General features: G+C 46.3%; 49 protein-coding genes and 15 pseudogenes (1 of these 64 running past the window's edge). 7 read left to right on the forward strand and 57 right to left on the reverse strand.

Annotated features, from left to right (window positions below):
- A partial coding sequence (locus MMY81_RS14125) for a recombinase family protein (RefSeq protein WP_252313431.1) occupies positions 1-243 on the reverse strand: 243 nt, incomplete at its 3' end.
- A gap of 99 nt (positions 244-342) precedes the next feature.
- A complete protein-coding gene (locus MMY81_RS14130) occupies positions 343-576 on the reverse strand; it encodes a hypothetical protein (RefSeq protein ID WP_252313432.1) in 234 nt (77 codons plus the stop codon).
- Between the two features lie 159 nt (positions 577-735).
- Between MMY81_RS14130 and lexA the strand changes: the two are divergent.
- The 4 genes and pseudogenes from lexA (at position 736) to MMY81_RS14150 (ending at position 2,789) form a co-directional block, all read left to right on the forward strand.
- Positions 736-1,364 (forward strand): annotated as a pseudogene (gene lexA / locus MMY81_RS14135) (transcriptional repressor LexA).
- A 137-nt stretch (positions 1,365-1,501) separates the two neighbouring features.
- Positions 1,502-1,663: a hypothetical protein gene (locus MMY81_RS14140; RefSeq protein ID WP_252313433.1), complete on the forward strand. Its 162-nt coding sequence runs from the start codon at positions 1,502-1,504 to the stop codon at positions 1,661-1,663.
- Between the two features lie 187 nt (positions 1,664-1,850).
- Positions 1,851-2,063, forward strand: coding sequence for a hypothetical protein (locus tag MMY81_RS14145; protein WP_120192175.1), 213 nt, complete (start codon positions 1,851-1,853; stop codon positions 2,061-2,063).
- Positions 2,064-2,543: 480 nt separating this feature from the next.
- On the forward strand, positions 2,544-2,789 hold the full coding sequence (locus MMY81_RS14150; protein WP_252313434.1) for a hypothetical protein: 246 nt from the start codon (positions 2,544-2,546) through the stop codon (positions 2,787-2,789).
- Positions 2,790-2,837: 48 nt separating this feature from the next.
- Here the strand turns inward: MMY81_RS14150 and MMY81_RS14155 are convergent, their stop codons facing one another.
- The 8 genes and pseudogenes from MMY81_RS14155 to MMY81_RS14190 all read right to left on the reverse strand — a co-directional run bounded on the left by MMY81_RS14155 (position 2,838) and on the right by MMY81_RS14190 (position 7,071).
- The gene (locus tag MMY81_RS14155; RefSeq protein ID WP_252313435.1) at positions 2,838-2,990 is read right to left on the reverse strand and encodes a hypothetical protein; all 153 of its coding nucleotides are present in this window, start codon (positions 2,988-2,990) and stop codon (positions 2,838-2,840) included.
- 411 nt (positions 2,991-3,401) lie between these two features.
- A pseudogene (locus MMY81_RS14160) lies at positions 3,402-3,859 on the reverse strand (DsrE/DsrF/DrsH-like family protein).
- Between the two features lie 42 nt (positions 3,860-3,901).
- Entirely contained in the window at positions 3,902-4,129 is a 228-nt protein-coding gene (locus tag MMY81_RS14165) for a sulfurtransferase TusA family protein (RefSeq protein ID WP_252313436.1), read from the reverse strand.
- Between the two features lie 19 nt (positions 4,130-4,148).
- Positions 4,149-5,280, reverse strand: a pseudogene (locus MMY81_RS14170) (MBL fold metallo-hydrolase).
- Between the two features lie 14 nt (positions 5,281-5,294).
- Positions 5,295-5,546 carry a rhodanese-like domain-containing protein gene (locus MMY81_RS14175; RefSeq protein ID WP_252313437.1) on the reverse strand — a complete coding sequence of 84 codons (252 nt, stop codon included), beginning with the start codon at positions 5,544-5,546 and terminating at the stop codon, positions 5,295-5,297.
- Positions 5,543-5,854: a sulfurtransferase TusA family protein gene (locus tag MMY81_RS14180; RefSeq protein ID WP_252313438.1), complete on the reverse strand. Its 312-nt coding sequence runs from the start codon at positions 5,852-5,854 to the stop codon at positions 5,543-5,545. The genes MMY81_RS14175 and MMY81_RS14180 overlap by 4 nt, the downstream gene beginning before the upstream one ends.
- 105 nt (positions 5,855-5,959) lie before the next feature.
- Complete coding sequence (locus MMY81_RS14185) at positions 5,960-6,715, reverse strand: sulfite exporter TauE/SafE family protein (RefSeq protein WP_308215326.1); 756 nt, start codon at positions 6,713-6,715, stop codon at positions 5,960-5,962.
- Between the two features lie 95 nt (positions 6,716-6,810).
- Positions 6,811-7,071 (reverse strand): metal-sensitive transcriptional regulator, encoded by a 261-nt coding sequence (locus tag MMY81_RS14190; protein ID WP_120192183.1) that lies wholly within the window; start codon positions 7,069-7,071, stop codon positions 6,811-6,813.
- 294 nt (positions 7,072-7,365) lie between these two features.
- Here MMY81_RS14190 and MMY81_RS14195 point away from each other — a divergent pair, with 294 nt between their 5' ends.
- Together MMY81_RS14195 and MMY81_RS33385 are read left to right on the forward strand one after the other, a co-directional pair.
- On the forward strand, positions 7,366-7,824 hold the full coding sequence (locus MMY81_RS14195) for a hypothetical protein (RefSeq protein WP_120192184.1): 459 nt from the start codon (positions 7,366-7,368) through the stop codon (positions 7,822-7,824).
- A 242-nt stretch (positions 7,825-8,066) separates the two neighbouring features.
- On the forward strand, positions 8,067-8,192 hold the full coding sequence (locus MMY81_RS33385) for a hypothetical protein (RefSeq protein ID WP_256497910.1): 126 nt from the start codon (positions 8,067-8,069) through the stop codon (positions 8,190-8,192).
- Between the two features lie 98 nt (positions 8,193-8,290).
- Here MMY81_RS33385 and glnA read toward each other — a convergent pair whose 3' ends face one another.
- The 4 genes from glnA to hflX all read right to left on the reverse strand — a co-directional run bounded on the left by glnA (position 8,291) and on the right by hflX (position 12,761).
- Positions 8,291-9,643, reverse strand: a complete 1,353-nt coding sequence (gene glnA, locus MMY81_RS14200) for a type I glutamate--ammonia ligase (RefSeq protein ID WP_120192185.1) — start codon at positions 9,641-9,643, stop codon at positions 8,291-8,293.
- A 74-nt stretch (positions 9,644-9,717) separates the two neighbouring features.
- The gene (locus MMY81_RS14205; RefSeq protein ID WP_252313439.1) at positions 9,718-10,116 is read right to left on the reverse strand and encodes a MerR family transcriptional regulator; all 399 of its coding nucleotides are present in this window, start codon (positions 10,114-10,116) and stop codon (positions 9,718-9,720) included.
- Positions 10,117-10,226: 110 nt separating this feature from the next.
- Complete coding sequence (locus MMY81_RS14210; RefSeq protein WP_308215327.1) at positions 10,227-11,492, reverse strand: methionine gamma-lyase family protein; 1,266 nt, start codon at positions 11,490-11,492, stop codon at positions 10,227-10,229.
- 15 nt (positions 11,493-11,507) lie between these two features.
- Complete coding sequence (hflX, locus tag MMY81_RS14215) at positions 11,508-12,761, reverse strand: GTPase HflX (protein ID WP_252313440.1); 1,254 nt, start codon at positions 12,759-12,761, stop codon at positions 11,508-11,510.
- 54 nt (positions 12,762-12,815) lie between these two features.
- Between hflX and MMY81_RS14220 the strand changes: the two genes are divergently transcribed.
- On the forward strand, positions 12,816-13,793 hold the full coding sequence (locus MMY81_RS14220) for a tyrosine-type recombinase/integrase (protein ID WP_252313441.1): 978 nt from the start codon (positions 12,816-12,818) through the stop codon (positions 13,791-13,793).
- A 40-nt stretch (positions 13,794-13,833) separates the two neighbouring features.
- Here MMY81_RS14220 and hfq read toward each other — a convergent pair whose 3' ends face one another.
- From hfq to rimP, 43 genes and pseudogenes are all read right to left on the reverse strand, one after another.
- Positions 13,834-14,073 carry an RNA chaperone Hfq gene (gene hfq, locus MMY81_RS14225; RefSeq protein WP_120192190.1) on the reverse strand — a complete coding sequence of 80 codons (240 nt, stop codon included), beginning with the start codon at positions 14,071-14,073 and terminating at the stop codon, positions 13,834-13,836.
- On the reverse strand, positions 14,060-15,055 hold the full coding sequence (miaA, locus tag MMY81_RS14230; RefSeq protein ID WP_252313442.1) for a tRNA (adenosine(37)-N6)-dimethylallyltransferase MiaA: 996 nt from the start codon (positions 15,053-15,055) through the stop codon (positions 14,060-14,062). Before miaA ends, hfq begins: the two co-directional genes overlap by 14 nt.
- A gap of 3 nt (positions 15,056-15,058) precedes the next feature.
- The gene (locus MMY81_RS14235; RefSeq protein ID WP_252313443.1) at positions 15,059-15,838 is read right to left on the reverse strand and encodes a class I SAM-dependent methyltransferase; all 780 of its coding nucleotides are present in this window, start codon (positions 15,836-15,838) and stop codon (positions 15,059-15,061) included.
- 247 nt (positions 15,839-16,085) lie between these two features.
- Positions 16,086-17,944, reverse strand: a pseudogene (mutL, locus tag MMY81_RS14240) (DNA mismatch repair endonuclease MutL).
- Between the two features lie 18 nt (positions 17,945-17,962).
- Complete coding sequence (mutS, locus tag MMY81_RS14245; protein WP_252313525.1) at positions 17,963-20,557, reverse strand: DNA mismatch repair protein MutS; 2,595 nt, start codon at positions 20,555-20,557, stop codon at positions 17,963-17,965.
- 207 nt (positions 20,558-20,764) lie between these two features.
- The gene (locus MMY81_RS14250; RefSeq protein ID WP_120192194.1) at positions 20,765-21,196 is read right to left on the reverse strand and encodes a YlbF/YmcA family competence regulator; all 432 of its coding nucleotides are present in this window, start codon (positions 21,194-21,196) and stop codon (positions 20,765-20,767) included.
- Between the two features lie 2 nt (positions 21,197-21,198).
- Positions 21,199-22,799 (reverse strand): annotated as a pseudogene (gene miaB / locus MMY81_RS14255) (tRNA (N6-isopentenyl adenosine(37)-C2)-methylthiotransferase MiaB).
- A 98-nt stretch (positions 22,800-22,897) separates the two neighbouring features.
- Positions 22,898-24,571, reverse strand: coding sequence for an ABC-ATPase domain-containing protein (locus tag MMY81_RS14260; RefSeq protein WP_252313444.1), 1,674 nt, complete (start codon positions 24,569-24,571; stop codon positions 22,898-22,900).
- A 218-nt stretch (positions 24,572-24,789) separates the two neighbouring features.
- Positions 24,790-25,050 (reverse strand): stage V sporulation protein S, encoded by a 261-nt coding sequence (locus MMY81_RS14265; protein WP_252313445.1) that lies wholly within the window; start codon positions 25,048-25,050, stop codon positions 24,790-24,792.
- Positions 25,051-25,204: 154 nt separating this feature from the next.
- A complete protein-coding gene (locus MMY81_RS14270) occupies positions 25,205-25,999 on the reverse strand; it encodes a TIGR00282 family metallophosphoesterase (RefSeq protein ID WP_120192198.1) in 795 nt (264 codons plus the stop codon).
- Between the two features lie 74 nt (positions 26,000-26,073).
- Positions 26,074-27,638, reverse strand: a pseudogene (gene rny / locus MMY81_RS14275) (ribonuclease Y).
- 451 nt (positions 27,639-28,089) lie between these two features.
- Positions 28,090-29,139: a 2,3-butanediol dehydrogenase gene (locus tag MMY81_RS14280; protein ID WP_252313526.1), complete on the reverse strand. Its 1,050-nt coding sequence runs from the start codon at positions 29,137-29,139 to the stop codon at positions 28,090-28,092.
- 135 nt (positions 29,140-29,274) lie between these two features.
- The gene (gene recA / locus MMY81_RS14285) at positions 29,275-30,321 is read right to left on the reverse strand and encodes a recombinase RecA (protein ID WP_120192201.1); all 1,047 of its coding nucleotides are present in this window, start codon (positions 30,319-30,321) and stop codon (positions 29,275-29,277) included.
- Positions 30,322-30,560: 239 nt separating this feature from the next.
- Positions 30,561-32,176 (reverse strand): annotated as a pseudogene (locus MMY81_RS14290) (DEAD/DEAH box helicase).
- Positions 32,163-33,092, reverse strand: a complete 930-nt coding sequence (locus MMY81_RS14295) for a CinA family nicotinamide mononucleotide deamidase-related protein (protein WP_252313446.1) — start codon at positions 33,090-33,092, stop codon at positions 32,163-32,165. The pseudogene MMY81_RS14290 and the gene MMY81_RS14295 overlap by 14 nt, the downstream one beginning before the upstream one ends.
- Positions 33,083-33,412 carry a molybdopterin-binding protein gene (locus MMY81_RS14300; protein WP_252313447.1) on the reverse strand — a complete coding sequence of 110 codons (330 nt, stop codon included), beginning with the start codon at positions 33,410-33,412 and terminating at the stop codon, positions 33,083-33,085. The genes MMY81_RS14295 and MMY81_RS14300 overlap by 10 nt, the downstream gene beginning before the upstream one ends.
- 20 nt (positions 33,413-33,432) lie before the next feature.
- Positions 33,433-34,011 carry a CDP-diacylglycerol--glycerol-3-phosphate 3-phosphatidyltransferase gene (gene pgsA / locus MMY81_RS14305; RefSeq protein WP_120192204.1) on the reverse strand — a complete coding sequence of 193 codons (579 nt, stop codon included), beginning with the start codon at positions 34,009-34,011 and terminating at the stop codon, positions 33,433-33,435.
- 207 nt (positions 34,012-34,218) lie between these two features.
- Complete coding sequence (locus MMY81_RS14310) at positions 34,219-35,073, reverse strand: helix-turn-helix domain-containing protein (RefSeq protein WP_252313448.1); 855 nt, start codon at positions 35,071-35,073, stop codon at positions 34,219-34,221.
- Positions 35,074-35,090: 17 nt separating this feature from the next.
- A complete protein-coding gene (locus tag MMY81_RS14315) occupies positions 35,091-35,864 on the reverse strand; it encodes a DUF3388 domain-containing protein (protein ID WP_483882489.1) in 774 nt (257 codons plus the stop codon).
- A gap of 86 nt (positions 35,865-35,950) precedes the next feature.
- Positions 35,951-36,262, reverse strand: coding sequence for an SDR family oxidoreductase (locus tag MMY81_RS14320; RefSeq protein WP_256497912.1), 312 nt, complete (start codon positions 36,260-36,262; stop codon positions 35,951-35,953).
- A 283-nt stretch (positions 36,263-36,545) separates the two neighbouring features.
- Complete coding sequence (locus tag MMY81_RS14325) at positions 36,546-36,683, reverse strand: hypothetical protein (protein ID WP_308215328.1); 138 nt, start codon at positions 36,681-36,683, stop codon at positions 36,546-36,548.
- A complete protein-coding gene (yfmH, locus tag MMY81_RS14330) occupies positions 36,676-37,965 on the reverse strand; it encodes an EF-P 5-aminopentanol modification-associated protein YfmH (protein WP_252313450.1) in 1,290 nt (429 codons plus the stop codon). Before yfmH ends, MMY81_RS14325 begins: the two co-directional genes overlap by 8 nt.
- Positions 37,966-39,240, reverse strand: coding sequence for an EF-P 5-aminopentanol modification-associated protein YfmF (yfmF, locus tag MMY81_RS14335; protein WP_252313451.1), 1,275 nt, complete (start codon positions 39,238-39,240; stop codon positions 37,966-37,968).
- An 18-nt stretch (positions 39,241-39,258) separates the two neighbouring features.
- Positions 39,259-41,611, reverse strand: a pseudogene (locus MMY81_RS14340) (FtsK/SpoIIIE family DNA translocase).
- Positions 41,612-41,803: 192 nt separating this feature from the next.
- A complete protein-coding gene (locus MMY81_RS14345) occupies positions 41,804-43,471 on the reverse strand; it encodes a ribonuclease J (RefSeq protein ID WP_252313452.1) in 1,668 nt (555 codons plus the stop codon).
- A 217-nt stretch (positions 43,472-43,688) separates the two neighbouring features.
- A pseudogene (gene dapA / locus MMY81_RS14350) lies at positions 43,689-44,557 on the reverse strand (4-hydroxy-tetrahydrodipicolinate synthase).
- 68 nt (positions 44,558-44,625) lie between these two features.
- Positions 44,626-45,848 (reverse strand): annotated as a pseudogene (gene dapG, locus MMY81_RS14355) (aspartate kinase).
- Between the two features lie 20 nt (positions 45,849-45,868).
- On the reverse strand, positions 45,869-46,924 hold the full coding sequence (gene asd / locus MMY81_RS14360; RefSeq protein ID WP_252313453.1) for an aspartate-semialdehyde dehydrogenase: 1,056 nt from the start codon (positions 46,922-46,924) through the stop codon (positions 45,869-45,871).
- A gap of 98 nt (positions 46,925-47,022) precedes the next feature.
- Positions 47,023-48,285, reverse strand: a complete 1,263-nt coding sequence (locus MMY81_RS14365) for a M16 family metallopeptidase (RefSeq protein ID WP_252313454.1) — start codon at positions 48,283-48,285, stop codon at positions 47,023-47,025.
- A gap of 120 nt (positions 48,286-48,405) precedes the next feature.
- A pseudogene (pnp, locus tag MMY81_RS35265) lies at positions 48,406-49,529 on the reverse strand (polyribonucleotide nucleotidyltransferase).
- Positions 49,526-49,663: a hypothetical protein gene (locus MMY81_RS35270; protein ID WP_374561943.1), complete on the reverse strand. Its 138-nt coding sequence runs from the start codon at positions 49,661-49,663 to the stop codon at positions 49,526-49,528. The pseudogene pnp and the gene MMY81_RS35270 overlap by 4 nt, the downstream one beginning before the upstream one ends.
- A 160-nt stretch (positions 49,664-49,823) precedes the next feature.
- Positions 49,824-50,498 (reverse strand): annotated as a pseudogene (locus MMY81_RS35275) (polyribonucleotide nucleotidyltransferase); the annotation flags it as partial.
- Positions 50,499-50,651: 153 nt separating this feature from the next.
- Entirely contained in the window at positions 50,652-50,921 is a 270-nt protein-coding gene (rpsO, locus tag MMY81_RS14375) for a 30S ribosomal protein S15 (RefSeq protein ID WP_120192216.1), read from the reverse strand.
- A gap of 138 nt (positions 50,922-51,059) precedes the next feature.
- Entirely contained in the window at positions 51,060-52,037 is a 978-nt protein-coding gene (ribF, locus tag MMY81_RS14380) for a riboflavin biosynthesis protein RibF (protein ID WP_252313455.1), read from the reverse strand.
- Between the two features lie 31 nt (positions 52,038-52,068).
- Positions 52,069-52,398 (reverse strand): hypothetical protein, encoded by a 330-nt coding sequence (locus tag MMY81_RS35280; RefSeq protein WP_374562003.1) that lies wholly within the window; start codon positions 52,396-52,398, stop codon positions 52,069-52,071.
- A 108-nt stretch (positions 52,399-52,506) separates the two neighbouring features.
- Positions 52,507-52,982, reverse strand: a pseudogene (gene truB / locus MMY81_RS33090) (tRNA pseudouridine(55) synthase TruB); the annotation flags it as partial.
- A gap of 137 nt (positions 52,983-53,119) precedes the next feature.
- A complete protein-coding gene (gene rbfA / locus MMY81_RS14390; protein WP_252313456.1) occupies positions 53,120-53,473 on the reverse strand; it encodes a 30S ribosome-binding factor RbfA in 354 nt (117 codons plus the stop codon).
- An 18-nt stretch (positions 53,474-53,491) separates the two neighbouring features.
- Positions 53,492-53,770 (reverse strand): DUF503 domain-containing protein, encoded by a 279-nt coding sequence (locus MMY81_RS14395; RefSeq protein ID WP_120192219.1) that lies wholly within the window; start codon positions 53,768-53,770, stop codon positions 53,492-53,494.
- Positions 53,767-55,866: pseudogene (gene infB, locus MMY81_RS14400) on the reverse strand (translation initiation factor IF-2). The gene MMY81_RS14395 and the pseudogene infB overlap by 4 nt, the downstream one beginning before the upstream one ends.
- Positions 55,867-55,884: 18 nt before the next feature.
- Positions 55,885-56,187 carry a YlxQ family RNA-binding protein gene (locus MMY81_RS14405; protein WP_120192221.1) on the reverse strand — a complete coding sequence of 101 codons (303 nt, stop codon included), beginning with the start codon at positions 56,185-56,187 and terminating at the stop codon, positions 55,885-55,887.
- Positions 56,184-56,456, reverse strand: coding sequence for an RNase P modulator RnpM (gene rnpM, locus MMY81_RS14410; RefSeq protein WP_120192222.1), 273 nt, complete (start codon positions 56,454-56,456; stop codon positions 56,184-56,186). The genes MMY81_RS14405 and rnpM overlap by 4 nt, the downstream gene beginning before the upstream one ends.
- A 26-nt stretch (positions 56,457-56,482) precedes the next feature.
- Positions 56,483-57,565 (reverse strand): annotated as a pseudogene (gene nusA / locus MMY81_RS14415) (transcription termination factor NusA).
- 81 nt (positions 57,566-57,646) lie between these two features.
- A protein-coding gene (gene rimP, locus MMY81_RS14420; protein ID WP_252313457.1) for a ribosome maturation factor RimP crosses the window boundary here: on the reverse strand, positions 57,647-57,671 show its final stretch. Its footprint extends 407 nt past the window's final position; the window shows 25 of its 432 coding nt (coding positions 408-432); the start codon falls outside the window, past its right edge — the gene reads right to left on this strand; it ends in the stop codon at positions 57,647-57,649.

Consider the following 57,671-nt stretch of genomic DNA (forward strand, 5'->3'; position numbering starts at 1 on the left):
CAGTTCCAGCACCCCGTTTTCACGAACGGAGTAAATAGTAACACCACTCTTATGCAGAGCATGGAGTACGGCAACTTTGGCATGGCCTCTCCCCAGTCTCGTATCATCCTGCACACACAAAATCGACGCCTTTCCTGCTGAAAAGTCGTCAAGTATTTCCAGCAGTCCTTCTCTTTCCATTGAATAACCGCTCTGTTCTTTCTTTAATGGTTTTATAGATGGGTAGGTTATTTCTCTTTGCAAGAGAGGTTAATTCCTCCACCTGACGCTCCAGAGATGTCTGCTCTTCTTTTTTTCGGTACTGACTCTGCAGTAAATTATACACTTTTCCATCTTTCCACTTCACCTTCTGATTGCTTTGCTTAGTCGAGGTTGTAAAACCCACTGATAGGATGTTAATTCCTGTTCGAGCTGAAGTTCTTCTTTTTCCTCCACCATATCATCTTCATAGACAAAGCCGGTCTCTGAGGCCGGTGCATTTACCTGTACGGCTATAATTAAGAATAATATAGATGCTGCAAACAGTAATAATATCATCCATTCCTGTGTCGTTACATTCGATATTTTTGAAATCATTGTAATTCCCCATTTTTAAGAATGTGTGTTCCCTTTTTTTAAAGTATAATAAGAACTTTTGTTCCCGTCAAGGGAAATTAGAACGGATGTTTGCATGTTCGTTTTATTCATGATACAATTTTTTAAAATAACATTACACGCACAGGAGGTGCCGGGACTTTGACTAAATTATCAAAAAGACAAGAGCAAATACTTGACTATATAAAAGGGGAAGTACGTCTAAAAGGCTATCCCCCGTCTGTCCGTGAAATCGGGGAGGCTGTGGGGCTTGCCTCCAGTTCTACGGTGCACGGCCATTTATCCAGGCTGGAAAGTAAAGGATTATTCGACGCGACCCTACTAAGCCAAGAGCTATAGAAGTGCTGTCTTTTGAAGATGCACCGCCGGAAATATCTGAAAGTTCTGCTGTGTACGTGCCGATGCTCGGTAAAGTTACAGCCGGTGAACCAATAACCGCCATAGAAAACATAGAGGAATACATTCCCCTTCCGGAGCGTATGGTAGCAAATGAACACGAGAACGTGTTTGTGCTTACGATTCAAGGTGAAAGTATGATTGAAGCCGGCATATATGATAAGGACCTTGTTATTGTCAGACAGCAGCAGACAGCCAACAACGGAGACATCATTGTGGCGATGACAGAAGAGCTTGAAGCTACTGTAAAGCGTTTTTACAGAGAAAGCGGCTATATCCGCCTGCAGCCTGAAAATGCTGCTATGGATCCTATTATTCTTGATGACTGCACCGTTCTAGGTAAAGTTATCGGTGTTTTCCGTACGATTCATTAATGAAAAAAGCGGCTGTCTTCAGAAAAGAAGACAGCCGCTTTTTGGTTGGAAAGGTTTTGAAAAAAACTGTTGTGGTATACAAATATATAATATACTTCATTAAATTCAGCAGCAGACACGGAAAGGAGAAATAAACGGTGCTCTATATTAAATGTCATTCATGTGGAACAGAAACGAAAGCAGAAGTACAGATGCCGGTTTCCGAATTAAGCAATGAGAACATCCAGGAGGAGTATCAAAACTGCCCTCACTGTGGAAGTCCTATTAAATTACTGGCAGAAGATATATATGAAAAATAAAGCGTCCAAATGGATGCTTTATTTTTTTGCCTTCATTTATTAATGTTCACCACTTAGTCATTTATTTCGCAGTTTTGTCACTTTTCAGCTATTGATTTCCTTTCTTTAATGCGGTTTAATAGGATTAGGATAAATAACGCTCACTATTTCACAAGCTCAAACTATACTACATTCAGGAGATGTTGATATGGCTCCCTCTTATATAATGGAACGAGTATTTAACAGCACACTATTTATCGGCGTGATTTCCGCCGTTCTTGCCAATTTAATTTTGATCGATATTCTCCACTTTCAGGGGGATCTCGCTCTTACTATACTTGTACTGGTGTTCATCTTTCTTATGGTATTCACAGCAGTAAAATCGATCTTTTTTCTGCTGCTGGATGTTGTAAGGCAATAAAAAAAGCGCTCCCTCTTCGGGAACGCTTTTTTTTATTCTTCTGTTTCCGGTCTTTACCGGCTTTGTATCTTCTTTTAAGTTAAAACCGGTTATTCTTCATAAGAATTTATACGGTAGGTTTCATAATGCTTTTCTACTTCTTTGTCCACATCCTGCTGAGAAAGTACGTTATGACGTAGAATAAGATCCATAAAATTTTGTTTCTTGCCTGCTCAATAGAGAGCTGGCTTGCTAAGTCCATAATCATATCTTCTGTATTTCTTCCCGCTCACCATATTTATTCCATCCCTTTCCGTATGCCATTATCCTACAGTATACCTTATCCTTCAAGGAGAGTCCTTTTCCGTTTATCTGTAAATAAAATCTATCGTATACCGGTGCTCGATGCGAACGGTCCGTATCATCCTGTTCATCGGTTTGATATCGTGAGAAGCGGGAAAAGAACACTGAACCTGCTTAAATAGAAGGAGAGCGATATATATGGACGTTATTAAAAGATTTGTCGATCACCATTTGGAAAAGTACAAGGAAGGAAACACATTTGAAGCTGATGACACATTCCGCCGGGATCAACAGGAAGCTGCCAAATCGATGGGTCTCGATCTTCAGGACCCTGCAGATGAACGATTGTTCCGCTCTTTTGAAAGTATGGTAAAAGATTATGCCAATGGAACAAATTCGTATGAAGAAATAGAGCGTAAAGCCGCTGAAATACAAAAGAAGTAATAATTGAAGCTCTCCTTATACGGGAGCTTTTTTACTTTGTCACTTTTGTCACAACGGTATAATGCTATCTGTATGTTTAATAACCTGCTGAATTTCCGCCTGCTGAAACTCTTCGGCATATTCCATCATTAATTTTTCAATTTCCACTGGAAGGAATCCCGCATCTTTCAAAAAAAGGTCGTGATACAGTTCTTCTGTCATTTTATCTCCCCACTTTCCTTTATTCTTATTATAATATAAAAAGATTTTCTCTTCACAATTTTTCATTTAAGCCGATATTTAGAAAAAGTAATAAAAATGCAACCTTTTTTAGGAATTATCGACTATAATAAAGTAAACTATTTACCATAATTATGAATCTATAGATACAGGAGGACTAACGTGAAAAAATTTATAGTAGGAATTGCTATAGCCGGCATTATGGGCGCTGTCACTTCCTGCGGCATTGCATAACAACTGCCTTGTTTCTGTCTTCAGTCCGTATACTAGTTTCTGCTTACATAAAAAAAGAGCCTGTTCCCTCACACGGGGGACAGGCTCTTTAATTATCATTCATCTATTACAGCTTAAGCAGATAGCTGATAAACCTCTCTATATTCTGCGGCCCAGCTGTTAAATAAACAGATTAATATTTGATTCTTCAGCTTCTGCCAGATACGAAGCTACACCGGCATAATCCAATCCGTCAATTAGCTCTTCTTCCTTCAGCCCCATGACGTCCATGGACATCGTACAGGCTACCATTTTCACATCAAGATCCTGGGCCATTTCAATCATTTCTTTTAAGGAAGATACATTATGATTTTTCATCATTTTTTTCATCATCTTCGGCCCCATTCCGCCAAAATTCATTTTGGACATCGTTAATTTTTCAGGGCCGCGCGGCATCATTTTCCCGAACATTTTCTCCATCATTGTTTTGTCACTGCCGCTGATTACATTATCTTTTCGAAGCACATTTAATCCCCAGAAAGTGAAAAACATCGTTAGTTCTTTCCCATTGCTGCAGCTCCTGTTGCGATAATAAAGCTGGCTATTGCTTTATCGAGGTCTCCGTCAAATACAACCATCGTTGTTTCCGTTTTTAGTTTCTTCCATTCTTTATTCTCCCCTTATCCTTTTCTTATCCAAAATGTATATTCGTTATCAGCTTCTGTCTGGTCTACTAATTCGTGGCCTGAGGACTTGGTCCATGCCGGGAGATCTGCTTTCGCTCCCTTATCTGTGGATACGATTTCGAGTACATCTCCTGCCTGAAGTTCATCCATTGCTTTTTTTGCTTTTACTACCGGCATTGGGCAGGCTAATCCTTTTGCATCTACTGTTTTTGTTACGTTCATATTAATCTCTCCTTCTCATTTATGATACGGCGCAGCGATTTGGTCCAATTTCCATTTCTGTCTGTTCTTCGGGCTCCGGCTGCACTCTTCCCATGTTCGTCTGCCGGATTTCTTCATAAGCATTTGGCTGCGGAGGAAGGTTTTCCGTCACCATTTTTCGGAATACGTCCTCGTCTTCTACCTGCAGCCCGGCATTTTGTTTATACAGCACACGAAGCTTCTCCATTACTCGTCCCCGGTCATCCATTTCTTCCTTTTTCGAAAAATGAGCAGGAAGTACCAACAGATCATCTTTCAGTGCTTGATACGTGACATAAAGAGATTCTCTCAAATCACCTACCCAGTCTTCTGCTTTTCCTGCAAGGTCGGGGCGTCCGATAGAATCGATAAAGAGAATATCACCGGTAAGCAGGTAACGATTATCAACAATTAAAGAGGTACTCCCAATGGTATGACCTGGAGAATACAAAGCCTGTACAGCTACTTCTGTCTTTCCCACCTGTAATACATCGTTATTGTTTAGAGGCTGATAGGAAAACGTTACTTCTGCGGCATCATCTTCCGGAATATAATACGCAGCTCCTGTTTTTTCAGCCAGCATTCTTCCCCCGGAAATATGATCGGCATGAAGATGAGTGTCCACTGCATACTTAAGAACGGCATTCTTTTGATTTAGGAAATCTGTATAGACGTCTGTCAGCCGCACAGGATCAATAACTACAGCCTCTCCTCCAGAGACGATCATATAGGATAGGCAGCCTTTTCCAATACGTACAAACTGATACAGCTCTCCGCCGTCGGAAAGATCACCGATTTTTACCGGTTCCACGTGTTCACTCCACGTCTTCATTCGCCTTCCAGGTAGTAAACATCCCGGTCTGCAGCTTCCACCAGCTGCTCGGCCACAAATTTGGAAGATCCTTCTTTTGCACATACTACTATGACTGGTTTGTCCGCTGGTATCCGGGGAAGCACTGATTCGACTCCTTCCAGCAGATCGAAATACGGGATGTTTAGTATCTCTACATTTTTTTCCTTCTACCCGCCAATCTTTAAAGAGAATCTTCGTTTCGGACATCTAAAATAAACAAATCTTTCTGGTTAATCACTATTTCTGCCAATTCGGCAGCTGTCATTGCTTTCATAGACATATGTGGTTCCTCCTTTATTTCTCTTCGGTCGGGCCGTTCCAGCCGCTCATCCCCGGTTTTACGTTCTGTACATTCGTGAACCCTTTTTCTTCCAGGGTGTAGGCTGCCATTACTGCTTCTATTGCCTGTGCGGCACACGACATATTATTGCTTTTGAAGCATCTAATTCCCCGCTCTGGTTTCCAGCTCCCCCAGGGGAATCGAACAGCTCCTGGTATATGTGAAAAGGAATACTCGGCAGGCTCTCTAACATCCAGTACTGTCATATTGTCTTTTTCAAGAACCTCTTCGAGTTTTTCATTGTCATTTCCTTCGGATAAGATTTTGTTTCTTTCACTTCCTCAGGATTGGCTTTTCTTACGTAATGCAGCAGTACCTCTCCTTCTTCTTTAGAACCGATGTATTCATGGCCAGTAGTCTTAGCCCAGCCTTTCATATCCGCTAAAGAGCCCCGGTCCGTTGCCTGCACTTCCATTACTTCTCCTGCATTAATTGTGTCCATCGCCTTTTTGGTTTTAACGATTGGCATCGGACATGCCAGCCCTTTTGCATCCACTACTAAATTTACATTCATTATTAGTCCTCCTATTATACTCTATGGGGTATTACACTAAACAAAAAAATATATACTAATACCCGTATGGGTATATTACCAAGTAAAAAAATAGCTGTCAACCTTTTATAATATATCCAGCCAGATTTTAATGGCTGTTCCTAGAATAAGTAACGCGAGAAGCCATTGAAGATGCTTTGTATTCATCCGCTTGCCCGCCATCACCCCAAGCGGCGCAGCGATTAAACTTGCGGCAACCATCACAGCCGCCGGACCGATTAATACCTGGTCTGTAGCGATTTTTCCAATAGTAGCTCCTATAGAGGAAATAAACGTAATCGCAAGCGATGTTGCAATCGTCATTCTTGTCGGGATTTTCAGCACCACGAGAAGAATTGGAACGAGGATAAATGCTCCGGCTGCACCGACAATGCCTGCTCCTATACCTACAAGAAAAGCGGAAACAGCGGCTGTCGGCTTGTTAAAGGTCACTTGATCGTTAGGCGTGTCGTCCTTTCCTTTTTTAGGAAGGAACATCATAATAACCGCGAGCGTTGCAAGAACCGCGTACACCATGTTCACACCGTCATTGCTCATATAATTAGAGCCGACAGCCCCGATCAAACTTCCCGCCAGAATGCTTGTCCCCATATAAAATATAAGAGATTTATTTAAATACCCTCCCTTTCTATAAGCCCAGACACCCCCTATGGTAGCGAAGAATACCTGCACGGCGCTGATACCGGCTACTTCATGAGCGGTAAATGCCGACAGACCGAGCAGAGGCGGAATATATAAAAGCATTGGATATTTAATGATAGATCCGCCTATTCCTACCATTCCGGAAACGAATGAGCCGATAAATCCAATAAAAAATAACACAAAAATAAAAACAATGTTAGTTCCACGATGAGCACCTCATCCATTTCTCTCTATTTACATTACCCCCATGGGTATATAAACGGCTAAAAATTTTTTTATTTGCTTTTTCCTAATAATTGAATAGCTTCCTGAACAAAATCAGCTGTATCTTCGCCTTTTTCAATTTGATCTCTAATGCACTGCTCCAGGTTTTCCGCTACAATAAATGAGATTGCCCGATCGATCGCTGATCTGGCTGCCGACAGCTGATACACAACGTCTTTACAGTCTTTCTCTTCATTCATCATACGCTGAACGCCTCTGACCTGGCCTTCCACGCGCTTCAGGCGGTTTTTCATTTCTGTTGAATAGTCCATATACCTGCTTCCTTTCTTTCATGTTCTCTTTTAATACCTTACGGGGTATATTATATAACGTGTATTTTCTTTTCGTCAACTATTTATTCATTCTTTTTATTTATCTGCTTCGTTTTTGAAAAAAAGCCTGTCTACGGCGGTTTCTTTAGGAATCACCGTATTAACAGGGCTTCTACTTATGATATAGTGGAAAGAAACAACAGCACATAACATGGCTGCTGTTTTTCTTGTTAATCATCTCCTGCTGTACTCAACTTGTGGAGCCGGGAATAAAAATCAGGAGGGTCTTGTCATATGAATAACTGGAAAGAGAACGTATCAAAAGACGCGCTGGAGCGCAACATCCAAAAAATCAAAGAAAAAAATGAAATTTCTGATGAAAAACTAACAGAATGCATTGATCATTTATTTGACTTATTTAACTCCGTTCGAGATGATATTAACGAACAGACGGAGGTACAGGTGAACTATTTCCGGGAATATTATGAAGCTTCTTTTACCTTCGATCAGGCTATTTTAAAAATCCGGATTGATACGACAAACCACCCTATGAGAAAAGCCGAAGCTTCTTTTTCTGTTTATATTGATGACGCTAACTTCAGCCTGGGACAGCCTAAATATGAAAATGCGTATCTGGTTGATACGGCGAACTGTTTCTGGTCAGCAGATCCGAACAGAAAAGTCGAATTCACAAAGGAAATGGCCGACTCGGTGTTTGAGCACATGCTCACCCCTTATATAGAAATGGAATAATTCTTATATGCAGCGCAAAGCTATCTTGCTGCTGGAAATTGCAGAGATATCCCGATGACCGCACAGACGCGTCATCGGGATTTTTACTTTTATTCGCTGCTTTTTATTTTCACGTTTACTTTAGCCCTGGGGCGGAAACTATAAAGTAATATGATGTTTGGGCTTCCTCATTATTTATGAGTCAGAAAAGGCCGCAGATGTTCATTACAAAAACGAAACATAACACACCAGGGGGTATAAAAATGAGACGAACAGGTTTAATGGCACTGGCTTTTAGTTTATTATTAGCAACAGCTGCCTGCGGCGGAGAAGAAGAGGCACCGGAGGACACACCACCGGAAAACCCGGATGTTGACGAAGAAGTATAAACAACGTAACATTCAGGCGCTGCGTGCCCAGCAGAGCCGCAGCAGATTTAAATACTAAAAAACCTACAGCCTCTGTGGCTGTAGGTTTTTTCCATTTATCAGTAAGTCTGTAGGAACTGATCTCTTTCCCATGGGTGAACCTGCGTTCTAAACATATCCCACTCGATTTCTTTCGCTTCTGCGAAATGCTCGATTGCGTGTGGTCCAATAGCCGTTACAAGTACCTCATCTTCAAGAAGGCTGTTCACTGCCTCATTAAGGTCAGCTGGAAGATCTTCAATACCTTCCTGCTTACGCTCTTCTTTGTTCATGATATAAATGTTGCGGTCCGTCGGCTCTGGTGCAACAAGCTTACGCTTAATACCATCCAGACCGGAAGCAAGCATTGCTGCAATAGCAAGGTATGGGTTCGCAGATGGATCCGGGCTTCTTACTTCAATACGCGTGCTAAGGCCGCGGGAAGAAGGAATACGGACAAGCGGGCTTCTGTTGCGTGCAGACCATGCTACATAAACCGGTGCTTCAAATCCAGGAACAAGACGCTTGTACGAGTTAACAATTGGGTTCGTTAACGCTGTAAAGCCCTGTGCGTGCTCAAGGATACCAGACATAAACTGCATAGCTGTTTCGCTTAGCTGGGAGTCTGTTTTCTTGTCAAAGAACACGTTGTCTTTACCTTTGAAAAGAGACATGTTCAAGTGCATACCAGAACCGTTTACACCAAAGAGCGGCTTAGGCATGAATGTTGCGTGAAGGCCGTGCTTTCTGGCGATTGTTTTTACAACAAGCTTAAACGTTTGAATGTTATCGCATGTTGTAACGGCATCTGCATATTTAAAGTCGATTTCGTGCTGTCCTGGTGCCACTTCGTGGTGGGAAGCTTCGATTTCAAAGCCCATTTCTTCCAGTTCAAGTACGATATCACGACGGCAGTTTTCACCAAGATCCGTTGGAGCAAGGTCAAAGTATCCGCCTTTGTCGTTAAGCTCAAGCGTCGGCTCGCCTTTTTCATCATTTCTGAAAAGGAAGAACTCAGGCTCAGGTCCAATGTTAAAGTCAGTAAAGCCAAGCTGCTCTGCTTCTTTAAGTACACGCTTCAAAATACCGCGTGGGTCACCTGCGAAAGGCTTTGGCTCGTCTCCAGGCTTGCCCGGCTCGTAGATGTCGCAGATAAGGCGCGCTACTTTACCTTTTTCCGGTGTCCACGGGAAGATAACCCATGTATCCAGATCCGGATATAAGTACATATCGGATTCCTCAATACGGACAAATCCTTCGATAGAAGAACCGTCAAACATCATTTGATTGTCTAGTGCTTTTGTAAGCTGATCCACTGGAATCTCCACGTTCTTGATAATCCCCTGTAAATCTGTGAACTGCAAACGGATAAATTTTACATTTTCGTCATCTGCCATTTTCATGATATCTTTTTTCGAATAACTGTTAGCCATTTGTAGAAACTCCTCTCCTTCTTTGAACAAAAAATTATATAATCTTCTGCAGGGCAGAAGGTAAAACCGCTGTTCTAGTCAAAAAAACGTGATAGCTGACCCTGGATTAGGGAAGTTCTTCCGTATTTACCTGTGTACACCAGCTCATTTTTCAAATGACGCCTGAGCTCCAGGTCGGTAAGATCTCCGTCTCTTCTTATAGGGGGTCCAGCTGTTTTGGAAGCATTGTGCTCGCGCAGCAGAAAAATTTCCCGGATACCCTGAAGATTAACACCGCGTTCAAGCAGGCTTTTAATTTCAAGGAGACGGTCTACGTCATTAAAAGAGAACAGGCGCTGATTACCTTCTGTTCTGGAAGGAAAAACCAATCCATATTCTTCATAATAACGAATCTGTCTGGCGGACAATTCCGTCAGCTTTTTGACAATACTAATGGGAAATAAAGGCATGTTTCTTCTAATATGATCATTCATCAGTAGGCCTCCTTCCCTAAGGAAGATATTTTCATCCTACCCGATGTTACTTTTATAGTCAAGTCCATGTGAGCTTTTTTCACATCAAAATTTTCTGAAAGTAATAACTTTTATCGTAAAGATGCTAAAAGTTCTTTCTCAAGCAGCCGGGTTACCGCATGTTCCACGGCGATTTTCACGTGGGAAAATGTCAGTCCGCCCTGAACGTAAGCCGTGTAGGGAGGCCGGATCGGACCGTCCGCGCTTAGTTCAATGCTTGCACCTTGTATAAACGTCCCCGCAGCCATAATCACGTCTGATGTATACCCCGGCATGTAGGCCGGCTGTGGTATGACGCGTGCGTCTACTGGTGAGGCTTCCTGAATTGACTGGCAGAACGTAACCATCTGTTCTTTGGAGGCAAACGTAACCGACTGAATCAGATCCGTACGTTTTTCTGTATACGAAGGCGTGGTCTGCAGCCCCGCTTCCTCCAGGAGAGCAGCTGAATACAGGGAGCCTTTCAGCGCTTCGCCTACTACGTGAGGCGCAAGAAAAAGCCCCTGAAACATTTCCTGCAGGCTGTACAGTGTCGGCCCGCCTTCCATGCCTATACCCGGAGCGGCAAATCTTGATGCCGCTTTTTCAATCAAATCTTTCCGGCCTGCAATATAACCGCCCGTTTTCACAATACCGCCACCGGGATTTTTAATAAGAGACCCTGCCATTAGATCGGCTCCGGCATGGCCTGGTTCGCTCGTTTCTGTAAATTCCCCGTAACAGTTATCTACAAACACAATAATGTCCGGCAGTTTCTGCTTAATGGCTGCTATGACCTGTTTCATTTTTTCCATCGGAACAGATTCGCGTTCAGCGTAACCGCGTGACCGCTGAATCGCAATAACCTTTGTTGCCTCGGTTACATGGGAAAGAATACGGTCGGCAGAAAGCTCTTCGCCTGCCGCGTAGGGAGATTCTTTATACGTAATTCCCCATTCCTGAAGGGTCCCTTCCGCTTCTCCTTCGATTCCAATGACGGTCCGCAGCGTATCGTATGGCATGCCTGTAGCATACAGCAGCTCATCTCCGGGCCGCAGCACCCCAAATAATGCCGCGGTAATAGCATGCGTGCCGGAAATAAACTGGGAGCGCACAAACGCCGTTTCCGTTCCAAATACGCCTGCATACAGGCTGTCCAGCTTTTCCCGTCCCAGGTCGTCATACCCATATCCGGTGGATGGAGTAAAATGAAAGGCTCCCACGTTGTGTTCGCGGAACAGCGTAAGAAGTCTTTCTGTATTTCTATCGGTCGTTTCGTCTATTTCCTCGGTGTACAATGCAATATTCTGCCGGGCTTTTCTTTTCCAGCCGCCCAGCTGTTCTTGTGTATCCTGCACGTTCATTCCCTGCCTTTATTCTGTCGTTTTATATTTTTTTATAATGCCGTTCACCGGATGGTCAATGGGTGCAAACCCTTCCCATACGAGCATGTTTTCTTCTTCTATTAACGTTTCTTTCTTTAGGATAGTACTTTCGTAAAGACTCGATAAATCTTTTCCTTCCCACATTGGGATGCGGATTTTGTGAAACTGCATCTGCTCTTTCAGCACATCTTCCATCGCTTCGCGCAATCGTTCAATGTCTGCATCGTCGCGTGCTGAGATCCGGATGGACGGACTGTTTTCCCCGGTAAGAAGCTCGGTGTCTGTTACCTGATCTATTTTGTTATAAATGGTAAGAACGGGAATCGCTCCGGCATCAAGCTCTGTGAGAAGCTTATCGACTGTTTTCATGTGCTGATGGCAGTCCGGATGGGAAGCATCCACGACATGAAGCAGCACGTCGGCTTCTTTTACTTCTTCAAGGGTGGAGCGGAAAGCGGCAATCAGCGTAGTCGGCAGATCTTCAATAAATCCAACCGTATCCGTAATCAACACAGACAGTCCGGACGGAATATCCATTTTCCGTGTCAACGGGTCAAGCGTCGCAAATAATTCATCTTTTTCCATCGTATCTGCCTGCGTCAATTTGTTAATAATGGTTGATTTGCCGGCGTTTGTATAGCCTACGAGAGCGTACTGGATCGCGTAGTTGTTTTTCCGCTGTTTACGGTAGCCTTCGCGGTGGGAAATCATTTCTTTTAACTGCGATTTCAAATCGTCCATTCGTTTTTGAATGTGGCGGCGGTCGGTTTCCAGCTTTGTTTCACCCGGACCTCTCGTACCAATACCACCTCCGAGACGGGACATCATCTGCCCCTGTCCGGAAAGGCGCGGCAGAAGATAAGACATCTGGGCCAGTTCAACCTGGATAATACCCTCTTTCGTACGTGCTCGGCGGGCAAAGATATCCAGAATAAGCTGCGTGCGGTCCATTACTTTGCGGTCGAGCTCATCGGTTAAATGTTTAACTTGACTGGAAGACAATTCGTCATTAAAAATGATAGTATCTACATTCAGCTCTTCCGCTTTTTCATAAAGCTCTTCTATCTTTCCTTTACCAAGATAAGTGGAACGGTGCGGAGAATATCTTTCCTGGGTAAACAATTCAACAACTGTCCCGCCTGCTGTGTCGACGAGCGCTCTTAATTCTTCAATAGAAGCGTCAAATCTTGAATCTTTGCGGCTCTTATCAATAATACCTACAATAATTACATCTTCTTTCAATGAAAAAGCCTCCTTGGTATATATTCGTTTATTTAAAAGAAAGGATCCTGTCCTATGGCTCATGAAGCATTGTTAACGGAACCAACAGACGTCACTTTATTTTTGGATTACCTCGCTTCACGTGGAAGAAAGGAAAGTACGATCCGGCGCTACCGGTATGACCTTCAGGATTTTTACGCCTTTGTCTCCGTCGAACTTGAGGAGGATCGTCCGCCTGCTTCAAAGCGAATCACCCCTTCGCTTCTCGAAGGCTATTTTTCCCTGCTCGCTGAGGGCAGGCATTACCATGCCAAGACGATCAAACGAATTCACACCGTGCTGCTTCGTTACTTTTCGTTTCTTCACAGCACACAGCGTATCGCTTCCAATCCAATGACAGGTATTACAGCGGAAGAAGCCGTGACAGAAAGCCTTCAGGAAAAAGACCTCGTTTTTCCTGCTGAAGTGAAAAAATTGTTTCATTCGCTTCGTTCCGACGCCGGCCTCTCTGCCCGTCAGGCTGCCGTTCGTCCCATGCTTGCCCCAAGGAACCTGCTGATGATTCAGCTGTTCCTGCAGCACGGACTTCGGCTTCAGGAGCTTTCCACGCTTACTTACCGCCAGGTTAATCTGGGAAAAGGGGAGCTTGCGATTTCGGAATTCACCGGCAATCCCAGAATTGTACAGCTGTCAGCTGCTGAAAAAAAGCTTTTTTTCCAGTACTTTCAGCTGATTCCGGAGCCGGTGCGGCCGTCATACCCCCATCATCCTGTATTTGTGGCCTTTGACTTCCAGCGCCAGACGTACCGCTGGAGTTATGAAAATGATGCCCCGAAAAATCTGACGGAGGTCGCTATACAGAAAATGCTGCGTGAAGAACGCCGCCGGGCAGGCATTGACCGGGCCTTTTCTGCAAAGCATTTCCGGAACACCTATATAGTGAATGAATTGAAAAAAGGCATTAGTCCCGAACATATGAAAGAAACGCTTGGCCTGCAGTCTATTCTAACATTAAACAAGTACATTTCCTTTGTAAATCAGGCAGACAGCTAAAAAAAGAAGGTCCCCATCAGCCGGGGGCCTTCTTTTGTGTTTAGGATTCATCTGTATCAGGGGTAGTCTGAAGCGGCACATTGCGCTGCGGCGAAAATGTAGAAATAGCATGCTTATACACCAGCTGCTGTTTGCCGTCACTGTCCAGAACAATGGTAAAATTATCAAATGCTTTAATGTGGCCTCTGAGTTGAAATCCATTCGTTAAAAATACTGTCACTGGAATTTTGTCTTTTCGGAGCGTATTTAAGTATTGGTCCTGAATATTAACATGTTTCATTGTCTGGATCTCCCCTCTGCTTTCTTCCTGCTTGTATACCTTTCGACAGAGGCTGCCTGATTCCTTCAAGATACGAAAGAAGTTTTGCCTGCTTTGCAGCGGTGGAAGTATCTGTCATATTCATCCATTCCACATCTTCTTTATTCCGAAACCACGTCAGCTGTCTTTTTGCATAATTTCTTGAGTGCTGTTTTAACGTATCGAGCGCCTGCTCGAGCGTAGACTCCTGACGCAGGTAGGGAAACAGCTCCTTGTAACCAATCGCCTGAGCTGCCTGTACATCCGGCCCCGCATTTTCGAGCAGCCACTGTGCTTCTTCGATCAGACCGGCAGCCGCCATCTGATCGACCCTGTCATTAATACGTTTATAAAGGACGTCTCTTTTTATATCCAGACCGATCATTCGGACCGTATAAGGACTTTCTGCTTCTTCCTGTTCAGTAAAAGCTTTTGTGCGGCCGCCCTGCTGCTTTAAAATTTCCAGCGCACGAATCACGCGCCGGGCATTATTTGGATGAATCCGTTCTGCAGCCGCGCTGTCCTGTAAACGGAGCTGTTCATGCAGCCGCTCTTTTCCGTGTTCAGCAAGCTGCCTTTCCAGCTCCGCCCTGTACTCGGGATCTGATTCGCTCTGCTGAAAATCAAAATTTCTCGTCAGGGCACGGATGTAGAGGCCGGTTCCTCCGACGATGACAGGAACTTTTCCCCGGCGGCTGATGTCTTCAATCCACCCTGCTGCCCGGTCTTTAAAATCTGCTGCAGTATATGCCTCATGAATCGTTTTTATATCGATTCCATGGTGCGGCACGGCTTTTCTTTCTGCAGGAGAAGCTTTGGCAGTGCCGATATCAAGGCCCTGATAGGCCTGCATCGAATCGCCGCTGATAATTTCTCCGCCTAGCTGCTCGGCTATCATCATACCTGCTTCTGTTTTTCCCGACGCAGTGGGGCCGACAATAATAATTACTTCTTGTTTCGTCATCGTTTAAACGTCCTTTTCCAATATGCCATAAGCGAACGCTGCATGGCTTTTTTTCCTGACCGCTTCCGGAAAGGTATTCCAAACCGGACTTCTGGCGTGCTCTTTAAACACGACTCTCTTCCGGCAGACCCGGAGCGCCTCCCGGACGTCCGCTGCCTGAAGCCCACCATAGCTTGCAGCCTCTCTCAGCGGCTCCATAGAGGACGATTCAGCTAAGGCTTCATGAAACATCGGATCGAAGTATACAACGTCCCACGAAGCATCAGAAGCTTCCCGGAGCCACTCTGAATAGTCTGCATGCATCGTGCGTACGCGCTCCATCGCTTCGTTTAATAACAGATCCGGCTGCTTCCATTGCTGCAGCCCCTTTTTCACTACTTCTTCGATCTCTTTAGTTTTCTCCAGTGCCTGCACCTGACCTGTCTTTCCTGATGCAGCACTCAGAACAATGCTGTCCGAGCCGAGACCGAGCGTACAGTCCAGCACGCTCATTCCCTCTGAAATGCCGGCAGCTTCGATCAGCGGATCCCTGCCTCCATCCATAACACGCTTCGCCCGGAGTTTTGCCATGCTCGGATGAAAAAAGAAGCCGTTTCTGCTGTTGGGAGGATAAAAGATGTCCGCCTCATCACCCGCTACATAAATAGCTTCCCCTGTTTCAAGAAGCCATTTTTTTATCGAGCGTTTATTCCTCTGCTGGTAGGAGGCGTCCCAGCGGACCGCAAGCGCTTCGGCCTTTTGTGCAGTGATCGCCCCGGCGGATTTTGTTGTCGTTATAATCATACTGTATGTCGCCTGCCTGTCTATTTAAACGTGAAAAAAGCGCCGTTTCGGCGCTATTAGTTATCGGACTGTGACCGTTTCAAAAAGTAATACGCCATGATGACACTTACTACAATAACAAAAAAAGAAATACCGCCGATAGCTACGACATCTAGTGCTGACATGAGCTGATTCCCCCCGCTATGTAATATTTGTTTTTATTATAGCATACATAAGCGGGGGAACAGGGAAAAATGAGAGCGCTTTTTTACTGGATTCGTTTAAACATTTTCTCCATATCGTACGAGGAAAAATGGATCACGATCGGGCGCCCGTGCGGACACGTATATGGTTCTCGGCACGTACCGAGTTTTTCGATAAGAGCAGCTATCTCATCTCTGCGAAGGTGGCGGTTGGCTTTGATCGCTGCCTTGCAGGACATTAAGATCGCTGCTTCTTCCCGGACTTTATGCGTGCTGATATTTTTTTCCTGCTGCAGCTGCTCGAGCAGTTCCCGTATAACCGATTCTGCTTCCTGAGCCGGGAACCAGGTAGGCTGCGACCGGATCCGGAACGTGTTTTCCCCGAATTCCTCCAAATATACGCCTGCCTGTTCCAGTTCTTCACGGGAGTTTCGTAATCACCATCTTTTCCTGGCTGGTCACTTCAAACGTCAGCGGAAATCAACAGATCCTGCATTTCTCCATTCACGCTGCCGATTTTTTCGCGGAAAAACTCATAAAATATCCGCTCCTGGGCAGCATGCTGATCAATAATATACATGCCGTCCCGGCTCTGCGTCAGCAGATATGTCCCGTGCAGCTGGCCGATCGGCTCCAGCTCAAGCAGTTCTCTGTGCTGATATAACCCCGCTTCGTTCTCAGGCTCTGTCCTGTAGTTTTCTTCCGCTGCAGGCGGTTCTTCTACAGAAGCAGGGATTTCCTGAATGGAGGGCTCCGTAAGTGATTCCGGTTCCGCTACTGCCTCTGCACGCTGCCAGTCCTGCTGCTCCTGACGAAATTCCGGCGGCGCGGTTTTCTCCACTTTAGGAGGTATTTCCCGCTTTTCCTGCTGCAGGGGAAGTTCCAGCGCTTCCGACTGCATACGTCTGCCCCGTGCCATATCTGCTTCCGGAATGAGGGACAGCTGCTGCAGAGCCTGTTTGATCGTATGCTCCACGTCATGAAGCATTTCTTTTTCTTTACTAAGACGCACTTCCATTTTTGATGGATGAACGTTGACGTCCATTAACGTCGGGTTCAGCCTAATATGAAGCACGGCCATTGGATGACGGCCAATCGGAAGCAGCGTATGATATGCCTGCTCTATTGCTTTTGTAAGTGGATAATGGCGGATAAACCGTTCATTTAAAAAGGTAGACATATAATGACGGGAGGCCCGGTTGATTTCCGGCTTGGCTATATAACCGGTTACCGTATAATCGTTTGATTCATGATGAATCGGAAGAAAAGATTTTGCGGTCTGCCTGCCGTAAATGGATGCAATAACTGTCTGCAGTCTGCCGTCCCCGTTGGTGTGCAGGATTTGTTTCCCATTATGGGCCAGCCGGAACGAAATATCGGGCCTCGACATGGCAAGACGGTTAATAATATCACTAACTTTGCCTACTTCCGTATGAACGGTTTTCATGTATTTCAACCGTGCCGGCGTATTAAAAAATAAATCGCGGACGCTGATTTCCGTTCCCTTCCGGCTTTTGGACGAAGTCAGCGTAATCCGTCTTCCCCCCTGATAGCGGAGAAGCGTCCCTGCATCGCGTCCATTACCGGTTTCCATTTCCAGCTGCGACACGGCGGCGATACTCGGCAGTGCTTCCCCGCGGAATCCAAGCGTGTGGATATCAAATAAATCTTTTTCAGAGGTGATTTTACTCGTCGCATGGCGGTAAAAGGCAAGGTCTGCGTCTTCACGGTCCATGCCGCTTCCATTATCTACAACCCGGATTAAAGACAGACCCCCTTCCTCGAGGTCGACCTGGATGCGGGTGCCGCCTGCATCAATCGCATTTTCCACTAATTCTTTTACTACGGAACTCGGGCGCTCCACAACTTCGCCTGCCGCTATTTTATTGGATAAATCGTCCGGCAGTTTCGTGATTTTAGCCATTGTTTTCTCCCTTCCTCATCAGCGGAGTCTCTGCTGCATCCGGTAAAGCTTCTCAAGTGCTTCCATCGGCGATAAATGAAGTACGTCTGTTTTACGGATATCCTCCAGGATTGGATGAAGCTTTCCGTTTTTTGCTTTCGCTGCTTCGGCCTGTTCTTCTTCCTGAAACAGCGTCAGCTGGGTCGGCTCATCGTTTGCAGGGGCTGCTTCCCGGATGGAGACAGGTTCAACCGTTCCCCTGCTTTTTTCTTTCTGCTCAAGCTGCTTTAACAGCTCATCTGCTCTGCTCAGCAGGGGATCCGGAAGATCGGCAAGCTTCGCTACGTGAATGCCGTAGCTTTCATCCGCGCTTCCTTCCTCCACTTTATGCAGAAAGACAATCTGCCCTTCCTCTTCAATCGCCCGTACATGAACATTCTGCAGATTGGGAAGAGAATCAGCGATGGTCGTTAATTCATGGTAATGCGTTGAAAACATTGTCTTCGCGCCGATGCTTTCATGTATATGTTCAATAATGGCCTGGGCAAGCGCCATACCGTCATAGGTGGACGTTCCTCTGCCAATCTCATCAAGCAGTATCAGACTATTTTTGGACGCATGGGAGAGCGCATAGTTGGTTTCAAGCATCTCTACCATAAAGGTGCTTTGTCCGGATGCCAGATCATCAGCGGCTCCAATTCTCGTGAATACTTGATCAAAAATAGGCAGCTCTGCTTCCTCTGCCGGTACAAAGCAGCCGGTCTGGGACATGATTGAAATCAAAGCAGCTTGTCTCATAAAGGTGCTTTTACCAGACATATTCGGCCCGGTGATAAGCAGCATATTGCGGCCCTGGTCCATATAAACATCGTTTGCCACGTATTCTCCCGGGCCTACAATTTTTTCCACGACCGGATGCCGGCCGTTTTTAATATGGACGCTGCCATCCCTGCTCATCTGCGGCCGGACGTAGCCCTGGCGGTCGCTTAGTTCGGCAAATCCCTGCAGCACATCAAGCTGGCTTATTACAAGCGCTGCTTCCTGCAGAGGACGAAGATACGTTTTCACCTTTTCTCTTAGTTCTAAAAAGAGCGTATGTTCAAGTTCTATACTTTTTTCCTGGGCGCCGAGAATCAACGCTTCTTTCTCTTTCAGCTCGGGGGTTGTAAAACGCTCAGCGTTCGTCAACGTCTGCTTCCGGTCATATCTTCCCTCAGGCAGAAGCGGAATGTTCGCTTTTGTCACTTCGATATAATATCCAAACACACGATTAAAGCCTACCTTAAGGGATTTTATGCCCGTGGCCTGCTTTTCATCACGCTCCAGCTCGGAGATCCACTGCCGGCCGTTTGTGCTCGCTTCACGGTATTCGTCCAGCGTCTCGTGAAAGCCCATGCGGAACATCCCGCCTTCTGTAATAAGAGCGGGAGGTTCTTCCACCAGTCCGTCTTCCAACAGTTCCAGCAGTCCATGAAACTGATCAAGCGGAGTAATCCATTCCTGAAGCAGGCCATTATCCACCTGCTTTAAAATCGAAATAATTTCGGGCAGCTCCTGAAGCGTGCGGCGCATCTGTACAAGCTCCCGCGCGTTCACGTTTCCAAAGGCCGCCTTACCGGCAAGCCGCTCCAGGTCATAAACAAACTTAAGACGGTCCCTCAGGTCTCCTCTTTCAAAGAAATGGTCGAGCAGGGACTGCACAATACTCTGGCGGTCCGTTATTTCTTTTTCCTGAAGCAGAGGCTCTTCCATCCAGCTTTTTACCCGGCGTGCACCCATCGCTGTCATCGTCTGGTCCATCAGCCAGAGCAGGGAGCCTTTTTTCTTATGGTCCCGGATCGTTTCGGTAAGTTCCAGATTCCGCCGTGAATTCCGGTCCAGCTGCATTTTTTGACGGGGTTCGTACAGATGAATCGGCTGCAGATGATCAAGCGAACGCTTCTGCGTCCGCGACAAGTAGCTGCTTAATAAACCGAAAGCACGCAGGATGGCTGCACTGCTTATATGGGTACAGAGAGAGGAGAATTCTTCTGGAATCTCAGCTGATTTCTGAACCGAAAACGTGCCGGCAAACGTTTTCCACTCCCCGTCTTCAGGTTCTTCCTGCAGAATAAGTTCTTTCACGTTAGCTTTAGAAGCCTCCTGCTCCCAGGCGGGCCGGTCGGCTTCCAGCCGGGCACCGTAAATTTCGCCGGTTGTTAAATCGGCTTTTACAAAACCGGCTGTGCCATCCTCCTGCTGGTAATGGGCAGCAATAAAATTATTTTCTTTTTCATGAATGGCCCGGCCTTCCATAACGGTTCCCGGCGTTATCAGGTTAACGACTTCTCTTTTTACGACACCTTTGGCCGTTTTCGGATCTTCCACCTGCTCACAGACCGCAATTTTGTACCCTTTTTCAATCAACGTGGAAATATACCCTTCTGCCGAATGATGCGGCACCCCGCACATAGGAATATCCTGATCCCCTTTGCTTCCGCGCTTCGTCAGCGTAATCTCCAATTCCTGCGCAGCTTTTACTGCGTCTTCGAAAAACAATTCATAAAAATCACCTAAACGGTAAAATAAAAAAGCATCGGTATATTCTGCTTTAATTCGTTTATATTGCTGCATCATTGGCGTTTCCTGAGTCACAAAAATCATTCCTCCAGCTTTTCAATCGCTTTATATCTGTTTTATTATAGCATAGCTGATTCCTTCCCCTAAACGAAGGAAGCCTCTTGTTTAAAAATTACTATGGTTTGTGAAATTATATAATAATGTTTTATTTTGATCTATAATGAAAAAGCAGCCGGCGTTTAGGTTAATAAACGCCGGCCGGCCCTTTGAACAAAATGCAGCTTACTTTTTTGTGATATTCATAAATGGATTATGGTTTGTCGTACCCTGCAGCTTGTCTCCACCCGTTGACTCAATAATTGTATCTGTCACCGTATTGGAAATAGACGTGGAGACGAGCTGCAGCAGATGATTTACTTCTGTCTGGCTCTGCTGGAACTCCACGACGAGCGGAATACTTTCAATTTCTGCATTCAGCTCATCAATTTCACGCTCTGTTTCTTTCAGCGCCTCGTGCTTTTGGTAGTGCTGCAGGTTTACCGCTTCTTTTTGTTTGGCTTTTATTTTTCCGATCAGTTCCTGCACACGCAGGTTTTTATTGATCTGCGCTTCTGCGCGCTTGAAAAAATCGACTTCTTCGGTCTCTGCGATCATAGATCCCAGTTCTTTGGCTTTCGCCAGCACGTCTGCTTTTGTTGCATACTGCTGTTCCATCGTTACACCTCCGCCATTTCTACAAGCTCTCCGTTTAGGGACCATGTTTTTGCTTCTGTAATTCTCGTATAAATGACCTGGCCGATGCAGCTTGACGGCGCGGCTACGTTGACCATTTTATTTGTTCTCGTACGACCGGATAGGACGTTTTCGTTTTTCTTGCTGACGCCTTCAATCAGCACTTCGACCACTTTACCTTCGAGTTCAGCATTGCGGCGTGCAGAAATATCGTTGACGAGCTTATTCAGGCGGGCAAGCCGCTCTTTTTTTACTTCCATTGGGACGTTGTCTTCCATTTTTGCAGCCGGTGTATTATCCCTTGGGGAATAAATATACGTATAGGCAATATCGTAATCCATTTCCTCTACGAGCGACATCGTTTCTTCAAACTGGGCGTCCGTTTCGTTTGGAAAGCCGACGATAATATCCGTTGTAAACGAGGCGTGCGGAATAGCTGCTTTAATTTTGCCGGCAAGCTCGACGTACTGCTCTCTCGTATACTTACGGGCCATCAGCTTCAGCACTTCACTGCTTCCGGACTGTACGGGCAGATGAATGTGTTCGACGAGGTTGCCGCCTTTGGCGAGCACTTCGATCAGATGATCATCAAAATCACGAGGATGACTTGTCGTAAAGCGAATCCTCGGAATATCAATTTTGTGCAGGTCATCCATTAAATGCCCCAGCCGGTAGTTGCCTTCGAGATCTTTGCCGTAGGCGTTTACGTTCTGGCCCAAAAGCGTAATCTCTTTATAGCCCTGTCTGGCCAGATCCCGGACTTCGTGAATAATATCTTCCGGCATCCGGCTTCGTTCTTTTCCTCTTGTATAAGGCACAATACAGTATGTACAGAACTTGTCACAGCCGTACATAATGTTTACCCATGCCTGTGTTTTTCCAGCGCGTTTGCGGGGCATGTTTTCGACAACATCGCCTTCTTTGGACCATACTTCAACGACCATTTCTTTTCCTAAAATAGCATCCTGAAGCAGTTCAGGCACCCGGTGAATATTGTGTGTACCAAAGATAAGATCCACATGGTTATGCTTTTGAAGGATACGATTTACGACGGTTTCTTCCTGGGACATACAGCCGCATACGCCGATAATAAGCTCCGGTTTTTCCAGTTTAAGCGGTTTTAAATGGCCGAGTTCTCCAAACACTTTATTTTCGGCATTTTCGCGGATCGCGCACGTATTTAAAAAGATAACGTCTGCTTCTGTCGTTTCCGATGTTTCTGTAAAGCCCATTTCTTCGAGGATACCTGACATATTTTCGGTATCATGTACATTCATCTGGCAGCCATACGTGCGGATTAAATATTTTTCCCACGGCCCATCTGGCGCATTTCTTCGGGGACGTTGAAGCCATACTGAACTTCCACTTCTTCTTTGCCGCGCTTTTTCCCCTTTTTAAAATCGGGCTGTTCGTTAATTTGAATGCTGCGGCCGCCGATTTTCATATACTGGCGACCTTCTTTTTCCTCTATGGAAGCGCTCGAAAAGTCAAAATAGGCGCTGTAGTCTTTCTGTGGTGTATCCTTTTTGTCATGATTATATGAGGGTGATTCGTTGAGCTGTTGTTTTCTCTGGTCTTCGTTCATTACGCCCTCTCCTTTCTCTCTGTTCCTTCAAGGAAGGCTTATAGCTTTCTTCTTTATACATTGTAGTATATTAACGCCGCGCTGTATAGAAGCTCCGACTACTCGGTGCGGAGCCTGCGGTAGCGATTGGCGGCAGCAGCGATTTCCACCGTCCGAGGAAGGGCCATTTCTCCCGGATGAACGCCTTCATGAATGGAAAAGCCGTCGAGTCCTTTTTCTTTATAGATTTTATCAATATAGCGGAACGCTTCCTCAAACGACACCGCGCGGGAAGCAAAATGCTTTTCAAGTGCCTGGATTATCCGGGCCACTGCTTCTGTCTGGCTCGTGTTGACAATCTGCTCCACGCTGGAAATATCAATTGTTTCTTTTCCATACATAATCGTGCTGCGCCCTTTTGCGCCTGCCTTCGTTTTCCTGCCCCGGCTTGCATCAAAACTGTTCCACTGTATTTTCCGGCCGGCAGGGAGCGGAGCAGCGCTTTCTTCGGGTTCTTCTCTTAGATCTTTTTCAGCAATCCGGTGGGCTTTTTCTGTTACATCATACGGAATGTACTCATCCATCATCAGAACCGTATCCGCTTTACTGAAATAATCCCCGGTGCCGCCGACAACTAATATCGTAGAAACACCGTGTTCTTTGTACAAAGGACGAACCCTTGATACAAATGGCGTTATCGGTTCCTTTCTGCTGTGAACGAGCTCCTGCATGCGGCTGTCACGGATCATAAAATTCGTGGCACTTGTATCCTCATCAATCAGCAGGCAGCGGCTCCCTGCTTCCAGGCTTTCCATAATATTTGCGGCCTGGGATGTACTGCCACTTGCATTTTCTGTTGTAAATTGAGCCGTGTTTTTTTTATTTGGCAGGTTGGATATAAACATGGAAATATCCGTCCGGGTCACACTGCGTCCGTCTTCAGCCCTTATTTTTGCTGCATCGGCCAACGTGATCACATATTCGCGTCCGTCTCCCCGGCGGTGATTATATACGCCGCTTTCGATTGCTTCGAGCAGGGTGCTTTTGCCGTGATAGCCGCCTCCGGTAATAAGCGTTACGCCTTCCTTTATCAGCATTCCGGAAATTGGGCTGCGGTGGGGAAGCGGGATCGTCACTTCCATGGAGGGCGGAGATTGAAACGTGCGGGCTTCTGCGCTTTTCATTGGACGGCTGCTGATGCCGCTCTCCCGGGGAAGAACGGACCCGTTTGCAATAAATCCGGCTGCTTTGTTTTCTGTTAGATAACGGCGGATTTCATCCTGCTGATCAGCAAGTTCCAGCGCTTCTTTCAGGCTTTTCTGTTCAAATTGATGAACCGCTTTTTTCACGGCAGCCGGAAGCCTTCCGGTTAACCGTTCTTCCGCCTGTTTCCCCATTATAGTGCGTCCTTTTGCCGGCAGGTGTACCGAAAGCCTTACTTCCAGTTCGCCGGCGCTGATTTTTACAGCGGTACGATCCATGACCTCCTGTCCCGGGCCATCAATTAAAATTCCTCCCTGGTCTTTTCCGCTGCGGAGCTCTTTCATCATCCGCTCAGCGAAATAGTCAATCACTGCTGTTTTACGGGAAGGAGTCGTTTGTTCATCTTTCCCAATACCGAGATCTTTCAGGGAGATGACCACCCGTACTTTGGATGGTGAAGCATAAGGATCCGCCTGCACATGATCCACTTTGAGTGTAAATCCTTCAAATGTATAAGATCCTTTTATATCGTTATAGGCTTTATAGCCTTTTTTATCAATCCGCTGTAGCTGCTTTTTTAATTGCTGCATCTATATCGTTTCCTCCTTAAAATAATAACAGGCACAGAAAAGGCACCTGATTTTCAGGTGCCTGCCTTTTATATACGGCTCCGTAACTAATGTTGTCTATTCCTCCATGATAGAGCCCGGGACAGAAAAAATCAAGGCTGCCTGCTTTTACGAACCTGCACTGGAAATAGGAAGCACGAAGGACGTAAAAAACAGGACGCCAGCGCCCTGTTTTCCAGTTACCTTGGTTCTACTATGAGTTTGATAGCCGTCCGCTCTTCCCCGTCAATAACAATATCTGTAAAAGCGGGGATACATACTAAATCAATACCGCTCGGTGCAACAAATCCACGGGCTATAGCAATGGCTTTTACAGACTGGTTAATGGCGCCTGCACCTATCGCCTGAATTTCTGCTGCTCCTTTTTCTCTAATTACACCGGCTAAGGCACCTGCTACAGAGTTTGGGGTTGACTTGGCTGATACTTTTAATACTTCCATTAATAGTACCTCCTTGTGTGGGTTAAAGCCTGGACCATTGTTTTAATAGTATTCAAGAGAAGAACGGAAAAATCCTCCTTTTTCTGGTAACTGTTTTTTAAAAAATCAAAGGATTTTGACAATTAAATATAGAGGGGAAAAACCCTCCGGTGCTTCATTCAAAGAATGGATGATCCTCGTCTATTTGGATGCGTTTAATGGAAACGGCACGTCCGGTTTTATCGTCTGCATCAATAAGGACTGCACTTAATTGTTCCCGTCCCTGCGCCACTTCAAACCTAGCCGGCAGGCCGGTCTTGAATTTATAAAGAACGCTTTCCCGTTCCATTCCAAGTATGCCGTCACGCGGGCCGGTCATTCCTACATCACTTAAATAAGCTGTTCCTTCCGGCAGAATTCTTTCATCCGCGGTCTGGACGTGGGTATGCGTGCCGACAACAGCTGTTGCTCTTCCGTCGAGCGTCCAGCCCATCGCCTGCTTTTCACTCGTTGCTTCTGCATGAAAATCAACAAAAACAAAAGGGGTTCTCGCTCTGGCTTCCTCGATCAGCTCTTCTGCTTTTTGAAAAGGATCATCGCTTGCCTGCATAAACGTACGTCCAATCAAATTGATCACGGCGACTTCGAGCGTATTTATTTTCACATACGTACAGCCGACTCCCGGTACGCCTGCAGGAAGGTTAGCGGGTCTCACCAGCCGCGGGGCATTCCCGATGAATTCAAAAATTTCCCGATTATCCCACGTATGGTTCCCCATCGTAATAGCCTGGGCTCCGCTTTCCAAAAAGCCTTTGTATATCTTCTCTGTAATACCGCGTCCACCGGCAGCATTTTCCCCATTTACGATCGTCACGGCGGGCTTGTATTTTTTCTTTAATTTCGGCAGATACTCCGTAATCATTTTGCGGCCGGGAGAGCCGACCACATCCCCTACAAATAATAATTTCATTCTACACGTCCTCTTTTCTTTCAAACTTTCAGCGTATTATTTAACGAAAAAAATAAAGCGGCGCTGCCGCCGCTTTATTTAGCATACTCTACTGCTCTTGTTTCACGGATAACGGTTACCCGGATATGTCCCGGATAATCCAGTTCATTTTCAATCCGTTTTGTGATATCACGTGCCAGACGGTGGGCTACCACATCATCTACAATTTCTGGTTTTACCATGATGCGGACTTCACGTCCGGCCTGAATAGCATAGGTTTTCTCCACGCCCTCAAAAGACTCTGAAATTTCTTCGAGCTTTTCCAGACGGCGGATATACGTTTCAAGCGTCTCACGTCTTGCCCGGGACGCGCTGCTGACAGCGCATCCGCTGCGGCTACAAGTGTCGCAATAACAGAAGTTGCTTCCGTATCACCGTGGTGGGAAGCGATACTATTAATAACCACACTATTTTCCCTGTACTTCTGACCAAGTTCTACGCCGATTTCAACGTGGCTTCCTTCCACTTCATGGTCAATCGCTTTACCGATGTCATGAAGCAGGCCGGCGCGGCGTGCCAGATGTTCGTCTTCTCCAAGCTCTGCAGCCATCATAGCCGTTAAATGGGCTACTTCCATAGAGTGCTTCAGGACGTTTTGTCCATAGCTTGTACGATAGCGCAGACGTCCGAGAATTTTTATTAAATCCGGGTGCAGGTTGTGAATACCCATTTCAAAGGTAGCCTGTTCCCCGTATTCCCGGATCATTTCATCGATTTCACGGCGGGATTTCTCTACCGTTTCTTCAATGCGGGCCGGGTGAATGCGCCCGTCCTGTACAAGCTTATCTAAAGCTGTACGGGCAATTTCTCTTCGAATAGGGTCAAAACCGGATAAAATAACAGCTTCAGGCGTATCATCAATAATAAGATCAATTCCCGTCAATGTCTCAAGAGCACGGATATTACGGCCTTCACGACCGATAATACGTCCCTTCATTTCATCATTTGGAAGGTTTACTACCGACACGGTTGTTTCCGCGACGTGATCTGCTGCACAGCGCTGAATGGCAAGCGAAAGTATTTCTTTGGATTTTTTGTTTGCTTCCTCTTTCGCACGGGCCGTTTCTTCTTTGACGAGTACGGCCAGATCATGCTGCAGTTCCTTCTCGACATCGCGGCGTATGATATCCTGCGCTTCTTCGCGGGTCAAGCCGGAAATTCTATTTAATTCTTCCTGCTGTTGAGATAAAATCTCCTCCACTTTGCTGTTTTTATCGTCCACCTGTCGTTGTTTATCAGCGAGAGTTTCCTCTCTTCTTTCCAACGATTCTTCTTTTTTATCCAGGGTTTCACTTTTACGGTCCAGAGTTTCTTCTTTATGCAACAGACGCGATTCTTGTTTCTGCACTTCATTCCGTCGGTCTCTTACATCCTGTTCCGCCTCAGCGCGAAGCTGATGAGCCTTGTCCTTCGCTTCTAATACAGCCTCTTTCTTGCTGGCTTCTGCTTTTCGCTCTGCATCTTCCACGATATTTTTAGCTGCCTGTTCTGCACTAGAAATCTTCGCTTCTGCAATAGAACGACGTACAAAATAGCCTGCAAATCCACTTAAAGCTGCAACGACAATAAGCAAAATGGAGATGAGTAAGATATTATCCATACTTGTCACCTCCTCTTGCTATCTAGTTTTGCCTCCTGTTACCTCCAGGAGAATGCCCTTTTCTTCATTTCAATCTTCACATGCCTGACGGGCATGCTTTTACTGTTTTTTTATCCAGAAAAGAAAAAAGCGTTTCATTGTACTTTTATGCATGAAACGGTAAGATACCAAAAACCTTCCAAAAGACGTATACCAGACATCTTCCGGACGCTTTATTCGGTATCTGCTACTTAATTGTATCCTTATGAAAGATACATGTCAAGATATTGTAATCGTTGAAACCCTTATCTTATAAGGATTTCAGACGGTTTCTTCGATACCCGGGGCTTTATGTATGCCATTTCATTCTTTAAGGCATGAAAGGAAAAAAAGATCATACGTTCTCTTCAGGCAGGCAGAAAAGGATGCTTCCTTTGCACGGAGGCATCCTTCATTAAAAATAATAAAGCGGTTATTCGGGACTGACTAAAATTTTTATCTGGCTTTTATCATGAGCGAGCTGTTCAAATCCCTGTACCACGACTTCAGCAAGCGTAATTTTGTTTGTAACCATGGTTTCACCTTTAAAGTACCCTTGTTTCATTAATTCCATCACAGCTGGGTACACATGGCGGTAGGCAATAATTCCTTTTACTGTTTTTTCTTTTATGACAAGATCGTTCGGGGAAATCGACGCCTCTGATTCCCAAATACTTACAATTACCGTTTCTCCTCCACTGTGGCTGCTGTTAATACATTGATTCAGCACTTTCGGTATTCCGGTTACTTCAAAAGAAACATCCACTCCTCCATTTGTGAGCCGCTGAATTTCGGCCGCCGGATCTGTTTCAGTCGGATCAATAACGTGAGCGCCAAGGCTTCCTGCCATTTTTTTACGAGAGTCGGACACCTCAACAGCGAATACTTTGGAAGCTCCTGCAGCCCGCAGCGCTTCCAGCACAAGCAGGCCGATAGGTCCAGTGCCATATACAGCGGCCGTGTCGCCGGCTTTTAAACTGCTCCGTCGCACCGCGTGCAACGCTACTGCCGCCGGTTCGACAAGCGCTCCCTGCTCATAGGAGAGTTCTTCAGGCAGTTTATGCACCATGTGTTCTCCTACTACCGTATATTCCGAAAAACCTCCGCCTCCTCCTGACAGACCGTGAAACCCTAATAATGGAGATAAATTATACTTTTCATCTATATAGGAGCCTTTTTCATGAGGAGCCAGAATCGGTTCAACCGCTATCCGATCGCCCGGCACTACTTTCGTTACACCCTCGCCAACTTCAACCACTTCTCCTGCGAATTCATGTCCCATAATAATAGGTGCTTTGTCCCCGCTGATAGGATGCGGTGCTTCTACAGGTATAAAAATAGGTCCTGCCAGATATTCATGCAGGTCGCTTCCGCAGATTCCGCACCATTTCACTTTAATTTTAACTTCATACGCACCTGCCGCCGGCTCCTCTACATCTTCCACGGTAACATGTTTGGCTTTATGCCATAACGCTGCCTTCATTTTATTCCTCCTTGTCGAAATAAAAATAGTGGTTCTTTTATTAGTGTAGCCGATACGGCGGATGCTGCCTGTGAGCCATGTCACATTCATGAAAAAAACACCGTCCATTGTGGACAGTGCTTTCTGAGCGTATCGTTATTCGTCTTCGAGAGAAAGAGCCGGTTCTGTTTCCTGTTTCACATCTTCTTCAGGTGTGATGGTTAAATTGTGGTGTTCACGGACACGCCGCTCGATTGCATTCAATATTTCCGGATGCTCTTTTAAATACTGCTTGGAATTTTCGCGTCCCTGGCCGAGGCGTTCGCCTTCATAGGAATACCAGGCACCACTTTTCAGAACGATATCCAGTTCGGCTGCAATATCAAGCACCGAGCCTTCACGGGAAATTCCTTCGCCGTACATAATGTCCACCTCTGCTACTTTAAACGGAGGTGCCACTTTATTTTTTACGACTTTAATTCTCGTTTTGTTACCGATCATTTCATTTCCCTGTTTCAGCGTTTCCGCGCGTCTTACGTCAAGGCGTACGGAAGAGTAGAACTTAAGCGCTCGTCCGCCTGGAGTTGTTTCCGGGCTTCCGAACATAACGCCGACTTTTTCACGGATCTGGTTAATAAATACGCAGATCGAGTTTGACTTGCTGATCGCACCGGATAGTTTACGAAGCGCCTGAGACATTAGGCGGGCCTGAAGACCAACGTGGGTATCGCCCATTTCTCCTTCAATCTCTGCTTTTGGTACAAGCGCTGCTACGGAGTCAACAACGATCATTTCGACCGCGCCGCTTCGTACAAGTGCTTCTGCTATTTCAAGCGCCTGTTCCCCTGTGTCCGGCTGGGACAGAAGAAGTTCATCAATGTTGACGCCAAGCTTGGCTGCATATGCCGGATCGAGCGCGTGCTCTGCATCGATAAATGCCGCCTGGCCGCCGCCGCGCTGCACTTCTGCAATCGCATGAAGGGCAACTGTTGTTTTACCTGAAGATTCCGGTCCGTAAATTTCAATAACACGGCCGCGCGGGTACCCGCCTACTCCAAGGGCAATATCAACTGCCAGTGTACCACTTGAAATAGTGGATACGCGGCGGTCGGTCTGCTCCCCCATTTTCATTATGGATCCTTTTCCAAACTGCTTTTCAATATTTTTCAACGCCTGGTCGAGCGCGGCTTTTCTATCATTCATATGATCTCTCCTTTTTATTAAATGCTGTTTTTTTCCAATGCCTCCCCCGATTTATTGGAAAAAAGAAGGAACGCTGGTGAATCGCTGCTGCACTTTATCGCTAAATACATCATACCCTTTTTTGTTCCGTTTGCCAACTAATTTGCGAACATCCATTCGCTTTTTTTATTATTTTTTCCAGAGGGGCAGTAACGGCGGCTAATGGAAAAGCTGCCTGCTTCGATGCAGGCAGCCCGGTACTATTTTGTCTGTCGCGCAGCAGGACGGGGAGACGTATTTGCACGTTTCGGCCGTGGTTTTGCCGGCTCAAGGTTTACCCTCGCTCCATTAATTCTGGAATAGCGCAGAGATTCATATACGAACGGCGCAACGTCATCCGGCACTTCTACGAACGTAAAGTTTTCAAAAATATCGATGCGGCCCACTGCTTTGCCGGCAATGCCAACCGCTTCGGAGATTTCCTCAATCAGAATTTTAGGACTCATATTAACGTTTCTTCCTACGTTAATAAAGAAACGCGTCATCCCTTTAGCTCCACCGGTTTCCCCGAAGTTATACGCATCGTCATTTCCGCCGAGCGAGCCCGAAAAATTCATTTTCATTAACGCACGGATAATATCTTTTGGATCGGATTCTTTTAATAATTCATCGGTAAGGTCATCAAATAAATTCAGGTGCTCTTCTTCGCTGAACTGATCCGTAATCATTTTTTTCCACGATTCCTGCTGCTTTTCGACCACTTCTTCAATAGAAGGCACTTCACTGGAGGGAATAGTCATTTTGATTTCTGCTTCAATAGATCGAAGGTGCTTCATCTCCCTCGGGGTTACAATCGTAAGCGCCTGACCATTCTTACCGGCGCGTCCCGTCCGGCCGATACGATGCACATAGCTTTCCGGATCCTGGGGAATATCATAGTTAATTACGTGGCTGACGTTCTGTACGTCGATCCCGCGAGCTGCTACATCTGTTGCCACAAGAATTCGATCGACGCATCACGGAATTTTTTCATGACCGCATCGCGCTGGGCCTGGTTTAAATCTCCGTGCAGGCCGTCCGCCAGGTATCCCCGCGCCTGCAGCGCTTCTGTTAGTTCCGCTACGCCTTTTTTTGTGCGGCAGAAAATTATTCCGAGCTCAGGGTCCTGGCTGTCGAGAATTCGGCACAAGGAATCCTGTTTATTCTTTTCCAGCACTTTATAATATACCTGGGCGATGGAAGGAGCCGTTACTTCTCCTTTATTAATGGATACAACCTGCGGCTTTACCATGTATTTCTGGGAAAGCTTCTTAATAGCAGGAGGCATTGTGGCGGAGAAAAGCAGGGTCTGCCTGTCTTTATTTACTCTTTTTAATATCGTCTCAATATCTTCAACAAATCCCATATCGAGCATTTCGTCTGCTTCGTCAAGGACAACTGTTTTCACTTGATTCAGTTCAAGCGTGCCCCGGCGGAGGTGATCCTGGACACGGCCCGGTGTGCCTATCACAATCTGGACTCCTTCTTTTAAAGCCCGGATCTGATGGCCGATCGACTGGCCGCCGTATATAGGCATCGTACGAACACCTACATGGCGGGACAGCTTTTGAATTTCTCCAGACACCTGGATAGCAAGCTCTCTTGTAGGGGTCAGAATAATAGCCTGAACGTGTTTTTCTGTCGTTACGCTGTTAATAATCGGAATGCCAAAAGCGGCTGTTTTTCCCGTGCCTGTCTGGGCCTGCCCGATTAAATCAATTTTTTCCAGAATTTTCGGGATGGCTTTTTCCTGAATAGGGGAAGGTTCTTCAAATCCCATTTCTTTTACAGCCTGTTTTATTTCACTGCGAATTGAAAAATCATCAAAAAACGTCATTATTTATCACCTTTTCTTTCCATAACAGTCGATAGCCGTGAAACACGGCAGAATGCCTGATTAATTTTCTGCTTCCTCTTAGTTCAAGCGGAAAGGCTTTTACTTCATTATCTACAGCCAGTCCGATCCAGACGGTACCCGGCGGATGCCCTTCAAGCGGATCCGGCCCGGCCACTCCTGTAAAACTTATACCTACATCAGCCTGCATGTAATCTTTAACGTTCACGGCCATTTCTTCAGCGCACTCCCGGCTTACCGTACCATAGGAAGCAATTGTTTCAGCTTTGACACCGAGCAGCTTCTCCTTGGCAGAAGCCGAATAGGCTACGGCTCCCCCCGCAAATACGGCTGAAGCACCCTCTATATCTATCGCTTTTTTGGCAAACCATCCGCCGGTCAGGCTTTCCGCCGCTGCAATGGTTTTGCCGGATTCTCTCAACCGGTCGAGCGTCAGCTCGATCAACGGCTTCTCCCCAACAGCATAACAGTACTCTCCGGCGCGTTCGAGAATCTGCTGTTCGGTCGCAGCGATCAGCGTATCAGCTTCCTCTGCTGTGGAAGCGGCCGCTGTTACGCGGATAATGACCTCTCCTTCTGAAGCAAGCGGTGCAATGGTTGGATTGGATTGAAATCCTATAATGTCTTTAAGTTTTGCTTCAAGCGTCGATTCTCCAATTTCCGTAAAGCGGAAAATTTTTGATTCGATCACTTTATTTTCCTTTCTGTTTTTCAGCAGATAAGGCTTTCCTTCTTTTTCAAACATCATTTTCATTTCATGAGGCGGTCCGGGAAGAAGCATATAATGCGTATCGTTCTGTTCAAATGCTACCCCGCAGGCAAGCCCGTTATGATTTTCCAGCACACAGCTGTCTTCTAAGTATAGAGCCTGACGCTTATTGGCCTCTGTCAGCGCCATTCCCGCTCTTCAAAAAATTGCGTGAGACTTTTCATTGAAGGGGGATGCTCTATTAATTTACGTCCTGCATGCTCTGCTGCCACATCTTTAGTAAGGTCATCTTCTGTCGGTCCCAGCCCTCCGGTCAGTACTACCAGATCCGCCCGCTTTTCAGCTTCGGTAATTGCTTCGTGAAGCCGTGCGGTATTATCTCCAATCACCGTATGCCTGAAAATGCTGATACCAAGAGCTGCCAGTTCTTTTGACAAATGCTGGCCGTTCGTGTTTGCTATTTGGCCTAGAAGCAGCTCTGATCCTACCGCGATTATTTCTGCATTCATAAAGACAGTCCTTCTTTCTGTTAGGTGGATTTCAGCATCACATGTCTGTTTTTCATAAAATAATCAACGCCGGAGACAATAGTCAGGATTACAGCAATCCACATCAGTCCCATGCCAAGCGGAAGTCCAATCAAACTAAACGGAAGGTTATGGAAAAGCAGCACGGTGATGGCCGCCATCTGAAAAACGGTTTTCCATTTGCCAAGTCCGCTTGCGGCAATGACATCCCCTTCGGCAGCCGCTACAAGCCGGATGCCGGTTACGGCAAACTCCCGGCTTAAAATCACGATCGCCATCCAGGAAGGCAGAAGCTGTAAATCAATTAATGCAAGCAGCGCAGCTGTAACAAGCAGCTTGTCTGCAAGCGGATCAAGAAATTTTCCGAAGCTTGTTATCAACTGGTGCTTCCTGGCAATATATCCATCAAGCCAGTCGGTGGCAGCGGCCACAATAAAAATAACACCGCCTATTACATGAGACACAGGGATACTGGACGTGCCGGATCCAATCATGCCAAACCAGGGAGGAATTAACATGAAAAACACAAACAGTGGAATTAATGCTATTCGTGCCAATGTAATTTTATTAGGAAGGTTCATCAGGCGCTTACCTCTCTTCTTTTTCTTTCTAAACAGCGCTCATCTAAAAAAATGATGTCAGTTGTTATTGTACCATAATTCCTCCACCCAGCGGCAGATGCGTATACATTTCCCGCTGGTCTGACGGGCTTTTTTCAGTTTTCGTTTAACCGGCAGATCGTATCTGTAAATAATGGATGAAAAAAAGCGCCGGAGCTGCGGCGCTTTTTACTCCATTCTTTCAAACACAATGTTCTGGTGAATAGAATCATTCGGCCATTCAAACGCTTCGCCGTTAATGGTTATTTCTACACCCGAGGTATTTCCAATATTCAAGAGAACATAATCCAGATCACTATAATCCAGAGTGACAGGGTCCATATCAGCGGTTCCATCATACTGGTCAATAATACTGCCGCTCTCATCCTTTGTATCGATATACGATTCACCGGTGAACGTCAGCTCCATTTCCAGCGTTTCCATACCAGAGACGTCAAATGTAGTTACCATGCCTTCACTTGATACTTCTTCCGGCTGGCTGCCGTTTTCTTCGTCTTCTTCTGCCGGAGCATCCTCTTCTTGTTCATTCTCCTGAGGAGCAGGCGGTTCTCCGGGATCTTCGTTTGATTCTACCTGCACTCCAGGATCGTCCCCGGGAGAGGAGGACTGGTCGCCGCTGTCGCTCAGACCCTGAATAGCCAGAAACAGCCCAAAACCGACAATTCCCAGAAACAAGATACCCGCAAATACAGGCAGAAGCGTTGGTCTGCCCTGGGACTTTCCGGACGCTTTCCTGCGGCGCTGAAGACGATCCATGCGGGATCTCCGCCTGTTTTCAGGATGATGGACTTCCGGAAGCTCTCCTCCGTACTGCTCTATTACCGCATCCGGATCGAGGCCGAGCGCTTCGGAATAGCTTTTTACAAAAGCTTTTGCATAAAAGGCGCCCGGAAGAGCTTCATACTGTCCGTTTTCAATGGCAAGCAGATAACGTTTTTGAATTTTCGTCGCTTCCTGGAGATAATCAAGGGACATGTTCTGATCCAACCGTTTGTTTCGCAGAAAAGCTCCTAATTCTGACATGCTGTACCACCTATCATTTAACTAATATCAAACGAAGAAAAGCCGGAATCCACTACGTCATACGTAATGACCTGGCTTTCATCATTGCGCAGTTCTATAATACAATCAAAATCCTGGATCGTGTAGTGGGACTCACGGATAAATATATCCGGGTGCTCGACTACTTTAACAGAGGGAAGCTTCATCACCTGGTCTACAAGATCCCTGTGCTTCTGGGGCGCCCGCATCATGCTGACGATGCCGTCAATAATATAAATATGCCCTTCTCCTTTTTCATCTTCCCCAGATGGCTTCTTACCGTCTGGCGTAGAAGAGTGGACGATATAAATGTCCAGCGCTTGTTGGCGCATACGCTTGCTTGCGACAAGCGATTCGGTCTTTCCGACACGAGGCATACCGCGGATACCAACTAAATAATGCCGGTCTTTTTTGAAAAGCTCGGCAATAAAATCAACGAGCAGGCCTAATTCATCCCGTACAAACCGAAACGTTTTTTTATCATCAGCATCCCGCTCAATATAGCGCCCATGCATAACGGCCAGCCGGTCGCGGAGCCTCGGTTCCCGGATTTTCCGAAGGGTAATGGTGTCAATCGTTTCCATAATGCTGCGAAGTCTTACGACCGAATCATCCTGCCGGCTGCGGATCAGCATGCCGCGGCGGCTGTTTTCCACACCATTGATCGTTACGATGTTAATAGAGAGCATACCGAGCAGGGAAGAAATGTCCCCGAGAAGGCCGGGTCTATTCTCATGAATTTCATACTCCATATACCATTCTTTGGGTTCCATTGTCTCCGCCTGCCTTTCTGTACTGAACTATATATAGATTGGTTACTGTTATTGTAACGTTTGTCTAAATACGGTACAAAGCTTTTTTATGAAAAGCCTCCGTCTATTTGCAGAATGTGGCCATTCATGTACGACGAGCTGCTCGAGAATAAAAAAGCGACGGCTTCTGCCACTTCATCAGGCCGGCCCATTCTCCCTGCCGGAATCTGCGCGACGAGATCTTCACGCTCTTCGCCGGTAAAAATAACGTTCATGGGAGTATCAATTACTCCGGGAGCTACTGCATTAACTTTCACGCCGCTCGGAGCAGCTTCTTTCGCAAGAGAACGAACAAATGCCTCCATTCCCCCTTTAGCAGCGGAATAAATTGTTTCCATGGCCGTCCGCTGCTTGCCCAGATAGAAGAAATAAACACCATCGTTCCCTTTTTTCCTGAATCATATAAGGAAGCAGCTTTTGGGACGTGAATACTGCCTGAATCAAATGGAATGGAACTGGTTCATGATTTCTTCCGGCTCTGCATCCTGCAGGAGCCCGTACAAAGAAGCCCCTGCTGCGTAAAACCAGACCGCTGACCGGGGAATGCACACTGCTGAAGCAAGGTTTCCGCTCCATTTTCTTTTGATAAATCGGCACGACTACATATGCTTCCGCCCATAGAAGCGGCACGCTTCGGCAAGTTCATCCAATATGGTTTTCCGAAGCGCTGTGGCAGTGCAGAAACAATGAATGCCCTTCCCCGGCAAGTTTAACGGCAGCGGCGCTTCCGATCGCACCGCTTGCCCCGGTAACTAATACAAAAGGCTTTCTGCTACTCATTTTTCTTTTTTATGACTTGAGATACGGAGCGTTCCGGTCCGTGGAAGTGCTGCTTCCATAACTCCAGGCATTCCTCTGCCGTAATAGAGTCCAGCATAGCTGCTGTATCAAACATATCCATTCCCGCAAAGGCATAGCTCGTATACTGACTTGCCATAAATTCGAGACTGTTAAGCTGGCGCAGAAATGTACCAATGTTGCGGCGCTTAATACGCTCAAACATGTCTGAATCAAAAGCAGCCGGGTCTTTCGTTTCGAGCAGGCTTGTAATACGATTTTGCAGCTCGTCCGGCTGCGCTGTGTCCCCGCCGGCTACAAAAAAGGTGAACGAACGGTCTACCTGAAACTCACCGGAAAACGAGTCATCTATCAGACCTTCCTCGTACAAAGACTCGTAAAAGGTTGTGCCGGGGCCGATCAGCGTATCCATAAGCAGATCCATGGCAAGCTCATAACGCATTAAATCTTCGCCTGTTCTTTCTTGAAGCACTTTATAGCCGACGAGCACTTTTGGCGTATTAACGCTCATTTCCAGAACCTTCTTTTCAGATGCCGCTTCGGCCGGCTCTTCCGGAAGAATTCGTTTCAGCTCCGGTGCAGGAGGAAACTCCTTGCCTGCCTGGTTCTCTTTAATTAAAGCCATCAGCGCCTCCGGATCGGCGTCACCTGCAATGAACAGCGCCATATTGGATGGATGGTAAAACGTTTCATAACACGTATATAAATCTTCTTTCGTAATGTCGTAAATGGATTCTACCGTGCCGGCGATATCGATTTTTGCCGGATGCTCATGATACATGCCTCCAAGAAGCTGGAAAAAGGCAAGCCAGTCCGCCTGATCTTCGTACATGCGGATTTCCTGTTCAATAATGCCCTTTTCTTTTTCTACGCTGTCCTCTGTAAAATAAGGATGCTGTACAAAATCCAGCAGCGTGCTGATATTTTTTTCTGTCTGCGCGGTGCTTGAAAACAAGTAGGCCGTTTTCGTAAAGCTGGTAAACGCATTAGACGATGCCCCCTGTTTACCAAACGTCTGGAACACGTCCCCTTCTTCATCTTCAAACATTTTATGCTCCAGAAAATGAGCAATGCCGTCCGGTACTTTTACCGGCTCACTGCCTCCAATCGGCGTAAAATGATTGTCGATTGAGCCGTAGTTCGTCGTAAATGTGGCAAATGTTTTATGAAAGCCTTTCTTCGGCAGAATATACACCTGCAGGCCGTTATCGAGTACTTCGTAGTAAAGCTTTTCATCAATGGTGCTTTTTTCGAGCGTGTTCATTTATTGGTCCTCCTTCTCTCCGTGAAGAAAAAATACAGTATCTATTACAATATCTGCTGCGCAGTCGGCTACTTCTTCAAGCGTAACGGCTTGCACCTGGCTGATCCATTCATCCATGGATATCTGGCGTTCTCCGACAATGCCCTGATACAGCAGGTCAGCGGTGCCCTTTGCGGAATCGGCAGTTTCAAGCAGCTGATTGACGAGCATGCCTTTAGTCTGTTCTACTTCGTCTTCAGTAAAACGGCCGATTTTCATATCTTCAATCTGCTCTGTAATAATAGCGAGTGCTTTATCATACTGGGACGTTTCGATACCGGCCATAATTGTCACAAAGCCTTTTAGGCTGTCGTACCTGGATGCTGCATAATAAGCGAGGCTTTCTTTTTCCCTGACGTTTAAAAACAGCTTCGAATGAGGAAATCCGCCGAGCAGCGCATTGGCTACCTGCATGGCAGCAAACGAAGAATCTTTAAAATAGACCGGCACCCGGCAGCCAATATGCAGTTTACCCTGCTGAATATCATCGGTTTCTTTTATATGATTAGGAGTCTCCCTGACGGAATAATCGGTTCCTGCAGCTTTTTTAACGTGACGGTTTTCTTCAAATACGGAAAAGGCAGAAGCAGCTTTCGCGGCCTGGGTTTCTTCTACGTCCCCGATAATATACATATCCACTTTATCTTCTTTCAGCATGGATTCATATACTGTCATCAGGCGCTCGGCTGATACAGCCTCCAGACGTTCGAGCTCTCCCTGGGCCTGTAATCTATAAGGATCCTCCGGAAACATATGCTGGAGCATGCGGTTGTTGGCATAGCGGATTTTATCATCGTATACGGCTTCCATACGCTGCTGGAGGTTGCGTTTTTCCTCTGCAATAATTTTCTCAGAAAAGATGCCATTTTCCAGATAAGGGGACAGAACAGCTCCTTTTAGAAAAGCGAGTCCTTCTTCCAAAAGTGGTTCTGCATGTTCAATATACCGCTCGTTGGCAATATCGAGCCGGAAAGTCAGCAGATGATAGTCCCCTTTTTTGGCTACGTCCGTCGTAAAAACGGCCCCATATAAATAATCCAGGTGGGATCGGATGCTTTTTCGTGAAGGATAGTCGGCTGTTGCGCTTTTTAATACCTGGGAAAGCAGGGAACGTTCTGTTGCGGTTTCCGCCTCAAGCGGTGCAAGCATCTGCAGAAGAATCGTTGTCGTTTTGAATTTTTTTGTCGGAAGCAGATGGAGTGCGGCTCCCGTATTAATCTGTTCTTTCTCTACCATTGGCTTTGAGCCCCTTTCTTAATAGCGCGGTGCTTCTTCTTCGGCTGCCGGAGGGGCGGAGATCACATCTCTTGGTTTGCTCCCGCCGTAAGGTCCTACAATACCCCGTTCTTCCATGGCGTCAATCAGGCGTGCGGCTCTCGTATAGCCTACCCTGAACTTACGCTGCAGCATGGAAACAGAGGCGCTTTGTCTTTCTACAACAAAGGCGACCGCTTCGTCATATAAAGAATCATCTATTTCTTCTACTTGTTCTACCTTGTCATCAGGAATCATTTCTTCCTGGTAATTTGCTTTCTGCTGGGCAATTACGGAGGCGACGATCGCTTCAACTTCCCCGTCGGAAATAAATGCACCCTGAATACGGGTGGATTTGTTTGAGCCTACTGGAGAAAACAGCATATCCCCTTTTCCGAGAAGTTTCTCAGCGCCCCCGCTGTCAAGGATCGTACGGGAGTCGATCTGGCTCGTTACTCCAAACGCGATCCGCGATGGAATATTCGCTTTAATCACTCCTGTTATTACATTAACAGACGGGCGCTGGGTTGCGATAATCATATGAATCCCTGCAGCTCTTGCCATTTGTGCCAGTCTTGTAATCGCATCTTCTACGTCGCTTGAAGCGACCATCATTAAATCGGCCAGCTCATCCACAATCACAACAATGTAAGGCAGTTCCAACTGTTTTTCCGTATTTTTCTCATTTTCTTTCTTTACATACTGATTATAGCCCTCCATGTTTCGCGTACCTGTGTGGGAAAACAGATCATAGCGGCGTTCCATTTCGGCTACTACTTTTTTCAGTGCCTGTGCGGCACGTTTCGGCTCTGTTACCACCGGTGCCAGCAGATGGGGAATACCGTTATACACGTTAAGCTCTACCATTTTAGGGTCAATCATCATCAGCTTTACTTCGTGCGGCCTTGCTTTCATAAGAATACTCGTAATGATTCCATTAATACACACACTTTTTCCGCTTCCTGTAGCACCTGCTACGAGAAGATGCGGCATTTTATTCAGGGCAGCCAGCACTGGTTCTCCTGATATGTCACGGCCAAGAGCAACGGCAAGCGGATGATTGTCTTTTTTCATTCCGGTCTCCAGCACTTCACGGACCGTCACCATTGCCACTTCCTGATTCGGTATTTCAATGCCAACGGCTGACTTGCCTGGAATAGGTGCTTCGATACGGATATCACGAGCTGCCAGTGCCAGTGCCAGATCATCGGTTAAATTGACAATTCTGCTTACTTTCACTCCGGTATCCGGCTGTACTTCATACTTTGTTACGGCCGGTCCCAGGTGAACTTCGTTAACCTTTGCTTTCACTCCAAAGCTTAACAAAGTCTCTTCCAGTTTTCTTGCATTTGAACTCAGCATGCGTTTTTCTACATGCTGGGTATTCCGCTCCGGGGCGTTTAATAAATCAAGTGAAGGCAGTATATAATTTTTATTCTCTTCTTCCGCCGACGAGGCCAGTACAGCTTCCCCAATCACTTCAGCGTCCCCGCCTGTTTCAGCAGGCTTTTCTGCTGCTTTTTCCTTTACCGGCACGGCGGCTGGTTTTTCCGGCTCCTCCTGCTTTTCGTAGGCGTTTTCTGCAAAATTGTAAATAAGCGGGGTTTCCGGCTCCTGTTCCACCAGCTCCTGCTGTTCGTACTCCGGCTCTTTAGCTTTTGGTGTCTGCTTCTTTTTTGCAGGTTTTGGTTTTGGTTCAGCTTCCGCGAGCCTGCTTTTTCTGCTCCCGCTGGTCTTTGGAAGCCTGGTATTTTTCACTCAGCACGGCCTGTGTCTTTTTTACAGCCGGTCCTGCTTTGGTTTTTGTCCCATTAGCCAGATCCTGTATCGTTACGCCGGTGATAATCATTAACGCCACGACAGCAAGCAGAACAGCAATTAGATAAGAGCCCGGCACCCCGAAAAGGGTGTATGTACCCGTATACAGCAGCGCTCCTGTCATGCCTCCTCCAATTGATGCATTGGCCGCTCCTGACGCCTGCTCTGTAAATGCATTCCACGTGACGGCCAGGCTGCTTTCCCCATTTCCTGCCCGGTTCATAAAAGAAATGTGGCTGAAAATCAGTACGGAGAGAGCGCCCAGCAGCACGCCTGCTCCAATACGTTTATTTATCCGCGGCCATTTCTTCTTGAAAATGAAAGCAGCTGCTACTGCCATTACAGCAAGGTTCAGTACGATATGAAAGTCCCCTGCAAAAAAGCGTAGAAAAGAAACGAGCAGCTCTCCTACCAGCCCGAATTGAAACAGCGCTGTTAAAGCAAGGGTAAGCAGAACCAGTCCCGTCCACTCTATTTTCATTTCGCTTTTTCGTTTTTTAGACCATTTTTTTGTTCGTTTACGTGTTTTTGCCACTTATTGTCCACCTCATTATCTGTTCTCACCTGTTGTTTTAAAACCATTCTATGTCCGGATATGCCTGTTGTTATTATAGCATATGCCTTTGCTGCTAAGACGCTGCGGCTTGTATTTTTTAGTTCTTCATATGCAAAGAGCCTGCTGGAGAATCATAGATTCCAATCAGCAGGGCTCTTCTTCTTTTTTAGATTAAACTTCCATAATAATAGGCAGAATCATAGGACGGCGCTTCGTTTTTTCATAAAGAAAACGGCTCAGCACGTCGCGGACGCTGCTTTTTAACGTAGACCATTCTTTTTCTTTTTCGGCAATGCATTTCTCGAGCGTAGCTGTTACTTTTTTATTGGCTTCTTCAAGCAGTTCCTCCGATTCGCGTACATACACGAACCCTCTGGAAATAATATCCGGACCGGAAGCAATCGTTCCCGTTTTCTTATGCAGGGTCACGACCACAACGAGAATTCCGTCTTCGGATAGAAGGCGTCTGTCGCGGAGAACGATGTTTCCGACATCTCCTACGCCGAGTCCGTCAATTAATACGTTGCCGGAGGATACTTTGCCGGCGCGGCGGGCTTTGCGTTTCGTAAATTCAACCACTTCGCCTTTATCGACTAAAAAGATATTTGCCGGATTAACGCCGGCTTTCTCAGCAAGTTCACCGTGGGCGGACTGCATCCGGTATTCCCCGTGAATCGGGATAAAATACTTTGGTTTAACAATATTAAGCATTGTCATTAATTCCTGCTGGCTGGCGTGCCCGGACGTATGGATGCTGTTTTTTCCGTAAACCACTTCCGCGCCTACTTGATAAATAGCATCAATTGTACGGCTGACGGTTTTTTCATGTCCCGGTATCGGATTGGCAGCAATAAGCACTTTGTCGCCTTCCTGAATGGAAAGCTGGCGGTTCGCCCCTTTCACAAGACGGGTCAGCGCAGACATCGGCTCTCCCTGGCTTCCGGCACACAATATGGTTATTTGATGAGGCGAATAGCTTTCCACCTCATTTGTCTCAATAAAGGTATCTTCATGATGCTGAAGGTAGCCGAGCTTGTGTGAAATTTCAATTGCTTTGAGCATACTGTGGCCCACTACCGCAATTTTACGTCCTTCTTTTTCTGATGCATTAATCACCTGCTGAATACGGTGAATATTGGATGCAAACGTTGTTACGACAATACGGCCTTTGGTTTCAATAAAGGCATCCATCATCTGCTCACCTGCTACCGCTTCAGAAGGAGTCGTTCCCGGTACTTCCGCGTTAATACTGTCGGAAAGCAGGCAGAGAACGCCTTTTTTGCCGTAATTGGTCAGTTTGCCGATTTCAGTAAGCTGGCCGTCTATCGGCGTCTGGTCGAATTTGAAATCCCCTGTATGCACGATCAGTCCCTGCGGAGTGTCGATGCATACGCCGATGGAATCCGGCAGGCTGTGCGTCGTTCTGAAAAAGCTCACAGGCAGGCTGCCGATTGTCAGACGGGATTTAGGATCAAACGTGCGCAGATCCGATTTTTTACGGAGTCCGTTTTCTTTAATATGATCTTCCACAATCGCAATCGTAAGCTTTGTGCCGTAAACCGGCGCGTTAATCTTACGAAGAATGTAGGGAAGCGCTCCTATGTGATCTTCGTGTCCGTGTGTCACGATGATACCGCGGATTTTTTCTTTATTCTGCACGAGGTACGAGATGTCCGGAATAACGATGTCTACGCCGAGCATATCATCTTCCGGGAACATCAACCCCGCTTCAATAATGAGAATATCTTCTTCTGTTTCCACAACATACATATTTTTACCAATTTCGCCTACGCCGCCCAAGGCAAAAATACGAATGCTGTCTGTATTTTGATTTGACAATGTGTTTCCTCCTATATAGTCTATATTCTTCTGTAGTAGTGTGATCGTAGCAGTCATCTATTTTCTTTGCATACCCGGTCCAGCACTTGATTGTAGTATAACGCAATTAGAAATAAGAATACAAGGTTCTTTGCTATCGGAAAAGGGGCCGGGTTGTCTTTTCCATATGTAATCAGGCCTTTTCATCCTGTCATTGTGCAAATAAAAAGCCCGGCCGTCAGGCCAGGCTGAACCACTGTTCCAGCTGCTTAATTTCCGCGTCCGTCAGCGGCAGCATCGGCAGTCTTGTATCGCGCGATATAATTCCCTGCTGCTCGAGCATCGCTTTAACCGGCGACGGATTTGGAGCAATAAAGCATGCTTTCATTTTAGGAAGCAGCGACCGGTGGATAGCCGATGCATGCTCCACAGACCCTTCAGAGAAGGCCTGAACCATTTCTCTAAGTTCATGTCCTGCAATGTGGGCGGCAACGGACACTACTCCATGTCCGCCTACACTCATAATCGGAAGCGTCATCGAATCATCCCCGCTGTACACTGCGAAATGTTCCGGAGTCGAAGCAATGATATGCGAAATCTGATCGAGGCTTCCACTTGCTTCTTTCACCGACGTAATGTTAGGTATGCCGGCCAGCTTAATCATCGTTTCCGCCTGCAGGTTAATAATGCAGCGTCCTGGTATGTTATACACCATAACAGGAAGAGTTGTAGCTGAAGCGATCGCTTTAAAATGTTCATACATGCCTTCCTGGCTCGGTTTATTGTAATATGGCGTCACAGCCATTATTCCATCTATGCCGAGCTTCGAGGCTTTTTCCGTCAGTGCGGTGGAATAACCGGTATCATTTGTACCCGTACCGGCAATAACCGGAACACGTCGTCCGCTGATTTCCGCGGTCCGTTGAAAAAGCTTTAGTTTTTCTTCGGTGGTGAGTGTCGGTGATTCTCCAGTGGTACCAGCTATAACCAGACCTTCACTTCCAGTCAATATTAGATGTTCAACTACTTTTTCCACGCCCTGCCAGTCAATCTTCCCTCGCTGTCGAAGGGAGTGACCATGGCGGTTAATATTCGGCCAAATTCCAAGCTCTCCCTCCCCCTTTCCTTTTTTACTTTGGTTTTTTATATAGGAAAATGGAGAATGCTTTACTTTATTACTGTTTCACCTGCCGGCCTAATTCAAACATCTGGTGAAGCGCCAGCACGGCTTTATTCATATCTTCTCCGTGAACAAGCGTCCAGATCGTCGTATGTGAATCGGCTGACTGCAGAATGGATATATCTTTTTCAGCGAGCGCTCCTACAATTTTGGATACGACGCCGGGAACTCCGGTCATGCCCGCGCCCACTGCAGATATCTTGGCGCAGTTATGAATAAAAGTACCTTCGAGCTGCTTTGTGTCGAGCAGAATTTTAACTTCCGGGCTTCTTTCGTCCGGTACCGTAAAGACCAGGCGCTGCGGCTGAATCGTAATAAAGTCGACGGAAATATCATTGTCAGCCAGTTCTCTGAATATGGCCGCCTGCTGCTCTACTCCTTCGGTATGCTCCACGGTAACCTGCGTGACACCGGAAATATGGGCAATTCCGGTCACCTGGCGTTCTATCCGGTCCGAGCCGGCTGCCCCTCCGATAACAGATGAAATCAGCGTTCCGGCAGCTTCCGATGCCGTCGAACGGATACGGATGGGAACTTTTCCCTGCATTGCTATCTCTACTGCCCGGGATGAATAACCTTGGCCCCCTGATAGGCCATATTACAGATTTCCTGATAGGTCGCAGACGGAAGAATTTCCGCTTCGCCGACCACGCGCGGGTCAGCGGTCATAATGCCTTCTACATCGGTAAAAATATCCACATACTCTGCCTGAAGGGCTGCGCCGATTGCTGTTGCCGACGTATCACTGCCTCCCCGGCCGAGCGTAGTAAGCTCTCCATCACCGGATACGCCTTGAAATCCGGCTACGACTACCACATCAACTTCTTCCAGCCGATGTACGAGCGCTTCGGTCTGCATGTCCACAATACGTGCTGACCCATACTGCCCGTCCGTGCGGAAGCCGGCCTGTGCACCGGTCATGGCTGACGCTTTTAATTTTTTCGATTGCAGCAGCTCCGTGAAAATAACGGAAGAAATTGTTTCTCCTACGCTTACGAGCATATCTTTTTCCCTGGTGCTGATCTGGGAACCGTTTTGATTCAGCAGGCCGAGCAGCGTATCTGTTGCATAAGGGTCTCCCTGCCGTCCCATTGCCGAAACAACGGCCACGACTTTGTACCCTTCTTCTACTGCACGCTCTACGTGAGCAGCTGCAAGTTCTCTTGTTTCTTTATTTTTAACGGATGTTCCGCCGAATTTTTGTACTATGACTTTCATGCTGCACCTCGTTTATTATTTTACGATGGCTTTACAAGACCAAGTTTTAGTAAGCTTTCTGCAATTTGTACGGAGTTGTAGGCAGCACCTTTTAAAAGGTTGTCTGAAACAACCCAGAAATGATAGGCGTTCGCACGATCCAGGTCTTTTCTGATCCGGCCGACAAATACGTCCGGCAGGCCGACACTGTCCAGCGCCATTGGATACTCCTGATTGGCAGGATCATCTTTAAGCGTTACTCCAGCGGAATCTTTTAAAAGCGTCTTTAACTCGTCTACGCCGGGGTTTCCGTTCTCCGTTTCAATATAGACTGATTCAGAGTGGCCGGTTTCAACCGGTAGACGCACGCAGGTAGCCGCTACTTCAAGCTCGTCCTGATGCAGAATCTTTTTTGTTTCGTTCATCATTTTAATTTCTTCAAACGTATAGCCGTTTTCCTGAAATTTATCAATCTGTGGAATCGCGTTAAACGCAATAGGGAAATGCTTTTTGTCACCGCCGACAGGAAGAATCTCCGGAGCGGCTTCTTTGCCGTCCAGCATATCACGGGACTGGTTTTTCATCTCTTCCACAGCGGCCCAGCCTGCACCTGAAACGGCCTGATACGTAGAAACGATTACTTTTTTCAGACCGTGCTTTTTACGAATCGGTTCTAATGCCACAACCATTTGAATCGTCGAGCAGTTTGGATTTGCGATGATGCCGTTATGATTATGAAGATCCGCCTCATTTACTTCCGGTACAACAAGCGGAACATCTTTATCCATCCGGTAGGCGCTCGTATTGTCAATACATACAGCTCCGCGCTTGACCGCTTCCGGCGCTAATTCTTTTGATACAGAACCGCCCGCTGAAAACAAGGCAATCTGCACGCCTTCAAATGATTCCGGTTTTGCTTCTTCCAGCGTATATTCGTTACCTTGAAATTCTACTTTTTTGCCTGCTGACCTGCTTGAGGAAAGAAGCTTTAATTCCTTAATAGGGAAATTCTTTTCATCGAGCGTCTTCAGCATCTGCTGTCCGACTGCTCCTGTTGCTCCTACTACTGCTACCGTGAATCCTGTTTTATTTGACATTGAGTTATACTCCCTTTCAAAATAACAAATTCATTTAATCTCTACCTATATTAACATAAATGATCCTGAATCGCCTGCAGATATTTCAATGGAAATGCCTAACGGCGGGAAATTTCTGTTTTTTTCGTATGATTTTCCGGCAGCCTGCCTTCCGGGCTGATAAGAGAGACCGAGTAATCCTGTCCTAACAGAGCATCTGCAACACGTGCTGTATCCTCAAGCGTAACCGCTTCTATTTTTTCAACAATATCGTCCAGACTCTGGTGATAGCCGAGAAGCAGCTCATTGCGGCCGTTACGGTTCATCCGGCTGCTGGTGCTTTCCAGTCCGAGCATAACGCTTCCTTTCAGCTGCTCTTTCCCATTTTCCCATTCTTTCCGATGGATGCCGTTCTGGGAAAGCTCTTTAATAATCGTCTGCATGGATTCAAACATTTCATCCAGATGTTCGGCTCCGGTTCCTCCATAAATGGTAAGCATTCCGCTGTCGCGGTAGGCAGATTGATAGGAATAGACGGAGTAGGCAAGCCCGCGTGTTTCCCTGATATCCTGGAAAAGCCTGCTGCTCATGCTTCCTCCAAGCACATTATTCAATAGAACGAGAGCAAAGGAATCAGCGTGTCCGGCTTCCAGGCCGGGGAATCCAAGACAGAGATGAGCCTGTTCCGCCTGTTTGGCGTGCACGCTTTCACCCGGTAAAAATACAGGGCTTTCCGACTTATTCTCCGTTCCTCTGCGGCCCAGGACAGAAAATGTTTCTTCTACTTTATCCAAAAAGGGTTCATTCGTATTTCCTGCAACAGAAATGACAACATTGCTTCCTGTATAATATTTCTCTAAATATGCTTTCAAAGAAGCCGCAGTGAATGAGCCGACGGTGCCGGTAGTACCGAGTATCGGGCGTCCCAGAGAATGGGAACCGTAGGAAACCGAGTCTAAGTAATCATGTACAATATCATCAGGCGTATCGTCCACCATTTTTATTTCTTCAAAAATAACGCTTCGTTCTTTTTCCAGTTCCTCTTCATCAAACGTCGAATGAAAAAACATATCGGACAGAATATCAAGCGCCTGGCCGGCATGTTCGTCAAGCACTTTCGCATAAAAGCAGGTATACTCTTTTGCCGTAAAAGCATTTACCTGCCCGCCGATGCGGTCGAAGTTTTCCGCGATATCTGCGGGTGTTCTTGTGTTCGTGCCTTTAAAAAACATATGCTCCAGGAAGTGCGAGATCCCGTTTTCTTCTGCTTTTTCATAGCGCGATCCGGTGCCGACCCAAATACCGATCGTAATGGAGCGGACAAAGGGAATGTGTTCGGTAACGATCCGCACCCCATTGGCCAGTTCTTTTTTATTTATCAACAGCTTCCTCCTTTTTGCTTTTTTTATCCCGTGATATAAGAAAAACTTGGCCTAAGCCAAGCTTTTCGGGTTCGTGCCTATTCAATTTGACTGGCCAGGCCAGAACCCGATTTTATTTTCTTATTTATTGCTGCTTTCTTCTTTCAACAAAACTTTTCTTGATAAGTTAACCCGGCCCTGGTTATCAATTTCTGTAACTTTGACCATGATTTCATCATCAAGCTTAACCACGTCTTCCACTTTGTTCACGCGCTCTTCTGCAAGCTGTGAAATGTGGACCAGTCCGTCTTTGCCTTTGAACAGCTCAACAAACGCGCCGAACTTTTCGATACGTTTTACTTTACCAAGATACGTTTCGCCGACCTGTACTTCACGCACAAGATCTTCGATACGTTTTTTGGCAGCCGCATTGGCACTCGAATCCGTAGAAGAAATATACACGGTTCCATCCTGCTCAATATCAATTTTCACGCCGGTGTCATCAATAATCTGGTTGATGGTTTTTCCGCTCGGTCCGATAACGTCGCGGATTTTCTCCGGTTTAATATGAAGCGTCAGGATTTTCGGAGCATACGTAGACAGCTCTTCTCTTGATCCGCCGATAGCAGAGAGCATATTGTCGAGTACGTGCAGACGTGCCTGCCTTGCCTGTTCTAATGCAAATTTTAATATCTCACGGTCAATGCCGTCAATTTTAATATCCATCTGCAGCGCGGTTACTCCTTTTTCAGAGCCCGCTACTTTAAAGTCCATATCGCCAAGCGCGTCTTCCATACCCTGAATATCGGTAAGAACCGTCACATCTTCGTCCTCTTTTACAAGCCCCATTGCAATACCGGCTACCGGTGCTTTAATAGGTACACCTGCATCCATCATAGCGAGGGCGCTTGCGCAGATACTGGCCTGTGAAGTCGAACCGTTGGATTCAAGCACTTCCGAGACAAGACGAATCGTATATGGAAAATCCTTTTCGTCGGGAATGATAGCTTCCAATGCCCGTTCGCCAAGGGCGCCGTGGCCGATTTCTCTTCTGCCGGTGCGCGGATAGGTCCGGTTTCTCCTACGCTGAACGATGGGAAATTATAGTGATGCATAAAGCGTTTGGATTCTTCTTCGCCGATGCCGTCCAGAATCTGAACGTCGCCGAGCGGTCCGAGCGTACATACGCTGAGCGCCTGTGTCTGACCGCGTGTAAATAGTCCGGATCCGTGCGTTCTCGACAACAGCTTTACTTCTGAAGTCAAAGGACGGATTTCATCGGATGTACGGCCGTCCGGCGGATTTTATCTTTAGTGATTAGTTTTCGGAACTCTTTTTTAACAAGGCTCTGGATGATTTCTTTTACTTCCCCGTGCTCTTCTTCTGTGAAAGACTCCATAATCCGATCGGAGACTTCTTTTGTAGCTACATCGCGGCCTGTTTTTCTCTTACCATTACAGCTTCGCGCAGATCCGTTCCTGCTGCTTCTTTTACCCGCTCTGTCAGCGCTTCGTCTGGAGTGCGCAGCTCGATGTCGCGTTTTACTACATTCATTTCGGAAACGATCTTTTCCTGGAACGTGACAAGTTTTTTAATTTCTTCGTGACCGAACATAATTGCTTCAAGCATAATATCTTCAGTAACCTGTTTTGCTCCTGCTTCTACCATGTTGATCGCATTTTTCGTGCCGGCAACCGTAAGGTCAATGTCGCTTTCTTCAAGCTGCTTCATTGAAGGATTAATAACAAACTCTTCATTCACACGACCTACGCGGACTCCTGCAATCGGTCCGTCAAATGGAATATCAGACACGCTGAGCGCCATCGAAGAGCCAATCATTGCGGCCATTTCGGGCGAGCAGTCTTTATCAATGCTCATGACGATGCTGATAACCTGAAGATCGTTACGAAAGCCGTCCGGAAATAATGGACGGATCGGACGGTCAATTAAGCGGCTCGTTAAAATAGCGTTCTCGCTTGGACGTCCTTCGCGTTTAATAAACCCGCCCGGGATTTTACCGGCGGCATAAAGGCGCTCTTCATAGTTTACCGTCAGTGGGAAAAACGGCAGATCTTTTGGTTCTTTCGATGCCGTAGCCGTTGATAATACAACCGTATCGCCGTAACGAACCATTACCGCCCGTTAGCCTGCTTTGCATATTTCCCTGTTTCAATCGTTAATTCCCGTCCTGCCCAATCTATACTAAACGATCTGCTTTCTTGTTCTGTGCTCAATAGGGTATCCTCCTGTTTCTATAGTGCGCACTTCCAGAGTGCTGCCTGTGTTCTATGTTCACGTAAAACAATTATATAGAACAGTCCGCAGACTGAAATAATTTCTTAAAAATGGCAAAAAAAGCGGGAGTTGCCCTCCCGCTTTTCTTACATTTATCTACGCAATCCAAGACTTTTGATTAGTTCACGATAACGCATAACATCTTTGTTACGAAGGTACGTAAGCAGGTTACGACGCTTACCAACCATTTTTAACAAGCCGCGGCGGGAATGATGATCTTTCTTGTGTGTGCGCAAATGCTCGTTAAGTGTGTTGATCTGCTCCGTTAAAATTGCTACCTGTACTTCTGGTGAACCCGTATCATTTTCGTGCGTTTTGTACTGCTCAACAATTTCAGTTTTTCTTTCCAATGTTAAAGCCATCCAAAGCACCTCCTTCAATTAGTTAACGCCAATTCCCTAGCAGGACGTCGGAGGAACGTGCATGCCAAGCAACGGCTTGATTACATTCAATAGAATACGCTTTTTTTCAGGAAAATGCAAGGCATTAACTCTTTCTTTTCACAAATCCTGCGTCCGGATTTCCCGGTGCTGTCCGGAAAGCACTTCCTCTGCCTGCTTTTTATCGAGATGCAGCTGTTCAATGAGATTTTCCACCGAAGAAAATTTCTTTTCCCCGCGCAGACGCTGTACCCATTCTACGTCTACTTTGGCTCCGTAAATCGACTCATCCATATCAAATACGTGCACTTCCACCTCCGGACGTTCTGCCCTGATGTCATGGAAAGTCGGCTTGTAGCCGATATTGCAGACCCCTTTCCAGCGTCTGCCCTGCACAGTAAACCAAACCGCATAAACGCCGGTATCGGGTACGATATAAGGATCTTCTATCTGCACATTGGCCGTTGGAAATCCAATCGTCCGGCCGCGCTGTTCTCCCTTAACGACCAATCCTCTGATCGCGTATAGTCTCCCGAGCAGTACGGAAGCCTTTTCCACATTGCCTGCCAAAATACACTGCTTGATTAACGTCGAGCTGATCTTTTCGTTTTCCCATTCTTTTTTTCCAACCGTTGTGTAGTCCAGCTTGCCCCGCGCATGAAAAGGAAGAGTTTCCATCGTCCCTTTACCGAGACGTCCGTAGGAAAAATCGAATCCTGCTACAACGTGAATCGTTCGCGATCCGATCAAATAGGAATCGACAAATTCCTGAGGCTCGAGCTCTGCAAACTGCTGGTCAAAATGAACGACGAACAGGTAATCAACCTCCAGCTTTTTCATTTCTTCTTCCTTAACCGGAAGCGGCGTAATATAACGCATCGTTTCCTCGGAATAATCGGGAGATAAAACCGTTTTAGGATGGGGGCTGAACGTCATCACTGCAAGCTTTGCCTGTTTTTGGCCGGCAATCTGCCCGGCTGTGCGGATGACCTCCTGATGCCCACGGTGAACCCCGTCAAAATAACCCAGAGCCATAACCAAAGGCGGAAAATCTTCAGCTTTTGGTATGTTGTCATGGTATACATAAATAGTTTTCATTATCTCACCTTTCCAATCGCCCGGGCTTCTGCTATGACCTGGCTTCGATATACAGCATAGTTTTCGGTTTTATTTTATCAGGTTTCGTCGGATGCTTCTCATACACAGCCAGCGGCGTTTGACCGGCCATAAATATAAATGGGGATGGCATGCCTTCCTGGTACGGAAGCACAGCTCCATTTTTAATTAACGCTGTTTCTTCTTCAGCGGCCTCCCGCCGCTCTATATGAGCCAGTGCTCCGGCAATGGGAATTACAGCGGCTTCCAGCCTGTTTTCTGCCTGAAGCTGTGCCAGCTGTTCCAGCGTCCAGCTGTCTTTTTCCCTGAAGGGACCCGATCCTGTCCGGATAAGGCTTTTCATATGAGCCGGCACGGAAAGGGCTTTTCCTATATCAACGGCAAGCGTCCGTATGTATGTGCCTTTACTGCAGACAATATCACATTCAAATGTAAATTCGCCGCCGCTGTAGGACAAACTCTCTGCGTTCAACGTAATCGAATAGATCGTTATTTTCTTGGAAGGCCTTTCTATTTCTTTTCCTTCCCGGGCGTATTCATATAACTTTCTACCGTTTACTTTTACTGCTGAATACATAGGTGGAACCTGCACGAGCTCCCCGGTAAACTGTTGCAGCGTGTTTTCAATATCTTTTGGGAAACGGTTCCCGGGTCGAGCGTATCGACCAGTCCGCCTTCTGCGTCTTCGGTTGTAGTACTGCTTCCAAGAGCTACTACACAACGGTAGCTTTTAGGAAGATCCATCATGTAATCGGAGATCTTTGTGGCACGTTCGATACAAATCGGCAGTATACCTTCGACAGCCGGATCAAGTGTGCCGGTATGGCCGACTTTTTTGGTGCCGGCAATTTTTCTTATTTTATATACACAGTCATGTGACGTGATTCCTGCAGGTTTCCAAACGGGAATAATCCCTTCAATACTCATAACGACGGCTCCTCTTATCTATCAATTCACTCTTGTTATCTATACTAGCGCAAAACAAAAAGAACTGTCCATAAATGAAGTTCTATTTTCTTGAGAAAATAACCCTTCGTATGGACAGCTCCTGCTTTGTTTACCTTCTATTTATCATCTTCATGATGGATTTCTTTAAGAAGGGATTCAATTCTATTACCATAGTCGATCGACTCATCAAATTCAAACATAATTTCCGGCGTTTTACGAAGCTGGATCCGTTTGCCGATTTCGCTGCGGATATATCCTTTTGCTTTCGTTAAAGCCTGAAGTGCATCATTTTTCTTTTCATCATCGCCAAGTACGGTAATAAATACTTTGGCCTGCTGCAGGTCTCCGGTCACGTCTACACCGGTTACCGTAATAAATTCTATTCTTGGGTCTTTTAGATCCCGGGTAAACATGGAAGCCAGTTCTTTTTTCATCTGTTCTCCAACCCGGTTGGCACGGATATTACTCATTGTTCTTCTGCCTCCTTCTTACAGCCACTCATACGTTGTGATTGTTCGTTCTATTTCCATTTCCCTGTCTGCCCATTCTAAAACGTGTGCCAGCTCTTTTTCAGCTGCTTTCTTTGAATTGGCTACGGTGACGGCAGAGAGGGCTGTGAGGTTCCATGTGTCGTGATAGTCCATTTCCGCAATAGATACATTACAGTGCTTCCGGATTTTATTTTTCAGCCGTAAAAGCACAGAGCGCTTATCCTTTAAGGAATAAGCGCTGTGTATCAGGCATTCAAAATGAACGGCTCCGATCATGTGCGTTTGATTTCTTCCATAACGTACGCTTCAATTACGTCGCCTTCTCGCAGATCATTAAACTTGGTAAGCGTTACACCGCACTCATAGCCGGCGCTTACTTCTTTCACGTCATCTTTAAAGCGTTTCAGCGCGTTAATTGCACCTTCATAAATAACGATGCCATCACGGATAAGGCGGACGTAGAGTCTCTGGTGATTTTACCTTCCGTTACGTAGCTTCCTGCAATGGTACCAATTTTCGATACTTTAAACAGCTGGCGGATTTCCACCTGACCGATAACTTTTTCTTCAAATATCGGGTCAAGCATACCTTTCATCGCTGCTTCAATCTCTTCAATTGCATCGTATATAACACGGTGCTGGCGGATATCTACTTTTTCTACATCAGCCGTACGCTTAGCGTTCACGTCAGGTCTTACGTTGAATCCAATAATAATGGCATTGGAAGCGGAAGCCAGAATAACGTCTGATTCTGCAATAGCACCTGCTCCTGCATGAATGATATTAATCTTAACGCCTTCTACATCAATTTTTCCAGTGAGCCTTTTACTGCTTCTACAGAACCCTGTACGTCTGCTTTTACAATAACATTGATCTCTTTCATGTTGCCGTCCTGAATCTGGCTGAACAGATCATCAATGCTGACGCGGTTTGTTAAGTTACGCTCTTCGTCTTTCGCTCTGGCGGCTCTCTGCTCCCCAACGCTGCGGGCTTTTTTCTCGTCTTCGAATACAACAAACTGATCGCCTGCCTGCGGTACGTCACTCAAACCAGTAATTTCAACCGGAGTGGATGGCGCTGCTGACTTCACGCGGCGGCCGAGATCATTGACCATGGCGCGGATTCGACCGAATGTGTTTCCAACTACGATCGGATCGCCGACATGCATGGTGCCGTCCTGAACAAGAAGGGTCGCAACTGGTCCTTTTCCTTTATCAAGCTCTGCTTCAATAACCGTACCCGTCGCACGTTTATCCGGGTTTGCTTTGTATTCTTCTACTTCGGATACAAGAAGGATCATTTCAACGAGCTCATCAATGCCTTCTCCCTTAATAGCAGATACGTTAACAAAAATCGTTTCGCCGCCCCATGCTTCTGGAACCAATTCAAATTCTGTCAGTTCCTGCATTACGCGGTCCGGGTTGGCGCCCTCTTTGTCCATTTTGTTTACCGCTACAATAATCGGTACTTCCGCGGCTTTCGCATGGGCAATTGCCTCTTTTGTCTGCGGCATAACACCGTCGTCTGCGGCTACTACAAGGATCGTAATATCTGTTACCTGGGCACCGCGGGCTCTCATTGTAGTAAATGCAGCGTGTCCGGGAGTATCAAGGAACGTAATTTTTTTATTGTTTTCTTCAATCTGGTAGGCACCAATGTGCTGCGTAATGCCGCCTGCTTCGCCTGCCGTTACTTTTGTATGACGGATTGAATCAAGAAGCGTCGTTTTACCGTGGTCAACGTGCCCCATGATAGTAACTACCGGCGGACGTTCCGTACGGTTTTCTTCGCTGTCGTTTTCGTCTGTGTAGATATCAATATCGAGCTTGTCGATTACTTCTTCTTCTTCAACTTCCACGCCGTAATCAGCCGTGATCAGTTCAATGGTTTCTTTATCAAGTGATTCGTTTTTTGTTGCCATTACGCCGAGTTTCATCAGCTTTTTAATGACTTCGGAAGAATCTCTGTGCAGCTTTTCAGCCAGTTCTCCTACGGTTAAAGATTCGATAAAAGTAATCTTTTTAGGCAGGGCCAGAATCTGGTGAGGTGACTTGCTCTGCTGACGTGAGCTTCCTCTTCTTTTTCCTCTGCCTCTTGGATTGGATTGACTGCCGCGGTTGTTTGGTTTCGAGTTATTTTTAGTATTATTCATATTTGTATTTTTCTTTCCCTCATTTTCTGTTTTTTTATTAGTAGAAGCTTTTGGAGCTTCTGCCGCCGGCTTTGCCGGTGTCTGGATTTTTTTATATCCTCATCGCTAATAACCGACATATGGTTGGAAACTTCCACGCCTTTGCTTTTTAGAGCCTGGACAATATCCTTACTGGACTTGTCCACCTGTTTGGCATATTCGTACACCCTCATTTTGCTCATAAGCCTAACCTCCACCTTCTAATTATCCAGCAATGAGATTAGCTTTTTCGCGAATCCTTCATCGGTAATCCCTACGGTCACCCTTTCCCCTTTTCCAAGCGCTTGTCCCAGCGTCTGACGGGTTCCGGCAATTCTGTACGGTACGCGATAATAGCTGGATTTGTCGTTAAATTTCTTCTGCGTATTTTCCGACGCATCTCCGGCTACAATAACGAGCCGGAGCGTCTGGCTGCGGATATCTTTCAGGACTGCTGTGTCACCGGTTTTTACTTTACCGGCTCTGGATGCCAGTCCGAGCAGCGAATAAAATTTATCATTCATGGTTTTTTTCCTTTGTTTCTTTCCTGCAGCAAGCGGTCATAGTCGTCCGGGCTGAGGGATACTTTCAGGTGACGGGAAAGCGCATCCCGTTTCTTTGCTTCCAGAAAAACGGATTCCTCATTTGTCAAATAAGCGCCGCGGCCGTTTTTTTTGCCGCTGAAGTCTACGCTTACATACCCCTCGGTATCACGCACGATACGGACAAGCTCTTTTTTAGTACCTGATTCTCCGCTTACAATGCATTTTCTAATAGGAGGTTTGCGTTTCAACTCTTTTCGCTCCTTTTAACTCGCTGTTATGACTCCTCGAAGCTGTCGTCCCAGATTTCTTCTTCTGTTTCTTCTTTTGGAACATAAAGACCGAGCTCTTCGGCTTCCGTCTGGCTTTTTATATCTATTTTCCAGCCGGTAAGCTTTGCAGCCAGACGTGCATTCTGGCCTCTTTTTCCGATAGCCAGGGATAATTGTAATCCGGCACGATAACGAGCGTGCTTTTATTGTCATCATCCACCTGCACATCGAGAACTTTAGAAGGACTCAGCGCATTTGCTACGTATTCAAACGGGTCTGTAGACCACTGTACAATATCAATTTTTTCGCCTTTTAATTCATCGACGATTGCCTGAACGCGCTGACCGCGCTGGCCTACACAGGATCCTACCGGATCACTTCCGGGTCTTCTGCGTGAACGGATATTTTTGAACGGTCTCCCGCTTCTCTTGCAACAGAAATAATCTCCACAGTTCCATCATATATTTCCGGCACTTCTAATTCAAATAGTCTTTTCAGCAGACCGGGTGGGTTCTGGAAATAACGATCTGCGGACCTTTTGTCGTTTTTTCCACTTTCGTAATATACGCTTTAATCCGGTCATTGTGCTTATAGTTTTCATTGGGCATCTGCTCTCCCTGCGGAAGAAGCGCCTCTACTTTTCCAAGATCGACGTAAATAAACCGGTGATCCTGGCGCTGAACGATCCCTGTCATGATATCTTCTTCACGGTCTATGAAGTCAGAAATAATGCCTCTTTCTGCCTCGCGTACGCGCTGGGTAACGACCTGCTTTGCCGTCTGGGCCGCGATACGTCCGAAGTTTTTCGGCGTAACTTCCAGTTCCACTACATCATCAAGCTCATATTCGGAGTACATTTCCCGTGCCTCTGCAAGCGAAATTTCAAGCCTCGGATCAAATACCTCTTCGACTATTTCTTTACGTGCGAACACGCGGATGCTTCCATTATCACGGCTTACATCCACCCGTACATTCTGAGCCTGGTTAAAATTGCGCTTATACGCTGATATTAAAGCAGCTTCAATCGCTTCCAGAATAATTTCTTTTTCAATGCCTTTATCTTTTTCCAGTGAATTTAGTGCATCCATAAATCTGTATTCACGGATTATCCTCCCCCTTGTTATCGGTACCTCTTAAAATTCGATGGCCAGTCTGGCTTTTGCTACTTTTTATAAGGAATTTCCATTCTGACTT

This window comes from Sinobaca sp. H24 (assembly GCF_023845525.1).

Coding starts and splice junctions, on each gene's coding strand:
- MMY81_RS14130 (WP_252313432.1), bottom strand. CDS start 576: ATGATTTCAAAAATATCGAATGTAACGACACAGGAATGGATGATATTA.
- MMY81_RS14145 (WP_120192175.1), top strand. CDS start 1,851: ATGGCTCCCTCTTATATAATGGAACGAGTATTTAACAGCACACTATTT.
- MMY81_RS14150 (WP_252313434.1), top strand. CDS start 2,544: ATGGACGTTATTAAAAGATTTGTCGATCACCATTTGGAAAAGTACAAG.
- MMY81_RS14155 (WP_252313435.1), bottom strand. CDS start 2,990: ATGACAGAAGAACTGTATCACGACCTTTTTTTGAAAGATGCGGGATTC.
- MMY81_RS14165 (WP_252313436.1), bottom strand. CDS start 4,129: ATGAACGTAACAAAAACAGTAGATGCAAAAGGATTAGCCTGCCCAATG.
- MMY81_RS14175 (WP_252313437.1), bottom strand. CDS start 5,546: ATGACAGTACTGGATGTTAGAGAGCCTGCCGAGTATTCCTTTTCACAT.
- MMY81_RS14180 (WP_252313438.1), bottom strand. CDS start 5,854: ATGAATGTAAATTTAGTAGTGGATGCAAAAGGGCTGGCATGTCCGATG.
- MMY81_RS14190 (WP_120192183.1), bottom strand. CDS start 7,071: ATGGACTATTCAACAGAAATGAAAAACCGCCTGAAGCGCGTGGAAGGC.
- MMY81_RS14195 (WP_120192184.1), top strand. CDS start 7,366: ATGAATAACTGGAAAGAGAACGTATCAAAAGACGCGCTGGAGCGCAAC.
- MMY81_RS33385 (WP_256497910.1), top strand. CDS start 8,067: ATGAGACGAACAGGTTTAATGGCACTGGCTTTTAGTTTATTATTAGCA.
- glnA (WP_120192185.1), bottom strand. CDS start 9,643: ATGGCTAACAGTTATTCGAAAAAAGATATCATGAAAATGGCAGATGAC.
- MMY81_RS14205 (WP_252313439.1), bottom strand. CDS start 10,116: ATGAATGATCATATTAGAAGAAACATGCCTTTATTTCCCATTAGTATT.
- MMY81_RS14220 (WP_252313441.1), top strand. CDS start 12,816: ATGGCTCATGAAGCATTGTTAACGGAACCAACAGACGTCACTTTATTT.
- hfq (WP_120192190.1), bottom strand. CDS start 14,073: ATGAAACATGTTAATATTCAGGACCAATACTTAAATACGCTCCGAAAA.
- miaA (WP_252313442.1), bottom strand. CDS start 15,055: ATGACGAAACAAGAAGTAATTATTATTGTCGGCCCCACTGCGTCGGGA.
- MMY81_RS14235 (WP_252313443.1), bottom strand. CDS start 15,838: ATGATTATAACGACAACAAAATCCGCCGGGGCGATCACTGCACAAAAG.
- MMY81_RS14250 (WP_120192194.1), bottom strand. CDS start 21,196: ATGGAACAGCAGTATGCAACAAAAGCAGACGTGCTGGCGAAAGCCAAA.
- MMY81_RS14260 (WP_252313444.1), bottom strand. CDS start 24,571: ATGCAGCAATTAAAAAAGCAGCTACAGCGGATTGATAAAAAAGGCTAT.
- MMY81_RS14265 (WP_252313445.1), bottom strand. CDS start 25,050: ATGGAAGTATTAAAAGTATCAGCCAAGTCAACCCCAAACTCTGTAGCA.
- MMY81_RS14270 (WP_120192198.1), bottom strand. CDS start 25,999: ATGAAATTATTATTTGTAGGGGATGTGGTCGGCTCTCCCGGCCGCAAA.
- MMY81_RS14280 (WP_252313526.1), bottom strand. CDS start 29,139: ATGAAGGCAGCGTTATGGCATAAAGCCAAACATGTTACCGTGGAAGAT.
- recA (WP_120192201.1), bottom strand. CDS start 30,321: ATGAATGATAGAAAAGCCGCGCTCGACCAGGCGTTGAAAAATATTGAA.
- MMY81_RS14295 (WP_252313446.1), bottom strand. CDS start 33,092: ATGGCGCTGACAGAGGCCAATAAGCGTCAGGCTCTATACTTAGAAGAC.
- MMY81_RS14300 (WP_252313447.1), bottom strand. CDS start 33,412: ATGAATGCAGAAATAATCGCGGTAGGATCAGAGCTGCTTCTAGGCCAA.
- pgsA (WP_120192204.1), bottom strand. CDS start 34,011: ATGAACCTTCCTAATAAAATTACATTGGCACGAATAGCATTAATTCCA.
- MMY81_RS14310 (WP_252313448.1), bottom strand. CDS start 35,073: ATGTCAGAATTAGGAGCTTTTCTGCGAAACAAACGGTTGGATCAGAAC.
- MMY81_RS14315 (WP_483882489.1), bottom strand. CDS start 35,864: ATGGAACCCAAAGAATGGTATATGGAGTATGAAATTCATGAGAATAGA.
- MMY81_RS14325 (WP_308215328.1), bottom strand. CDS start 36,683: ATGAGTAGCAGAAAGCCTTTTGTATTAGTTACCGGGGCAAGCGGTGCG.
- yfmH (WP_252313450.1), bottom strand. CDS start 37,965: ATGAACACGCTCGAAAAAAGCACCATTGATGAAAAGCTTTACTACGAA.
- yfmF (WP_252313451.1), bottom strand. CDS start 39,240: ATGGTAGAGAAAGAACAGATTAATACGGGAGCCGCACTCCATCTGCTT.
- asd (WP_252313453.1), bottom strand. CDS start 46,924: ATGTCAAATAAAACAGGATTCACGGTAGCAGTAGTAGGAGCAACAGGA.
- MMY81_RS35270 (WP_374561943.1), bottom strand. CDS start 49,663: ATGGAGTCTTTCACAGAAGAAGAGCACGGGGAAGTAAAAGAAATCATC.
- rpsO (WP_120192216.1), bottom strand. CDS start 50,921: ATGGCTTTAACATTGGAAAGAAAAACTGAAATTGTTGAGCAGTACAAA.
- ribF (WP_252313455.1), bottom strand. CDS start 52,037: ATGAAAACTATTTATGTATACCATGACAACATACCAAAAGCTGAAGAT.
- MMY81_RS35280 (WP_374562003.1), bottom strand. CDS start 52,398: ATGAAAAGCCTTATCCGGACAGGATCGGGTCCCTTCAGGGAAAAAGAC.
- rbfA (WP_252313456.1), bottom strand. CDS start 53,473: ATGAGTAATATCCGTGCCAACCGGGTTGGAGAACAGATGAAAAAAGAA.
- MMY81_RS14395 (WP_120192219.1), bottom strand. CDS start 53,770: ATGATCGGAGCCGTTCATTTTGAATGCCTGATACACAGCGCTTATTCC.
- MMY81_RS14405 (WP_120192221.1), bottom strand. CDS start 56,187: ATGAATGATAAATTTTATTCGCTGCTCGGACTGGCATCCAGAGCCGGT.